This is a genomic window from Kitasatospora sp. NPDC002040 (assembly GCF_040296785.1).
In the GTDB taxonomy this organism is placed as follows: domain Bacteria; phylum Actinomycetota; class Actinomycetes; order Streptomycetales; family Streptomycetaceae; genus Kitasatospora.
In genome coordinates this window covers 1-57,671 of sequence record NZ_JBEOXV010000013.1, presented here as the reverse complement: position 1 = coordinate 57,671, position 57,671 = coordinate 1, and the positions used below count along the sequence as shown (strand labels likewise).

The window sequence follows — 57,671 nt, the reverse complement described above, 5'->3', positions numbered from 1 at the left end:
CAGGGTCCAGTGGTCGGTGCCGGTGACCACGAACAGGATCTTCTTCGCCATGGTGGATCTCTCCCGGTGCGGTAAGGGGTGCCGTTCCGACGGTCCGTCAGGGCGGCGCTGTCCCCGACCGTACGGCCGGGCCCGGTGGCGCCCAAATAGGCAGGCCGGTCGTGCCATCGGAATCCTGATGGCACGGGTGTGACCGCAGGTGCGCGAGGTGCACCGATATCCAGTTGAGACCTGTGGGACTCTTCCGCCCGCAGTGTGACCTGTGCCATTTTACATGTCACACATCAAGCGGTTGCGCCCCCATCACGCGACCACTCATCGGCCCGGAGGCCCCCACCGTGCGACCCTCCCGGATACCGACGGCCCAACTGGGCCGTCTGCTCGCCCTCGCGTTCGCGTTCGTGCTCACCCTCGGCTTCTTCGCCCCGCAGAGCCGTGCCGCGAGCACCACCCCGGCCCCGGCCGGCCAGCCCTCGTCCCGGGCCATCCCGGTGCCCAAGTCGGCCGAGGTGCCGAAGGACGGCCGCCCGACCCCGGGCGCCGCGGACACCGCGCCCGACGCACCGAAGGCCGGCGCCACCCGGCCGGCCCCCGCGCCGCAGCCCAAGCAGCTGCGCTCCGCCCCGTCCGCCGTCGACGCCGCGGCGGCCTGCGACTTCAGCACCAGCACCGGCAGCGCGCTGGTCCAGCAGGTCAAGGCCGCGAGCCTGGACTGCGTGAACTCGCTGTTCAACCTCTCCGGCACCCAGGCCCAGCGCACCTTCGCCGAGGCGCAGCTGGTGACCGTCGCCAACGCCCTGCGGGACGGCGCCGCCGGCTACAACGGCACCAACTCCGCCTCCACCGGCCAGCTGGTGCTGTTCCTGCGGGCCGGCTACTACGTCCAGTGGAAGTACCCGGACGCCGTCGGCACGTACAACTCCCCGCTGCAGAGCGCGATCCGCGGCGGCCTGGACGCGTTCTTCGCCACCCCGCACGCCAAGGACGTCACCCAGGCCAACGGCGAGACGCTGGCCGAGGCCGTCACCCTGATCGACAGCGCCCAGGAGAACGCCCGCTACGCCGGCGTGGTCAAGGGCCTGCTGAACAGCTACGACAGCAGCTACACGGGCGCGATGTGGAACGCCGTGGCCAACACCAGGACGGTGATCGAGCGCGGCACCGAACTGCCCGCCTTCATCGCCGCGCTGCAGGCCGACAGCGGCTTCAGCACCGCGATGGCCGGCTTCGTCACCCGCAACAGCTCGATGATCAACGGCGGCGACCTGGCCACCGACATCGGCATCCAGCTCGGCGGCCTGCTCAACTTCCCCGAGCTCAAGGCGCAGGTCCGGCCGCTGGTCAAGGACCTGGTCAACCGCTACCCGCTGGTCGGCGCGACCGGCCCGCTCACCATGAACCTGGCCTGGTTCGCCGAGAAGCGCGACACCGGCAACTGCTCCTTCTACGGCATCTGCGACCTGCCCACCCGGCTGGTCCCGCTGGTCCTGACGATCAACCACACCTGCAGCCCGAGCCTGCGCATCCGGGCCCAGCAGATGAGCACCGAGGAGCTGGCGGCCACCTGCGCCAGCCTGGCCAACCAGGACGCGTACTTCCACCGGCTGGTCAGGGACCGCGGCCCGGTCAGCGGTGACGTCAACACCGCGCTGGAGGTGGTGGTCTTCGACGCGTACTACGACTACAGCCTCTACGCCTGGTCGATCTACGACATCGAGACCGACAACGGCGGCATGTACCTGGAGGGCAACCCGAACACGGCCGGCAACCAGGCCCGCTTCATCGCCCACGAGGCCAGCTGGCTGCGCCCGTCGTTCCAGATCTGGAACCTGAACCACGAGTACACCCACTACCTCGACGGCCGCTACAACATGCTCGGCGACTTCGACGCCGGCATGTCCACCCCGACCGTGATGTGGGTCGAGGGCATCGCCGAGTACGTCTCCTACAGCTACCGCGAGGTCCGCTACGACGACGCGATCGCCCAGGCGGCCAAGGGCACCTACAAGCTCTCCACGCTGTTCGACACCACGTACGACAACGCCGACCAGACCCGGATCTACAACTGGGGCTACCTGGCGGTCCGTTACCTGCTCCAGTTGCACCCAGGAGACGTGGACACGCTGCTGGGGTACTACCGCGCCGGCAACTGGGCGGCCGCCCGGACCCTGCTCACCTCCACCATCGGCACCCGCTACGACGCCGACTTCGCCACCTGGCTGGCGGCCTGCGGCACCGGCAACTGCGGCTCCCTGCCGCCGCTCCAGGCTCCGCTGTGCACCGGCGCCGACGTCCGGCAGTTCGACCAGAACTGCCGCCGTGACAACGCCAACGCCACCACCGGCAACTACAGCTACAGCTTCCTGTACCTGCCCGCCGGTGTGCGGACCCTGACCATCACCACCGCCGGCGGCACCGGCAACGCCGACCTCTACTACAACGGCGGCAGCTGGGCCACCACCGGCTCGTACCTGGCCCGGTCCACCAACGCCGGCAACGGCGAGACGCTGACCATCAGCAACCCGCCGGCCGGCTGGGTCTTCTTCAGCCTGTACGCCCAGCAGGGCTTCACCGGCACCACGGTCACCGCGCAGTACTAGAGCGACCGTTCAGCACCACGACGGAGCCCCGCAGGCCGGACCACCGGCCGGCGGGGCTCCGTCCCGCTTCACCGCCCGGCGCCGCCCGGCGCCGGATCGCCCAGGGTGCCGGTGGGGTTCAGGTCGACCCCCAATTCGCTGATCAGGAAGCCCGCGTGGAGCCGGCTGCGGGCGCCGAGCTTGTCCATGATGTCGGAGACGTGCCGCTGGCAGGTGCGCAGCGACATGCCCATCCGACGGGCGATCGCCCGGTCCTCCAGGCCCTGCACCAGCAGCCGGACGATGGAGAGCTTCATGTCCTCGGAGATGGCCAGCACCCGCTCCTGGCTGTAGTTCTCCGGGAAGGGGGTGGCGCTGGTCCAGGCCCGCTCGAAGGCGCCGATCGCGAAGTCCACCAGGCTCGGGTCGCGGAGCAGCAGGCAGCCCGCGTCGCTGTCGCGCATCGCGATCACGGCCGCCGACTGGTCGAAGGCCAGCATCCGCATGAAGCCGTCGCCCAGGGTGCGGATCTCGGCGCCGATCCGGGAGACGTGGTCGACGTACTCCACCGTCACCGTGCTGAACTGGGCGGTGTGCTGGTACAGGGTGCGCATCCGGACACCGCGCCGCAGCACCCGCTCGGTCTTGTCCAGCGACTCCTTCAGCACGTCGTCCTTGCGGGCGCCGCCCGGCTGGGAGGTGAGGATCTCGTGCTGGGCCTGGTCGGCCAGCTGGGTGATCACCGCCCGGACGCTGTCCAGGTCGGTCAGCCGCTGGACCCCGCCGGAGTCACTGTGCACCGACCTGGCCTGCTCGTAGACGTGCTGGAAGGCCGTCAGCCGGTCCCTGGTCGCCTCCACCTCGCGGCGGCGCTCCTCGATCTCCTGCAGCGCCGGTGCCAGCAGCTCGGCCGCGGCGGCGTCCGGCAGTCCGGCGACCACCATGCCGGGGCGGGTGGCCGAGCGTTTGAGCAGACGCAGCTCCAGCAGTCGGTCGACCCGGGCGGAACCGGCCGGGCCGGCCCGCAGCTCGTCGCCGTCCACCTGCTGCTGCTCGACCACGTACTGGAACAACTCCAGCTCCTCCGGGCCGAGTTGGGCCAATAACGAGGAGATGCCAGGTACTACGGAGCCCAAGGTCACGGTCCCATCCCGGTCGAATGTGCATACGAGGGAAGCGGGGGTCATCCTAACGCGACGGGGGCACGTCAGCACCTGACCCACCCTCAGTTCCTTCACGGCGCAAGCACATCGGGGCCACTGTGTCCGACTATGTCAGGTATGGGCCCCTCGTGTCTGCGTCATGGCGTACTCACGACCCCTTCAGGGGCCTTACCGGCCTTTCCCGGCGGCGGCAGACTCAAGCCCGTCGGGATAACCCGGAGATCAACCAGATACTGGAGGGGAAACCATGGACCGCAAGATTCTCACCACCGCCGCCGTATTCGTCGCCACCGCCGTCACCGTGCTCGCCGCGACCCTTTCGGTCGGCTCCGCCGTGGCGGAGAGCGGGACCGGGACCGGCACCCAGACCCCGGTCGTCACCGTGGTGCCCAGCCCGAGCCCCAGCAGCGGCTCCGACCTGGGCTGGGGCTGACCGGAACGCCGGAGTCGGACCACGTCGGACGGCCACCCCACCCGGGCGGCCCAGGCGGCGGAGGACGGCTCGGGAGATCTCCCCGAGTGGCGGCAACGGGCTCACCAAACGCCCCACGAGTACCGCCGAACCGCAGGACACAACCATTCCGGACAGAGAGACGTGGTGAACGGAAACCGTGGACGAAGCGATGATTTCCGTCCGATTCTCCGGGCTGCTCCGGGAATTCCGCAGGAACTCCGGACTGACGCAGCAGGAGCTGGCCGATCTCTCCGCACTCAGCGTGCGAGCAGTACGGGACCTGGAGTCCGGACGGGTCCAGCGGCCCCGCCGGGAGACCGTCCGGCTGCTGGTCACCACGCTGCGCCTGGAGGGCGCCCGCCGGGCCGCGTTCGAGGGCGCCGCAGCGGCGGAGCAGGCCGAACCCCCCTCCCCCGCCGACCCGTTCACACTGCTCGGCCGGGCCGACGAGGTCCGCGCACTGCTCGAACTGCTCCGCTCCGGCGGGCAGCGGCTGATCTCGCTCACCGGGCTCCCCGGCGTCGGCAAGACCCGGCTCGCCACCGAGGTCGCCGACCGGCTGCGGGCCGACGGCTGGCAGGTCAGCTGGACCCCGGGCGGACCGGGCACCGGCCGTGACGCGCTGCTGGTGCTCGACGGTGCGGCGCCCCCCGGCCCGTACCTCGCCGCGCTGCTGCGCAGGCACCCCGGCCTGCGGGTGCTGGCGACCGGCAACGGTCCGCTCCGCTTACCCGGGGAACGGGTGATGCCGCTGGCCCCGCTGGCCGCACCCCGGCCCGCACCGGGCGCCGATCCGGCCGAGCTGCTCCGGCAGGACGCGGTCCGGCTCTTCCTCTCCCACGTCCGCCGGATCCGGCCCGGCTACCGCTTGGCCGCGGCCGAGGTGGCCACGGTGGCCGAGCTCTGCCGCCGGCTCGACGGGCTGCCCGCCGCGATCGAGCACGCCGCCGACTGGTGCCTGATCCACCCGCCGCGCCGCCTGCTGGCCTGGGCCGCCGAGGACCCGCTGGCCGTGGCCTGCTCCCCCGTCGCCGACGGCACCGGCCCCGACCTGCGCACCGCCGTCCGCGCCGCGGTGGACGAACTCGCTCCGGTACCGGGCCAGTTGCTCCGGCTGCTGGCCGCCGAGGGTCGGGCCGGATCGTTCGAGGAGATCCTCGCCCGGGCCGGTGGCCCGGCCGCCGAGGTGGCCAGGTCCGTGCACGCCCTGCTGCTGCGCGGGCTGATCCGCAGCACCCCCGGCGAGGCCGCCGAGTGCTTCACCGTGCCGCGGCTGGTCCGCCAGGCGCTGGCCGGACTCCCGCTGCCGAGCGTCCGGCTGCTCGCCGCGGTCTGATCCGCCGACCGGACCCCGGGCCCCGGGCGGCAGTGCCCTAACCGCCGCTCGGCTGCCGGTCCGAACTGCCTGGCCCGCCCGGCTCCGCTGCCTAGCCTCTGCTGCTGGCGCCACTACCGGCGCGCCTGCGCCGACCGGGATCCCGCACCTGCTGCCCGCTGCATCGGCGTGCCCACCACCACCCCTGTGAGAGTCGATCATGGAGCTGGAGAATCACCCCTGCCCGCCCGCGCTCGGGCCCGCCGCCCACGGCCTGGACGTCGTGGTCACCAGCGTGGCCTCGGACGCGCACACCTGGAACCTGATCTACCTCCAGCTGCTGCTGGAGGAGCTCGGCCACCGGGTGACCAACCTCGGCTCCTGCGTGCCGGACCAGCTGATGGTCGACGAGTGCCGCACCCGCCGCCCCGACCTGATCGTGCTCTCCACCGTCAACGGCCACGGCCTGAACGACGGCCGACGGGTGATCGGGCGCCTGCGGGACTGCGCCGAGCTGCGCACCACCCCGATCGTGATCGGCGGCAAGCTCGGCATCTCCGGCGGCGAACAGGGCTCGCACGTGGACGAGTTGGTCGAGGCCGGGTTCGACGCGGTGTTCGAGGACAGCGCGGGGATCGTCGGCTTCCACGACTTCGTCCGGGCGCTGCCGGCCGCCCGTCGGGCGCTCCCGGTCGGAGGTGCCCGATGACCGCACCCGTCCCCCCGGTCGAGTCCTTCGGCGGCTTCGTCCGGGCCGCCCAGCGCTCCGGCCACCTGGTGGTGCAGCCCCGGATGGGGATCAGCGACCCGTACCGGATGCGGGAGGGCCTGCTCGCCACCCGGCAGGCCGACGCCACCACTGTCGGCACCATCACCCTGGACAGCTACACCCGGGTCGGCGACCACGAGGCGGCCCGCCGGGCGCTGGCCGACGGCGTGCCGCTGAACGGCTACCCGATCGTCGCGTACTCCACCGCCACCACCCGGGCCGTCACCGAGGGCATCGCGGGCGCCACCTTCCCGGTCCAGGTCCGGCACGGCTCGGCCGCGCCGCAGGACATCTTCGAGGCCGTGGTGGCGGCCGGGCTGACGGCCAGTGAGGGCGGCCCGATCTCCTACTGCCTGCCCTACAGCCGGACCCCGATCGAGCAGTCGGTGGCCAACTGGGAGGCGAGCTGCGCGGTGCTGGCCCGGCTGCGCGAGCACGGCGCGGAGCCGCACCTGGAGACCTTCGGCGGCTGCATGATGGGCCAACTCGCGCCACCCGGGCTGCTGGTGGCGATCAGCGTGCTGGAGGCGCTGTTCTTCCGGCAGCACGGCCTGCGCAGCGTCTCGCTCAGCTACGCCCAGCAGACCCACCCGGAGCAGGACGAGGAGGCGGTCACCGCCCTCGGCCGGATCGCCGCCGAGCTGCTCGGCGACCTGGACTGGCACATCGTCATCTACGCCTACATGGGCGTCTACCCGCGCACCCCCGGCGGCGCCCGGCTGCTGCTGGAGGAGGCGGCCCGGCTCGCGGTCCGGACCGGTGCCGCCCGGCTGATCGTCAAGACCTCCGCCGAGGCGCACCGCATCCCCACCGTGGCCGAGAACGTGACCGCGCTGGAGGCCGCCGCCCGCGCCTCCGAGCAGGTCCGGCCCACCGCGAGCGTGCAGGACACCGGCATCCACGCCGAGGCGCTCGGCCTGGTGCACGCCGTGCTCGACCTCGACCCCGACCTCGGCCGGGCGCTCACCAAGGCGTTCGCGCTCGGGGTGCTGGACGTCCCGTACTGCCTGCACCCCGACAACGCCGGCCGGGCCCGCAGCTACCTCGACTCGGCCGGGCGGCTGCACTGGTCCGACACCGGCGCGATGCCGGTGCGCGGCACCGGGCGCGGCGTCGGCCGGATGACCTCGGCCGGGCTGCTCAGCTCACTCTCCTACGTCCAGCAGCGGTTCGACCGGCTCGCCGTCGAGACCGCCGACCTCCGCCGACTCACCGCCCCTGCACCGCAGAAGGCCACCACCCCCGCCCCGCAGAAGGAGTACGCCCGATGACCACCACCGCCGACGCCCCGACCACCCGGGGGCTGCTGCTCCCCCCGGCCGACCCGCGCGAGCACCTCACCTCGCCCACCACCCGCACGGTGCTCCGGCTCCAGCAGCAGATGCTGGCCGCGGCCCGGGAGTACCTCACCGGCGCCGGGTTCGCCGAGATGATGCCGCCGGTCATCGGCCCGGTCACCGACCCCGGCGGGCGCGGCTCCAAGCAGGTGGACGTCGACTTCTACGGCCACAAGTACAAGTTGATGACCAGTGCGATCCTCTACAAGCAGGCCTCGCTGCTGGCCTTCCCGAAGATCTTCTGCATCGCGCCGAACGTCCGGCTGGAGCCGCTGGAGACCGCCAGCACCAGCCGCCACCTGGCCGAGTTCCACCAGATCGACGTGGAGATGGCCGGCGCCTCGCGGGACCAGATCACCGCCGTGCTGGAGGAGCTGGTCCGGCACATCGTCTCCCGGGTGGTCACCGGCCTGCCCGAGGCGTTCGAGGCACTGGGCCGGGACACCTCGGTCTTCACCGCCCTGTTGGAGCAGGCCTTCGGCCGCCGCACCCACGCCGAGGCGGTGGCCGAGCTGATCGGCCTGGGCCACCCGCAGAACCCGGACGCCGAGATCGACTGGGAGGGCGAGGCGCTGCTCTCCGCCCGCTCCGCGCAGCCGTTCTTCGTCACCGACTACCCCAAGGGCTCGCGCGGCTTCTACGACCGCGAGAGCGCCCAGGACCCGGGCGTGCTGCGGAACTTCGACCTGCTGGCGCCCGAGGGCTACGGCGAGCTGTGCAGCGGCAGCGAGCGGGAGTACGACTACACCCGGATCGTCACCCGGATGCGGGAGACCGGCGAGAACCCGGCCAAGTACGGCTGGTACCTCAAGCTGGTCCGCGAGGGCATCCCGGCCAGCGCCGGCTTCGGCATCGGGGTCGAGCGGTTCACCCGCTACCTGGCCGGGCTCGACAGCGCCTGGCAGGCCAACGCCTTCCCCAAGCTGCCCGGGGTGGTGTCCCCGTGAGCGGCCTGCGCACCCGGGGCTTCCCGGAGCAGGCGGTGCGCGAGCGGGCCAGGCTCGGCGCGGCCGCCGCCTTCCCCGCGGACGCCCACTACGGCCACACCCTGTTCGGCGCCGAGCCGGTCCGCTCCGACGACCCGCTCGACCAACTGCGGATCACCCCGCCGGTGTTCATGCCGCAGCGGCTGGAGAAGCTGATCGAGCTGGGCCGGGAGCCGCTGCACACCGACGTCGCGCTGGACACCGTGATCGGCGGGCTGCGCTCCACCCTGCCGCTCTACCTCTCCGCCTTCGGCTCCACCCGGGCCGCCGGTACCGACCAGGTGCTGGCGGCCAGCCGCCAGGCCGGGCGGCTCGGCCTCCCGATGGTGATCGGCGAGAACATCGTGCCGATGACCGGCTACGGCCGCGGCGGCGAGCGGACCCGGCGCACCGCGCTCGGCCGGATCACCGCCTACCTGGACGAACTCCCGGACGGGCTGGGCGGGGTGGCGGTGCAGCAGAGCACCGAGGACGCCGACGCTGAGGTGTGGAACCTGGTCTACAGCGACCCCGCCGCCCGGCCGCTGCTGGAGAGCGGCCGACTGGCGTTCGAGCTGAAGGTCGGTCAGGGTGCCAAGCCCGGCCTGGGCGGGATGACGGTGCTGGACCGGGCCGCAGCCGCCAGGGTGGACGAACAGTACGCCCTGGACGAGGTGTTCGGCCCGGACGCCGACCGGGTGCTGCGGTGCAGCAGCCCGGGCACCTTCACCGAGGAGATCCTCCGGCAGCAGATCCGGCTGATGCGCAACAACTACCCCCGGGCCAAGGTCTGGGTGAAGCTCCACCCCGGCCGCGACGTGGCCCTCGCCGCCGACATCGCCTGGACCGCCGGGGCCGACTCGGTCACCGTGGACGGCGCCGAGGGCGGCACCGGCTGGGCGCCGGTCGCCACCCTGGCGCACGCCGGGCTGCCGCTCGGCGAGTGCCTGGCCAGGATCGGCCCCCGGGCCGACTGCCTGCTCGCCTCCGGCCGGTTCTGGGAGGGCAGCCGGGTGGTCAAGAGCCTGGCGCTCGGTGCCACCGCCGCCGGGCTGGGCCGGGCCGCGCTGCTGGCGACCGACGAGGACCCGGAGACCGGCCTGACCCGGCTGGTGGAGTGCCTGGCCCTCGAACTGCGGCTGCTGATCAGCTCGCTCGGCAAGTACACCCCCGCCGCCCTCGGCCCCGAGGACGTGTGGCCGTCGCCGGTCGCCGCGACGCCGTTCCACCGACTCCCGGAGGTTGTCCACCATGGCTGACACCTTGCCACGCACCGAGAACGAGCCGGTGCCCAAGCGCGCCGACGGCCCGCTCGGCCTGAACTACCTGTCCTTCACCGGGGCCATGAGCCTGTCCCAACTCGGCGACTCCGCCTGGTACGTGGCCCTGACCTGGACCCTGATCCGGGACGTCAGTCCGGCGATGACCGGCACCGTGCTGATGCTGGCCAGCCTGCCCCGGCTGATCGGCCTGCTCGGCGGCGGGGTGATCGCCGACCGGAGCGGACCGCGCCGGGTGATGGTGATCACCGACGTGCTGCGCGGCGGGGTGATGCTGGCCGCCGCGCTGGCGGTCAGCCTGAGCACCCCCTCGGTGCCGATCCTGCTCGGCGCCGCACTGCTGCTCGCCTTCATCAGCGCCTTCTTCATCCCCGCCTCGGGCTCGGTGAAGCCGCTGATCCTGGCCGACAAGGACCTGGTCCGGGGCAACGCGCTGTTCGTCTTCGGCATCCGGGGCGGACAGGCGGCCGGCGGACCGATCGGCGCCTGGCTGATCGCGCTCGGCGGCGTGCCGCTGGTGGCCGTGGCCAACGCGGTCAGCTTCCTGCTCTCCGCCTTCGCCTCCGCCCGGGTCCGCTACACCCGGGAGCCGGTCGCCCCGCCCGCCCCCGCCGGCGAGAAGCCGCCGTTCAAGGAGATGCTGCTGGACGGGCTGCGCTACCTGCGCAAGGAGCGCCGGATCCGGCTGGTGATCCTGGTGATCGCGCTGACCGAGCTGGCCTGCGCCCCGCCGGTCAACATCGGCCTGGTGCTGCTCTCCAACCGGCTCGACGCGGGCGCCACCGGCGCGGGCCTGCTGCTCACCGCCTACACCGTCGGCGCGGTGGCCAGCTCGGTGGTCACCATGACCTGGCCGCCCGGCCGGCGCGGCGGGCTGGTGCTGGTGCTCGGGGTCACCGCCTCGGCGGTCTGCCTCACCGCGATGGCCTTCATCGACTCGCTCCCGCTGGGCATGGTGCTCTACGGCGTGCTCGGCCTGGTGACCGGTCAGTTCGGCCTGGTGCTGGTGTCGATGGCGCAGCGCTGGACCGAGCCCGCGATGCGCGGCCGGGTGATGTCGGTGCTCTCGCTGGCCATCTTCGCCTGCGCCCCGCTGGCCAACGTGGCCGTCGGCACCATGGTGACGCTGCTCGGCTTCACCACCGCGATGGCGGTCTTCGCCGCCTTCGCCGTCGCCGCCGCGCTGATCACGGTCGGGGCGCCGAGCCTGCGGGGTGTCCGCCTTGACTGACACCGAGCACCTGGACCGCAGCACCTCGACCTTCCCCGAACTCCCGGAACTGCACCGCCAGTTGCGAGAGGGCCGGCTGACCAGCGTCTCGCTCACCCGGCGCTGCCTGGACCGGATCGAGCTGGTCGACCCGCTGGTGCGGGCGGTGCTCGCGGTGGACGACACCGCGCTGGAGCAGGCCGCCCAGGCCGACCGCCGGTACGCCGCCGGGGCCGAGCGCGGCCCGCTGGACGGCATCCCGGTCCTGGTCAAGGACAACATCGACACCGCGGGCCTGGCCGGCACGGCGGGCTCCCGCCTGCTGGCCGGGCACCCGCCCCGGCGGGACGCCGCGATCGTCACCCGGCTGCGGGCGGCGGGCGCGGTGGTGCTCGGCAAGACCAACCTCTCCGAGTGGTCCAACTTCCGCTCCACCCAGGCCACCGAGGGCTGGTCCGGTGCGGGCGGCCAGACCCGCAACCCGTACCGGCTGGACCGCAGCCCCGGCGGCTCCTCGGCCGGCTCGGCGGTCGCGGTCGCCACCGGGATGGCCCCGCTGGCGCTCGGCACCGAGACGGACGGGTCGATCGTCGGCCCGGCCGGGCTCTGCGGGGTGGTCGGGGTCAAGCCCGAGACCGGCCTGCTGCCGCTGGACGGCATCGTGCCGATCTCCCCGGTGCAGGACACGGTGGGCGTGCTGGCCGCCCGGCTCGCCGACGCCGCGCTCGCGATGGCGGCGCTGAGCGGGCGGGCGCCCGCCGAACCGGACCCGGCGATGCTCCGGATCGGGCTCTGGCGGGTGCCCCGGATGCCCGGCGCGGTGGACGCCGTGCTGGACGGGGCCGTGCAGGCGCTGCGCTCCGCCGGGGTCGCGGTGGTGCCGATCGAGCTGGCGCTGGAGCAACAGACGGTCGAGGACGGCCTGTTGGCGATGTACGCGGAGTTCCGGCCGGGCCTGGAGGCGTACCTGCGCGGCCGCCCCGGCGGGCCGCAGACCCTGGCCGAGCTGATCGAGGGCAACCGGGCCGACCCGGTGGAGCTCTCGCTCTTCGACCAGGACCTGTTCGAGCAGGCCCAGTTGATCGGCGAGGCCGAGCGGGAGAAGGCCGGGCTGGCCCGGCAGAGCTCGCGCGAGCAGGCCCGCCGGCTGATCGACCGCACCATGCGCCGCTACGGCGTACAGGCCGTACTGGCCGCCACCAACGAGCCGGCGCCCGTCATCGACTACGAGCTCGGCGACCCCGGCACCCCCGGCAGCTCCACCCCCGCCGCGCTGGCCGGGTACCCGAACATCTCGCTGCCGGTCGGCCACTTCCGCGAACTCCCGGTCGGCCTCTCGGTGTTCGGCCCGCCCACGCTGGACCGGCTGCTGCCGGTGGCGCTCCGGCTGGCCGAGGCGTGCGCGGTCCGGCGCACCCCCGCGCTGCGCTGAGCCCTGCGCCCAGATGTGCTCGGAAACTGCCGGTCAACTGCCCGGAACACTTCCCCGAAAGCCCCGGAAACGCCCCTAGCGTTTGTCCCGGAAACAGCTTCGACAATTCCCAGGAGGACATCATGAGCAATCCCTTCGAGAACGAGGACGGGCAGTTCCTGGTCCTGGTCAACCACGAGAATCAGCACTCCCTCTGGCCCGCCGGCATCGACGTCCCGGCCGGTTGGGACACCGTGAAGGCCGCCGCCCCCCGGGCCGCCTGCCTCGCGTACATCGAGGAGAACTGGACCGATCTGCGGCCCGCAGGCCTGACCTCCGGCAGCCCGTACGCCAAGAGTTCCTGACCGTCATTCATCCGCATTGGGGCGGGACCAAGAGAGGTCGAATGCCCTGGCTCCGGGAGGCCTAAATGATTCCGCTGTCCTTTGCGCAGGCCCGCCTCTGGTTCCTCAACCAGGTCGAGGGGCCCAGCCCGACCTACAACGTCCCGCTCACCGTCCGACTGCGCGGCCCGCTCGACCGGGAGGCGCTGCGGGCCGCGGTCGGCGACCTGGCCGACCGCCACGAAGCTCTGCGCACCGTGTACCAGGAGCGGGAGGGCAGCCCCTGGCAGCAGGTGCTGCAGCAGCCCGAGGTGCCCTGGGCGGAGGCGCCGTACACCGCCGGGGCCGTCACCGCCGCCGCCTCGCACGGCTTCGACCTGGCGGCCGAACTCCCGCTCCGGGCCCAGCTGTTCCGGGCCGGTCCGGAGGACCACACGCTGCTGCTGGTGCTGCACCACATCGCGGCCGACGGCTGGTCGCTGGGCCCGCTGCTGCGGGACCTGGCGGCCGCCTACCGGGCCCGCACCGCTGGGGCGGCGCCCGGGTGGGAGTCGCTGCCGGTGCAGTACTCCGACTACACCCTCTGGCAGCAGGAGCTGCTCGGTGCGGCGGACGACCCCGACAGTCTGACCGCCCGGCAACTCGCGTTCTGGCGCGAGACGCTGGCCGGTCTGCCGGAGGAGTTGACCGTCCCGACCGACCGGGTCCGCCCGGCTTCGCCGTCCTACCGGGGCGAGGTGCTGGCGACCCGGATCGGCGCCGAACTGAGCGCCCGGCTGGCCGAGTTCGCCCGGGGCAGCGAGGCCACGCTGTTCATGGTGGTCCAGGCCGCGCTGGCCGCGCTGCTGTCCCGGCTGACCGGGAGCACCGACGTGCCGCTCGGTACGCCGGTGGCGGGGCGGACCGACCAGGACCTGGAGGAGCTGGTCGGGTTCTTCGTCAACACCCTGGTGCTGCGGACCGACCTGTCGGGGGCGCCGAGCTTCCGCGAGCTGGTGGCCCGGGTCCGGGCGGCCGACCTGGACGCCTTCGCCCACCAGGACCTGCCGTTCGAGCGGCTGGTGGAGGAGCTCAACCCGGCCCGTAGCCTGGCCCGGCACCCGCTGTTCCAGGTGATGCTGGTGCTCCAGAACAGCCCCGAACTGCCTGCCGACTTCCCCGGCCTGACGGCCGAGACCGAGGTCATCGACCTGGACGTGGCCAAGTTCGACCTGATCGTGGAGCTGGCGGAGGGCCCGGCGGGCGAGGGCATCGGCGTGCTGATGAAGTACGCCACCGACCTGCTCGACCGGGAGTCGGTGGCCGCGCTGACCGAGCGGCTGTTCCGCCTGATCGAGGCGGCGCTGGCCGAGCCCGACCTGCCGGTGGGCCGGCTGGACCTGCTGTCGGCGGCGGAGCGGCGGACGCTGGCGCTGGAGTGGGCCGGTGCGCCCGCCCGGGTGCCGACCGAGCGGACGGTGCACGAGCTCTTCGCCGAGCAGGCCGACCGCGCTCCCGACGCCACCGCCCTGGTCTTCGGCGACCAGCGGGTCAGCTACCGGGAGTTGAACGAGCGCTCCACCCAGCTCGCCCACCACCTGGTCGCCGAGGGCCTCCGACGCGGCGACGTCGCCGGGATCTACCTGGAACGCTCGGTCCAACTCGTGGTCGCGGTGCTGGCCGTGCTCAAGGCCGGCGGCACCTACACCGTGCTCGACCCCGAGTTCCCGGTCGAGCGCCTCAACTCCCTGCTCACCCATACCCGACGGGTCGTCACCCGGGCCGCGCTGGCCGGGCGGCTCACCGCCGACGAGATCCTGATCGAGCCGGCCGCGCAGCACCCCGCCACCGCACTGCCCCCGATCGCCGGACCTCTGGACGCCGCCTGCCTGATGTTCACCTCCGGCTCCACCGGTGCCCCGAAAGGAGTCCTCTCCCCGCACCGGGCCGTCGTCGGCACCCTGCTCGGCCAGGACTTCGCCGACCTCTCCCCGGAGCAGACCTGGCTCCAGTGCTCCCCCGTCTCCTGGGACGCCTTCGCGCTGGAGCTGTTCAGCCCGCTGCTCTCCGGCGGCACCTGCGTGCTCCAGCCCGGGCAGCGACCCGAACCCGCTCTGATCGCCGCCCTGGTCCGCGAACACGCCGTCACCTCCCTGCACGTCTCCGCCAGCCTGCTCAACTTCCTGCTGGACGAGTACCCGCAGACCTTCGCCGGCCTGCGCCAGGTGATGACCGGCGGCGAGGCCGCCTCGACCGCCCATGTGCTCGAACTGGTCCGCCGCCACCCCGGGTTGCGCCTGGTGAACGGCTACTCGCCCGCCGAGTCGATGATCTTCACCGTGGCCCACCGGATCACTGCCGAGGACGCCGCCCGCAGCACCATCCCGGTCGGCCGGGCCCTCAACGGCAAGCAGCTCTGGGTGCTGGACCACGAGTTGTCGCTCCTCCCGCCCGGTGTGACCGGCGAGCTGTACATGTCCGGCCTCGGCCTGGCCCACGGCTACACCGCCCAACCCGCCCTCACCGCCGAACGCTTCGTCGCCAACCCGTACGCCGAACCCGGCGCCCGGATGTACCGCACCGGCGACCTGGTCCGCTGGCTCCCCGACGGCACCCTGGAATTCCTCGGCCGCGCCGACGACCAGGTCAAGATCCGCGGCTTCCGGGTCGAACCCGGCGAAGTGCAGGCCGCGTTGACCGCGCACGAGGGCGTCCGGCAGGCCGCCGCCGTGGTCCGCGAGGACACCCCGGGCGACAAGCGCCTGGTCGGGTACATCGTCACCGACCGCCCGGTCGACCCGACTGCGCTGCGCGCCTTCGTCGCCGAACGGCTCCCCGAGTACATGGTCCCCTCGGCCGTCGTCCTGCTGGACGCGCTGCCGCTCACCCCGACCGGCAAGCTCGACCGCCGGGCCCTGCCCGCCCCCGACCACACCCCGCGCGAGACCGGGCGCCCGCCCCGGAACGCGCAGGAGGCCGAACTCTGCGACCTGTTCGCCGAGATCCTCGGCTTCGACCGGGCCGGGATCGACGACGACTTCTTCGAACTCGGCGGCCACTCCCTGCTGGCCGCCCGCCTGATCGCCCGCATCCGCTCCGCCGCAGGCGTCGAGCTGACTGTCCGAGACCTGTTCGAGGCGCCCACCGTGCGGCGCCTCGCCGAGCGAATCCGTGGCGCCCGTGGGGCGCGAAAGGGGTCCTACGTCATGGAGCGTCCCGAAGAGATCCCGCTGTCGTACGCACAGCGCAGGCTCTGGTTCCTCAACAAGCTGGAGGGGCCGAACAGTACGTACAACGTCGCCCACACCATCCGGCTGCGCGGCCGGCTGGACGTCGAGGCGCTGCACAGCGCGGTCTCCGACGTGGTGGCCCGGCACGAGGCGCTGCGCACCGTCTTCCTGGAGGTGGACGGCGAGCCCTACCAGCGGGTGGTCGCCCCCGGGGTGGCCCGGCCGATGGTGACGGTGCTGGACACCGAGCCGGACGAGCTGCCGCTCGAACTCGACCTGGCCTCCCGGCACTCCTTCGACCTGATGGTCGAACTCCCGATCCGGGCCCACATCTTCGCCATCGCCCCCGAGGAGCACGTGCTGCTGCTGGTGATGCACCACATCGCCAGCGACGGCTGGTCGCTCGGCCCGGTGATGCGCGACCTGGCCACCGCGTACGGTGCGCGCTGCGACGGGTCCGCCCCGCAGTGGGAGCCGCTGCCGGTGCAGTACGTCGACTACACCCTCTGGCAGCAGGACCTGCTCGGCTCCGCCGACGACCCGGACAGCCTGCTCTCCCAGCAACTCGCCTTCTGGCGCCAGGCGCTGGCCGATCTGCCGGAGGAGATCGCGCTCCCCGCGGACCGCAGCCGTCCCGCGCTGCCGACCAACCAGGGCCAGGTCACCACCGCCCGGCTCGGCCAGGGGCTGCACCGCCGGCTGCTGGCCTTCGCCCGGGAGAACAACGCCACCCTCTTCATGGTGATGCAGGCGGCGCTGGCCGGGCTGCTCACCCGGCTCGGTGCGGGCACCGACATCCCGCTCGGCACCCCGACCGCCGGCCGTACCGACGACGCGCTGGAGGAGCTGGTCGGCTTCTTCGTCAACACCCTGGTGCTCCGCACCGACCTCACCGGTGACCCGACCTTCCGCCAGCTGGTGGCCCGGGTGAAGGAGAGCGACCTGGACGCCTACGCCCACCAGGACGTCCCGTTCGAGCGGCTGGTGGAGGAGCTGAACCCGGTCCGCACGCTCTCCCGGCACCCGCTGTTCCAGGTGATGCTGGTGGTGCAGAACAACGCCGAGGCCAAGCTGCGGCTGCCCGGCCTGGACACCGAGATCGCACCGGTCACCACCGACACCGCCAAGTTCGACCTGACCCTCGGCTTCACCGAGACCTTCGGGCCCGACCGCGAGCCGGCCGGCATCCGGGCGATGGCGGAGTACGCCACCGACCTGTTCGACCGGGCCACGGTCGAGGTGATCCTGGACCGGCTGGTCCGGCTGCTGGAGGGTCAGCTCGCCGAGCCGGACGTCCCGGTGGGCCGGCTGGAGATCCTCTCCGGCGACGAGCGGCAGGCGCTGCTGGTGGACTGGAACGACACCGAGACCGAGTTCCCGGCCGACCGCTGCGTGCACGAGCTGTTCGAGCAGCAGGCGGCCCGGCAGCCGGACGCGACCGCCCTGGTCTTCGGCGACCAGCAGGTCAGCTACCGGGAGTTGAACGAGCGCTCGATCCAGCTGGCGCACCACCTGGTGGCCGGCGGCTTCGGGCGCGGCGACGTGGCCGGGGTCTACCTGGAGCGTTCGGTCCAGCTGGTCGTCGCGGTGCTGGCCGTGCTCAAGGCCGGCGGCACCTACACCATGCTCGACCCGGACTTCCCGGTCGAGCGGATCGCCACCGTGCTGACCCACACCGACGCCCGCTTGCTGCTCACGGTCGAGGAGCTGGCCGGACGCCTCACCGGCGGCCACCGCGAGCTGGCCCTGGACACCGAGGCCGGGCTGATCGCCCGTCACCCCGTCACCGGCCTGACCGGCCTGGCCGACCCCGGCGACGCCGCCTGCGTGATGTTCACCTCCGGCTCCACCGGCGTCCCCAAGGGCGTGGTCTCCCCGCACCGGGCCATCGTCGGCACCCTGGTCGGCCAGGGCTTCGTGGACTTCGACCGGGCCCAGGTCTGGCTCCAGTGCGCCCCGGTCTCCTGGGACGCCTTCGCGCTGGAGCTGTTCGGCCCGCTGATGTCCGGCGGGGTCTGCGTGCTCCAGCCCGGCCAGCGCCCCGAGCCGGCCGTGATCGCCGAACTGGTGGTCCGGCACCGGGTCACCTCGCTGCACGTGTCCGCCAGCCTGCTCAACTTCCTGCTGGACGAGTACCCGCAGGTGTTCACCGAGCTGCGCCAGGTGATGACCGGCGGCGAGGCCGCCTCCATCCCGCACGTGATGCGCCTGGTCCACCGCTTCCCCAGGCTCCGCCTGGTGAACGGCTACTCGCCCGCCGAGTCGATGATCTTCACGGTCTCGCACGAGATCACCCCGGCCGACGGCACCCGCCCGTCCATCCCGGTCGGCCGCCCGCTCGGCAACAAGCGCCTCTACGTCCTGGACGAGGGCCTCGGCCTGGTCGCCCCCGGCGTCATCGGCGAGCTCTACATGTCCGGCGTCGGCCTGGCGCACGGCTACGCCGGCCAGGCCGCGCTGACCGCCGAGCGCTTCGTCGCCTGCCCGTACGACGCCCCGGGGAGCCGGATGTACCGCACCGGCGACCTGGTGCGCTGGCGCGGCGACGGCATCCTGGAGTTCCTCGGCCGGGCCGACGACCAGGTCAAGATCCGCGGCTTCCGGGTCGAACCCGGCGAGGTCAGGGCCACCCTGGCCGGCTACCCCGGGGTCGGCCAGGCCGCGGTGGTGGTCCGCGAGGACCGGCCCGGTGACAAGCGGCTGGTCGCCTACGTGGTCACCGACGGCACCCCCGAGGCACTCCAGGTCGACGCGGCCGCGCTGCGCACCCACGTCGCGGGCCTGCTGCCCGAGTACATGGTGCCCTCGGCGGTGGTCTTCCTGGACGCGCTGCCGATCACCCCGACCGGCAAGCTGGACCGCCGCGCGCTGCCCGCCCCCGACCACTCGCACCGACCGCAGGGACGTGAACCCCGGAACGCCCAGGAGGAGTTGCTCTGCGGCCTGTTCGCCGAGATCCTCGGCCTGGAGTCGGTCGGCATCGACGACGACTTCTTCGACCTCGGCGGCCACTCCCTGCTGGTCACCCGGCTGGTCAGCCGGCTCCGCTCGGTGCTCGGCGTCGAGATCGGCATCCGGGACCTGTTCCAGGCGCCGACCGTGGCCCGGCTCGGCAAGCGGGTCGACCGGGCCCAGCACGCCCGCCCGGCGCTGCGCGCGGTGGCCAGGCCGGAGCGGCTCCCGCTCTCCTTCGCCCAGCAACGGCTCTGGTTCCTCGGCCAGTTGGAGGGCCAGGGCTCGGCCTACAACGTCCCGGTCACGATCCGGCTGCGCGGGGCGCTGGACGCCCGGGCGCTGCAGGCCGCGGTCTCGGACGTGGTGGCCCGGCACGAGGTGCTGCGCACCGTCTTCCAGGAGTGGGCCGGTGAGCCGTACCAGCGGGTGCTGGACCCGGCCGAGGTCGAGGTCCCGTGGCAGCAGCTGCCGGTCACCGAGGCCGAGCTGCCCGGCCTGATCGCCGGGGCGGCCAACCAGGGCTTCGACCTCTCGGCCCAACCGCCGCTGCGGGTGCACCTGTTCGAGCTGGACCCGCAGGAGCACGTGCTGCTGCTGGTGCTGCACCACATCGCCAGCGACGGCTGGTCGATGGGCCCGCTGGTCCGCGACCTGGGCACCGCGTACGCGGCCCGGAGCACCACCGGCGACGCCCCCGACTGGCTGCCGCTGCCGGTCCAGTACGCCGACTACACCGTCTGGCAGCAGGAGCTGCTCGGTGCGGCGGACGACCCGGGCAGCCTGATCGCCCAGCAACTCGCCTTCTGGCGCTCGGCACTGGCCGACCTGCCGGAGGAGTTGACCGTCCCGCTGGACCGCCCGCGACCGGCCGCGCCGACCAACCTCGGCGACGGCGTCACCATCAGCGTCGGGGCCGAGCTGCACAGCAGACTGCTCAGCTTCGCCCGGGAGCACCAGGCCACCCTCTTCATGGTGCTCCAGGCCGGGCTGGCCGCCCTGCTCTCCCGGCTCGGCGGTGGCACCGACATCCCGCTCGGCACCCCGGTGGCCGGCCGGGTGGACGAGGCCGCCGACGACCTGGTCGGCTTCTTCGTCAACACCCTGCTGCTGCGCACCGACGTCTCCGGCGACCCCGGCTTCCGCGAACTGGTGGCCCGGGTCCGGGAGTCCGACCTGGACGCGTACGCCAACCAGGACGTCCCGTTCGAGCGGCTGGTGGAGGAGCTCAACCCGGTCCGCACGCTGGCCCGGCACCCGCTGTTCCAGATCATGCTGGTGGTGCAGAACAACAGCGCCGCCGAGCTGGTGATCCCCGGACTGGCGGCGGAGATCGTCCCGGCGGGCGTCGACACGGTCAAGTTCGACCTGACGGTGGCCGTCACCGAGCGCCGCGAGCAGGGCGCTCCGGCCGGGCTGCGGATCAACGTGGACTACGCCTCCGACCTCTACGACCGGGACACCGTGGAGGAGTTGGCGGCCCGGCTGGTCCGACTGCTGGAGGGCGCGCTGGCCGCGCCGGAGCTGCCGATCGGTCTGGTCGACGTGCTGTCGGCGGCGGAGCGGCGGACGCTGGCGCTGGAGTGGGCCGGCGCGCCCGCCCGGGTGCCGACCGAGCGGACGGTGCACGAGCTCTTCGCCGAGCAGGCCGACCGCGCCCCCGACGCCACCGCCCTGGTCTTCGGCGACCAGCGGGTCAGCTACCGCGAGCTGAACGAACGCTCCACCCAGCTCGCCCACCACCTGGTCGCCGAGGGTCTACAACGCGGCGACGTCGCCGGGATCCACCTGGAACGCTCGGTCCAACTCGTGGTCGCGGTACTGGCCGTGCTCAAGGCCGGCGGCACCTACACCATGCTCGACCCCGAGTTCCCGGTCGAGCGGATCAACACGGTGCTCGACCACACCCGGGCCCGACTGGTGGTCACCCACTCCGCCCTGGCCGGCCGGCTGATCGGGCCCGAGGTGCTGACGGACCGCCTGCCCGCCCTGCCCACCACCCCGCTGCCCCCGATCGCCGGGCCGCTGGACGCCGCCTGCCTGATGTTCACCTCCGGCTCCACCGGCACCCCCAAGGGCGTGGTCTCGCCGCACCGGGCCGTCGTCGGCACCCTGCTCGGCCAGGACTTCGCGGCTCTGGACCCCGGCCAGGTCTGGCTCCAGTGCTCCCCGATCTCCTGGGACGCCTTCGCGCTGGAGCTGTTCAGCCCGCTGCTCTCCGGCGGGGTCTGCGTCCTTCAGCCCGGCCAGCGCCCCGAGCCCACCGTGATCGCCGCCCTGGTCCGCGAACACGCCGTCACCACGCTGCACGTCTCCGCCAGTCTGCTCAACTTCCTGCTGGACGAGTACCCGCAGGTCTTCGCCGGCCTGCGCCAGGTGATGACCGGTGGCGAGGCCGCCTCGATGGCCCATGTGATGCGCCTGGTCACCGACTTCCCGCAGATCCGGCTGGTGAACGGCTACTCCCCCGCCGAGTCGATGATCTTCACCGTGGCCCACCACGTCACCGCCGACGACGCCCGCCGCCCGAGCATCCCGGTCGGCCGCCCGCTGAACGGCAAGCAGCTCTGGGTCCTGGACGCCCACCTCGGGCTGGTCGCCCCCGGTGTCACGGGCGAGCTGTACATGTCCGGCCTCGGCCTGGCCCACGGCTACACCGCCCAACCCGCCCTCACCGCCGAACGCTTCGTCGCCAACCCCTACGCCGAACCCGGCGCCCGGATGTACCGCACCGGCGACCTGGTCCGCTGGCTCCCCGACGGCACCCTGGAATTCCTCGGCCGCGCCGACGACCAGGTCAAGATCCGCGGCTTCCGGGTCGAACCCGGCGAAGTCCGCACCGCCATCGGCCGGTTCGCCGGCGTCAGCCAGTCGGCGGTGGTGGTCCGCGAGGACAACCCCGGCGACAAGCGCCTGGTCGCGTACGTGGTCACGGACCGCCCGGTCGACCCGGCCGCCGTCCGCGCCTTCGTCGCCGAACGGCTGCCGGAGTACATGGTCCCCTCGGCCGTCGTCCTGCTGGACGCGCTGCCGATGACCCCGACCGGCAAGCTGGACCGCCGCGCCCTGCCCGCCCCCGACCTGACCCAGCGCCCGGTCGGCCGGGCCCCGCGCGACGAGCGGGAGGAGAAGCTCTGCGGCCTGTTCGCCGAGATCCTCTGCCTGGAGACCGTCGGCATCGACGACAACTTCTTCGAACTCGGCGGCCACTCCCTGCTGGTGACCCGTCTGATCAGCCGGGTCCGCTCGGTGATGAGCGCCGAACTGACCATCAAGGCGGTGTTCGAGGCGCCCACCGTCGCCGAGCTGACCGGCCGTCTGACCACCGCCGTCCGCGCCCGGCCGGCCCTCCGCGCCCGCACCAAGGAGGTCTCCTCGTGATCCCGCTCTCCTACGCGCAGACCCGCCTCTGGTTCTACGAGCAGATCGCGGGCACCAGCTCGGCCTACAACCTGCCCTACGCGCTGCGCCTCAGCGGTGAGTTGGACCCCGAGGCGCTGCGGCTGGCCCTGACCGACGTCACCGGCCGCCACGAGGCGCTGCGCACCACCTACGGCGAGGCCGACGGACAGCCGTTCCAGCGGGTGCTGCCGACCGAGGACGTCGTCCCCGAGTGGACCGTCACCGACTGCACCGAGCCGGAGCTCACCGCCGCCCTGGCCCGGGCCTGCAACCTCGCCTTCGACCTGACCGCCGACCTGCCGATCCGGCCGTTCCTGTTCCGCCTCGGCGAGCAGGAGCACGTGCTGCTGCTGGTGATGCACCACATCGCCACCGACGGCTGGTCGCTGGGCCCGCTGGTCCGCGACCTGGCCGCCGCCTACCGGGCCCGCCGCCGGGGCACCGAGCCGGACTGGGAGCCGCTGCCGGTCCAGTACGCCGACTACACCCTCTGGCAGCACGAACTGCTCGGCACCGACGACGACCCCGACAGCCTGCTCAGCCAGCAACTCGCCCACTGGCGCGAGGCGCTGGCCGACCTGCCGGACGAGGTCGCCCTCCCGCTGGACCGCCCCCGCCCGGCCGAGCCCTCGCACAAGGGCACCGCCGTCTCCGCCGTCAGCTCGCCCGAGCTGCATGCCCGGCTGCTCGCCTTCGCCCGGGCCCAGCAGGCCACCGTCTTCATGGTGGTGCAGGCGGCCCTGGCCACCCTGATGTCCCGGCTCGGCGCGGGCACGGACATCCCGATCGGCTCCGCCACCGCGGGCCGCACCGACGAAGCGCTGGACGACCTGGTCGGCTTCTTCGTCAACACCCTGGTGCTGCGCACCGACCTCTCCGGCGACCCCGGGTTCCGCGAACTGGTCGGCCGGGTCCGGGAGTCGGACCTGGCGGCCTTCGCCCACCAGGACGTCCCGTTCGAGCGCCTGGTCGAGGAGCTCAACCCCGCCCGCAGCCTGGCCCGGCACCCGCTGTTCCAGATCATGCTGCTCGCCCAGCAGGCGGGCGACGGCACCGGCGGGGGCCCGGACTTCGCCGAACTCTCCACCACAGCAGTCCCGGTGGGCACCGACGCGGTCAAGTTCGACCTCACCCTCGCGGTCGGCGAGCACCACCGCGAGGGCAGCCCGGCCGGGCTGCGGCTGAACGCCGACTACGCGACCGAGGTGCTGGACGGGGAGACCGTCCGGCGGCTGCTGGACCAGCTGCTCCGGCTGCTGGACTCCGCGCTGGCCGACCCGGAGCTGCCGGTCAGCCGGCTCGACCTGCTCACCGAGGCCGAGCGGCACACCCTGCTCACCGACTGGAACGACACCGCCGTCCCCGCCACCACCGACCGGCCGGTGCACGAGCTGATCGCCGATCACGCCCGCCGCACCCCCACCGCCACCGCGCTGGAGCACGGCACCGAGAAGATCGACTACGCCGAACTCGACGCCCGGGCCAACCGGTTGGCCCACCACCTGACCACCCGAGGGGCCGCCCCGGGAGTCCTGGTCGGCCTCTGCCTGGAACGCGGGATCGACCGGGTCGTCACCCTGCTGGCGATCCTCAAGACCGGCGCCGCGTACGTCACGCTGGACGCCTCCTACCCCGCCGACCGGCTCGCCTTCATCGCCGCGGACGCCGCGCTGCCGCTGCTGGTCACCCGGCCCGAGCTGCTCGACCGCCTGCCCGCCACCTCCGCCGCCCTGGTGCTGCTCGACCGCGTGCCGGACGGCCCCGACACCGCGCCCGCCGTCACCGTCGGCCCCAGGGACGCCGCGTACGTCATCTACACCTCCGGCTCCACCGGCCGCCCCAAGGGCGTGGTCTGCGAACACGCCGGCCTCAGCGACCTGTGCGCCTGGAAGGTCCGGGAGTTCGGCTTCACTCCGGCGGACCGGGCCAGCCAGCTCTCCACCCCCGGTTTCGACTCCTCGGTGATCGAGCTCTGGCCGGTGCTCACCGCCGGTGGCACCGCCGTCCTGCCGGAGACCCGCCTGCTGGACGACGCCGAGGCGCTGACCCGGTGGATCGCCGACTCCGGCACCACGGTGTGCTTCATGCCGACTCCCAGGCTGGAGGCCGCACTTGACGAGCTGACGGCCGATCCGGGCGCCCTGCGGCTGGTCTACGTCGGCGGCGACACGCTGCGCCGCTGGCCCGCACCCGGCTCGCCGTTCCGGCTCTCCAACCAGTACGGGCCGACCGAGTTCACCGTGGCGGCCACCGCCGCCGACCTCGGGCCCGAGCCCACCCCCGGCGCACTGCCGCCGATCGGCGGCGCGAACGACAACACCCGGCTCTACGTACTGGACCGGCACCTCGCCCCCGTCCCGGTCGGCGCCACCGGCGAGCTGTACCTCGCCGGAGCAGGACTGGCCCGCGGCTACCTGAACCGCCCCGGCCTGACCGCCGAACGCTTCACCGCCTGCCCGTACGGCGCCCCCGGCGAGCGGATGTACCGCACCGGCGACCTGGTCCGCCGCCGCCCCGACGGCCAACTCGCCTTCGCCGGACGGGCCGACCAGCAGGTCAAGATCCGCGGCCTGCGGATCGAACTCGGCGAGATCGAAGCACTGCTCACCCGCCACCCCGAGGTCACCCAGGTCGCCGTCGACCTCCACCAGGGCCCCGGCGGCCGGAAGGATCTGGTCGCCTACCTGACCGGCACCCGGCCGCTCGACCCGGCCGAGCTGCGTCGGCACGCGGGCGAGTGGCTGCCGGACTACATGGTGCCGACCGTCTTCGTCCAGCTCGACGCGCTGCCGCTGACGCCCAACGGCAAGCTCGACCGGCGCGCCCTGCCCGCCCCCGAACTCCCCACCCGCCAGGCCGGCCGGAGCCCCCGCAACGAACGGGAGGAACTGCTCTGCGGCGTCTTCGCGGATCTGCTCGGCCTGGAGTCGGTCGGCGTCGACGAGAACTTCTTCGACCTGGGCGGCCACTCCCTGCTGGTCACCCGTCTGATCAGCCGGGTCCGCACGGTGATGGGCGCCGAGCTGACCATCAAGGCCGTGTTCGAGGCCCCCACCGTCGCCGCGCTGGTCCACCAGCTGGTCACCGAAGGCGGTTCGCGCCCCGGACTGCGCCGCACCGCCCGGGACGCGGCCGTGCCGCTCTCCCCCGCCCAGGCCCGGCTCTGGTTCTACGAGCAGGCCCAGGGGACGGGCAGTACGGCGTACAACTTCCCGTACGCGATTCGCCTGCACGGGGAGTTGGACAGCCCGGCCCTGCAACTCGCCCTGGACGACGTGATCGCCCGGCACGAGACCCTGCGCACCACCTACCAGGAGGTCGACGGCGAACCCCGCCAGCGCATCGTGGCCGCCGAGGCCGCCAGGCCCGGCTGGTTCTTCGGACGCTGCGCCGAACCGGATCTCGCCGCCGAGCTGGCCCGGGCCTGCAACGTGCCGTTCGACCTGGCCGCCGAGCTGCCGATCCGGCCCCACCTGCTCCAACTGGACCAACAGCAGCACGTGCTGCTCCTGGTGCTGCACCACATCGCCACCGACGGCTGGTCGCTCGGCCCGTTCACCAAGGACCTGGCCACCGCCTACCGGGCCCGCCGGGACGGCGCCGCACCGGACTGGCAGCCGCTGCCGGTCCAGTACGCCGACTACACCCTCTGGCAGCACGAACTGCTCGGCACCGACGACGACCCCGAGGCCCTGCTCTCCCGCCAACTCGCGCACTGGCGCGAGGCGCTGTCCGGCCTCCCGGACGAGGTCACGCTCCCGCTGGACCGCCCCCGCCCGGCCGAGCCCACCCACCAGGGCGCGGCGGTCACCCTGACCAGCTCGCCCGAGCTGCACGCCCGGCTGCTCGCCTTCACCCGGGCACACCACGCCACCACCTACATGGTCGCGCAGGCCGCCCTGGCCGCCCTGCTCTCCCGGCTCGGCGTCGGCACCGACATCCCGATCGGCTCCGCCACCGCCGGGCGCACCGACGAGGCCCTGGACGACCTGGTCGGCTTCTTCGTCAACACGCTGGTGCTGCGCACCGACGTCTCCGGCGACCCGGGCTTCGGCGAACTGGTGGCCCGGGTACGGGAGTCCGACCTGGCCGCGTTCGCCCACCAGGACGTCCCGTTCGAGCGGATCGTCGAGGAGCTCAACCCCGCCCGCAGCCTGGCCCGGCACCCGCTGTTCCAGATCATGCTGCTGGCCCAGCCGCCCGGCAGCGGCCAGGGTCCCGAGTTCACCGGGCTTGCCGCCGCGTCCGTCCCGGTAGGCACGGACGCGGTGAAGTTCGACCTCACCCTGGCCGTCACCGAGACCCTCGAGGACGGCGCTCCGGCGGGTCTGCGGCTGAACGCCGACTACGCGACCGAGCTGCTCGACCAGGACACCGTCAGCCGGCTGCTCGGCCAGTTCCTCCGGCTGCTGGAGGCCGCGCTCGACGACCCCGCCCGGCCCGTCGGCGAGCTCGACCTGCTCTCCGAGGCCGAGCGCCGGACCGTGCTGGTGGACTGGAACGACACCGCCGTCGCGTTCCCGGCCGACCGCCGGGTGCACGAGGTGATCGCCCGGCAGGCCCGGCTGACCCCGACCGCCACCGCGCTGGAGTGCGGCAGCGAGCGGATCGGCTACGCCGAACTCGACGCCCGGGCCAACCGGTTGGCGCACCACCTGATCGCCCAGGGCGCCGCCCCCGGCACTCTGATCGGGGTCTGCCTGGAGCGGGGCACCGCCCAGGTGGTCACCCTGTTGGCGATCCTGAAGACCGGCGCCGCGTACGTCCCGCTGGACGCCTCCTACCCGGCCGAGCGGCTCGCCTTCATCGCCGCCGACGCCGCCCTGACCCTGGTGGTCACCCAGCCCGGGCTGGCCGACCGGCTGCCCGGCACCGTCCAGGTCCTGTTCGGCACCCAGCAGGGTGCCGAATCCGCACCTGCGGTCCGGGTCGGCGCCAGGGACGCCGCGTACGTGATCTACACCTCCGGCTCCACCGGCCGCCCCAAGGGCGTGGTCTGCGAACACGCCGGCCTGAGCAACCTGACCGACTGGATGATCCACGAGTACGGGCTGACCGCGGCCGACCGCTCCAGCCAGCTCGCCACCCCCGGCTTCGACTCCTCGGTGATGGAGCTCTGGTCGATCCTCTGCGCCGGCGGCACCGCCTGCCTGCCGACCCCGCAACTGCTGCAGGACGCCGAGGCGTTGACCCAGTGGGTGGCCGAGGCCGGGATCACCGCCTGCTACATGCCCACGCCCCGGATGGAGGCCGCCCTCGACGACCTGACCGCCAACCCCGGTGCACTGCGACTGATCTACCTCGGCGGCGACGTGCTGCGCCGCTGGCCCGCGCCCGGCGTCCCGTTCCGGATGTCCAACCAGTACGGGCCGACCGAGTTCACCGTCACCACCACCGCCGCCGACCTCGGCCCGGAGCCGAGCCCGGGCGCGCTGCCGCCGATCGGCCGCCCCGCCGCCAACACCCGGGTGTACGTGCTGGACGACCGGCTCAACCCGGTCCCGATCGGCGCCACCGGCGAGCTGTACCTCGCCGGAGCCGGACTGGCCCGCGGCTACCTGAACCGCCCCGGCCTGACCGCCGAACGCTTCACCGCCTGCCCGTGCGGCGCACCCGGCGAGCGGATGTACCGCACCGGCGACCTGGTGCGGCTCCGTCCCGACGGCCAACTCGCCTTCGCCGGAAGGGCCGACCAACAGGTGAAGATCCGCGGCCTGCGGATCGAACTCGGCGAGATCGAGGCCTTGCTCGCCCGGCACCCCGAGGTCGGCCAGGTCGCGCTGCTGGTCCGGGAGGACCGGCCCGGGGACAAGCGCCTGGTCGCTTACCTCACCGCCGACCGGCCGCTCGACCCGGTCGAACTCGCCCGGCACTCCGCCCGGTGGCTGCCGCAGTACATGGTCCCGGCCGCGTTCGTGCAGCTCGACCGGCTGCCGCTGACGCCCAACGGCAAGCTCGACCGCCGCGCCCTGCCCGCCCCCGAGCTCCCGGCCGACCGGGCGGGCCGGGAGCCCAGGGACGAGCGCGAGCGGGTGCTGTGCGCGATCTACGCCGAGGTGCTCGGGCAGCCGGCCGTCTCGATCGACGACAGCTTCTTCGACCTGGGCGGCCACTCCCTGCTGGTGACCCGTCTGATCAGCCGGGTCCGCACCGCGCTCGGCGCCGAACTGACCATCAAGGCCGTGTTCGAGGCCCCCACCGTCGCAGAGCTGGTGACCCACCTGACCGGCGGCACCCGCCCCCTCCTGCGCCCGGTCGAGCGCGGCAGCACCGTCCCGCTGTCGCACGCCCAGGCCCGGCTCTGGTTCCACGAGCAGATCCAGGGCCCGGGCCCCGCCTACAACCTGCCGTACGCGCTGCGCCTGAGCGGTGAGTTGGACACCGGGGCACTGCAGCTCGCGCTCACCGATCTGACCGACCGCCACGAGGCGCTGCGCACCACGTACCACGAGATCGACGGTGAACCCCGGCAGCGGGTCCGGCCCGCCGGGACGGCGCCGCACTGGACCCTGGCGGACTGCGCCGAGCAGCGCCTCGACGCCGAACTCGCCCTCGCCTGCGGCCATGTCTTCGACCTGACCGCCGACCTGCCGATCCGGCCCTTCCTCTACCGGCTCGGCGAGCAGGAGCACGTGCTGCTACTGGTGATGCACCACATCGCCAGCGACGGCTGGTCGCTCGGCCCGCTGGTCCGCGACCTGGCCACCGCCTACGCCGCCCGCCGGGACGGTACCGCGCCGGACTGGCTGCCGCTGCCGGTCCAGTACGCCGACTACACCCTGTGGCAGCACGAACTGCTCGGCACCGACGACGACCCCGACAGCTTGCTGAGTCAGCAACTCGCCCACTGGCGCGAGGCGCTGGCCGGCCTCCCGGACGAGGTGCCGCTCCCGCTGGACCGCCCGCGCCCGGCCAAGCCGTCCTTCCGGGGCGCGGCCGCGAGCACCACCAGCAGCCCCGAGCTGCACGCCCGGCTGCTCGCCTTCACCCGGGAGCAGCACGCCACCACCTACATGGTGGCGCAGGCGGCGCTCGGCGCCCTGCTCTGCCGGCTCGGCGTCGGCACCGACATCCCGATCGGCTCCGCCACTGCGGGCCGCACCGACGAAGCGCTGGACGACCTGGTCGGCTTCTTCGTCAACACGCTGGTGCTGCGCACCGACGTCTCCGGTGATCCGAGCTTCCGTGAACTGCTGCACCGGGTCCGGGAGTCGGACCTGGCGGGGTACGCCCATCAGGACGTCCCGTTCGAGCGCCTGGTCGAGGAGCTCAACCCGACCCGCAGCCTGGCCCGGCACCCGCTGTTCCAGATCATGCTGCTCGCCCAGCCGCCCGGCGAGGGCCATGCCGCCGCCTTCCGGGGCCTGACCTCCGCTCCGGTCCGGACCGGCACCGGCGCCGCCAAGTTCGACCTCACCCTGGCCGTCGCGGAGACCCTGCACGACGGCGCACCGGCGGGCCTGCGCCTGAACGCCGACTACGCCACCGACCTGCTCGACCACGACACCGTGACCCGCCTGCTCGGGCAGTTCCTCCGCCTGCTGGAGACCGCCCTCGCCGACCCGGACCTGCCGGTCAGCCGGCTCGACCTGCTCACCGACGCCGAGCGGCACACCCTGCTCACCGACTGGAACGACACCACCGTCCCCGCCACCACCGCCCTCCCGGTGCACGAGCTGATCGCCGATCACGCCCGCCGCACCCCCACCGCCACCGCGCTCGAGCACGGCACCGAGAAGATCAGCTACGCCGAACTCGACGCCCGGGCCAACCGGTTGGCGCACCACCTGATCGCCCAGGGGGCCGCCCCCGGCACCCTGATCGGCGTCTGCCTGGACCGGGGCACCGAACTGGTCACCACCCTGCTCGCCATCCTCAAGACCGGCGCCGCGTACGTCCCGCTGGACGCCTCCTACCCGACCGAGCGGCTCGCCTTCCTGGTCCGGGACGCCGCCCTGACCCTGGTGGTCACCCGGCCCGAACTGGCCGACCGCCTGCCGGACGTACCACTGGTCCTGCCCGGCCACCCGGACGGCCCCGACACCGCGCCCGCCGTCACCGTCGGCCCCAGGGACGCCGCGTACGTCATCTACACCTCCGGCTCCACCGGCCGCCCCAAGGGCGTGGTCTGCGAACACGCCGGCCTCGGCGACCTGTGCGCCTGGATGGCCGACGCGTACGGCCTCTCGGCCGCCGACCGCTCCAGTCAGATCGCCACCCCGGGCTTCGACGCCTCGGTGATGGAGCTCTGGCCGGTGCTCGCCGCCGGCGGCACCGCCGTCCTGCCGGACAACCAACTGCTGGACGACGCCGAGGCGTTGACCCGCTGGGTGGCCGGGGCCGGGATCACCACCTGCTTCATGCCGACCCCCCGGCTGGAGGCCTCGCTCGACGACCTGACCGCAGCACCCGGGGCCCTGCGCCTGCTCTACCTCGGCGGCGACACGCTGCGCCGCTGGCCCGCCCCGGGCGTCCCGTTCCGGATGGTCAACATGTACGGGCCGACCGAGTTCACCGTGGCGGCCACCGCCGCCGACCTCGGCCCCGAGCCCACCCCCGGCGCGCTGCCGCCGATCGGCGGCCCGGTCCACAACACCCGGGCCTACGTGCTGGACCGTCACCTCGCCCCCGTCCCGGTCGGCGCCACCGGCGAGCTGTACCTCGCCGGAGCGGGCCTGACCCGGGGCTACCTCAACCGCCCCGCCCTGACCGCCGAACGCTTCACCGCCGACCCCTACGGCGCCCCCGGGACCCGGATGTACCGCACCGGCGACCTGGTCCGCCGCCGCCCGGACGGCCAACTCGCCTTCGCCGGACGGGCCGACCAGCAGGTCAAGATCCGCGGCCTGCGGATCGAACTCGGCGAGATCGAGGCCCAGTTGGCCCGGCACCCCGAGGTCGGCCAGGTCGCCCTGGACGTCCGGGAGGACCGGCCGGGCAGTCGGCGGCTGGTCGCCTACCTGACCGGCACCCGGCCGCTCGACCCGGCCGAGCTGCGCTCCTTCGCCGCCGGGCAGCTGCCCGACTACATGGTCCCGGCCGCCTTCGTCCAGCTGGACGCGCTGCCGCTGACGCCCAACGGCAAGCTCGACCGCCGCGCCCTGCCCGCCCCCGAACTCCCCACCCGCCAGGCCGGCCGGAGCCCCCGGGACTCCCGGGAGGAGCTGCTCTGCGGGATCTTCGCCCAGGTGCTCGGGCAGCCGGAGGTGGGGATCGACGACAACTTCTTCGACCTCGGCGGCCACTCCCTGCTGGCCACCCGGCTGGTCAGCCGGATCCGCTCGGCCCTCGGCGCCCGGCTCAGCCTGCGGGCCCTGTTCGAGGCGCCGACCGTGGCCGAGCTGGCCGAACGCCTCGACTCCGGCGAGGAGTCGGACTCGCTCGCCGTCCTGCTGCCGCTGCGGCCGCGCGGCTCGCGCACCCCGCTGTTCTGCGTCCACCCGGCCGCCGGGGTGAGCTGGGTGTTCTCCGGCCTGATCGGCGCGCTCGACCCCGACCAGCCCGTGTACGGGCTCCAGTCCCGGGCCTTCGCCGACCCGGAGGCGGCGCCCGCGAGCATCGAGGAGATGGCCAAGGACTACCTGGAGCAGATCCGCCGGGTCCAGCCCACCGGCCCGTACCAGCTGCTCGGCTGGTCGTACGGCGGCGCGGTCGCGCACTCGATGGCGGTCCAGCTCCGGGCCGCGGGCGAAGAGGTCGCGCTGCTGGCGATGCTGGACGGCTACCCGCCGATCGAGGCGCAGCTCCGCGACTGGTCCCCGGAGGACGGCGAGACGCTGGCCGCCCTGCTCGGCACCCTCGGCTACCCGCCGGCCGGCTACCGGAACGGCCGGCCGACCCCGGCCGAGTACCGGGAGGCGGTGCAGCGCGCCGACGGCCCGCTGGCCGGCCTCGAACCGGAGCTGCTGGCCGCCCTCCCCCGGGTGTTCGCCGGCAACCTCAACCTGCTGACGGACCATCGGCCCGGCCACTTCGACGGCGAGGTGCTGTTCTACCTGGCCACCGCCGACCGCCCGGCCGACGCCCCCGACCCCGCCGTCTGGCAGCCGTACGTCGGCGGCGGGCTCACCGTCCACCCGATCGACTGCACCCACGCCCGGATGACCGGCCCCGAGCCGCTCGCCGCGATCCGTCCCACCCTGACCGCCGCCCTGCTCCCTGGAGACCCCCGATGACCACTGCCCCGCCCACCACCGAGAGCGCCTTCGCCGTCCGGGTGGTCCGCCGCTTCTACGAGCTGGTCGACCTCGGCGACGCCCCGGGCCTGGCCGCGCTGTTCGCGCCGGACGCCGAGTACCGCCGCCCGGGCTACGGGCTGATGACCGGCCCCGAGGGGCTGCTCGGCTTCTACGGGCGGGACCGCACCATCCGCTCCGGCAACCACACCCTGAGCACCGTGCTCGCGGACGGCCCGACCGTCGGCGTGTTCGGCGAGTTCCACGGGGTGCTGCACTCCGGCGACCCGGTCGACCTGCGCTTCGCCGACAGCTTCACCGTCCGCCCCGACGGGCTCTTCGCCACCCGCGACACCTACTTCTTCGCACCCCTCGTCTGATCGTCCACCTCTGCCAGAAGGAGCACTCACCATGACCACCACCCTCGAGCCCGACACCGCCGTCATCGCCAACCCCGGCCACGGCGAGTCCTTCACCGAGCACATGATCAGCATGGAGTGGAACGAGCAGGACGGCTGGTCCACGCCCGAACTGACGTCCCTGCAGAACCTCTCCATCCACCCCGGCATGATCGGCCTGCACTACGGCCAGGTCGCGTTCGAGGGCCTCAAGGCGCACCGCCGGGCCGACGGCGCGATGGGCGTCTGGCGCTCCGCCGACCACGCGCTCCGGTTCCAGCGCTCCTGCGCCCGGCTGGCCATGCCGGAGCTGCCGGCCGACCTCTTCGTCTCGGTGGTCGACCAGCTGATCAACGCCGACCAGGGCAGCCTCTCCGACGACCCGTCGCACAGCATCTACCTGCGGCCGATGATGTTCGGCACCGACACCTCGCTGATGCTGCGGCCGTCCCGGACCTACCGCTTCCTGCTGATGGCCTTCGTCGCGGGCGGCTTCTTCGGCGAGAACACCGAGTCGGTCTCGGTCTTCGTCAGCCACGACTACGTCCGGGCCTTCCCCGGCGGCACCGGCAACGTCAAGATCGCCGGCAACTACGCCCCGTCCTTCCTGGCCCAGCGCGAGGCGGAGGCGGCCGGCTGCCAGCAGGTGGTCTGGCTGGACGCGGTGGAGCGGCGCTACCTGGAGGAGATGGGCGGGATGAACATGTTCCTGGTCCGCGGCCGGGGCGCCGACGCCCGGGTGATCACCCCTCAGCTCACCGGCACCCTGCTGCCCGGCGTCACCCGCAACACCATCCTCACCCTGGCCGAGCGCCTCGGCCACGGCGTCGGCGAGGAGCGGATCACGCTGGAGCAGTGGCGCCGCGAGTGCGCCGACGGCACCATCTCCGAGGTCTTCGCCTGCGGCACCGCCGCCGTGGTCACCCCGGTCGGCCGGGTCCGCGACCGGGACGGCGACTGGACCATCGGCGACGGCACCCCCGGCCCGGTCACCCGCTCCCTCCGCACCGCCCTCACCGACCTCCACCACGGCCTCGCCACCGACCCCGAGGGCTGGCTCCACCCGACCCGTTGAACAGGCGCGGCGTGGGTGGGACCGGGGTTCGCCCCCCGCTCCCGCCCACGCCGCTTTTGGTTCGGATACATCCGAGAGCAGAGAGTTGCGGCAATAGAACACACCACGCAGATCATTCACCTATTCGAGCGAGCGAAGGGGCCGTCCGGGGCATGTCGGCGCACCGTCGATCTACTGTCGTACTCGACCGGGGGCGGGCGGTCGACATCGGTCCTTCAGCTGCCCAACTCCGGTGTTCTCACGATTATTTGACGACCTGTCGGCACGACAGGCGGTCCGCCGTGACCATATGAAGGAGACCCGGCAGATGTCCGTGGATGCAAGCCTGGAGACCACGCAGGCGCAGGAGAAGCAGCTGAGCCTCGGCACAGCCGCTGCGCGCAATCTCGCCACCACGACCAAGTCCGCCCCGCAGATGCAGGAGATCACCTCCCGCTGGCTGCTCAAGGTGCTGCCCTGGGTGCAGACCTCCGGTGGTGCCTACCGGGTGAACCGCCGTCTGACGTACACCGTCGGGGACGGCCGGATCGACTTCGTGAAGACCGGCTCCGAGGTCCGGGTGATCCCGGCCGAGCTGGGTGAGCTGGCGCTGCTGCGCGGCTTCGACGACGCGGACGTGCTGGTCGCACTGGCCGGCCGCTGCGTGCAGCGCGAGTTCCGGGCCGGCGAGGTGCTGGCCGAGCTCGGCGAGCCGATCGACCAGCTGCACCTGCTGGCCCACGGCAAGGTCAGCCGGGCCGGCCTGGACGCGTACGACGCGCCCACCCAGCTCGGCGTGCTGGCCGACGGCGACCGCTTCGGCGAGCAGAGCCTGACCGACGGCACCGCCCTGTGGGACTACACGGTCAAGGCCGTCACCAACGGCACCGTGCTCTCGCTCTCCCGCGCCGACTTCCAGGCCGTGCTGGACGCCTCGCCCGCCCTCCAGGCGCACGTGCAGGAGTTCCTGACCCTCCCGCAGCAGCGGCAGAACGAGCTGGGCGAGGCGGAGATCGCCCTCTCGGCCGGCCACTGGGGCGAGGTCCAGCTCCCCGGCACCTTCGTCGACTACGACGCCACCCCGCGCGAGTACGAGCTCAGCGTCGCCCAGACCGTGCTCCGGGTGCACACCCGCGTCGCCGACCTCTACAACCAGCCGATGAACCAGACCGAGCACCAGCTCCGGCTGACCGTCGAGGCCCTGCGCGAGCGGCAGGAGTTCGAGCTGGTCAACAACCCCGAGTTCGGCCTGCTGAACAACACCGACTTCAAGCAGCGGCTGCAGACCCACTCCGGCCCGCCCACCCCGGACGACCTGGACGAGCTGCTCAGCCGCCGCCGGGACACCGACTTCCTGCTCGCCCACCCGCGCACCATCGCCGCGATCGGCCGCGAGTTCAACGCCCGCGGCCTGTACCCGGACCACGTGGACCTGCACGGCTCCAAGGTCCCGTCCTGGCGCGGGGTGCCGATCCTGCCCTGCAACAAGATCCCGGTCAGCAAGGACCGGACCAGCTCGATCATCGCGATGCGGACGGGCGAGGAGAACCAGGGTGTGATCGGCCTGCACCAGACCGGCATCCCGGACGAGTACCAGCCGAGCCTGTCGGTCCGCTTCATGGGCATCGACGAGAAGGCGATCATCTCCTACCTGGTCACCGCCTACTACTCGGCCGCCGTCCTGGTGCCGGACGCGCTGGGCGTGCTGGAGAACGTCCAGATCGCCAACGGTCGCGACTAGTCGTCAGGTTGAGCTGAGCGTCGGGCGGGTCGGCAGAACAGCCGGGCCGCCCGACGCCATGTCAGGGGACCCGGAACGGGGCGCCCCACGAAAGGCTTGGCACCGATGGCGCCGCAACCCTTCCAACTGCCGGACTTCTACCTGCCGTACCCGGCCCGGCTGAACCCCCACCTGGAGAGCGCCCGGGAGCACTCGAAGGCCTGGGCCCGCGAACTGGAGATGATCGAGGGCTCCGGGATCTGGGACGAGGACGACTTCGACCGGCACGACTACGCGCTGCTCTGCGCCTACACCCACCCGGACTGCGACGCGGCCGAGTTGGCGCTGATCACCGACTGGTACGTCTGGGTCTTCTTCTTCGACGACCACTTCCTGGACATCTTCAAGCGCAGTGGCGACCTGGTCGGCGGCAAGGCCTACCTGGACCGGCTGCCCGCCTACATGCCGCTGGACGACAGCCAGGGCTACCCGGAGCCGACCAACGCGGTCGAGGCCGGCCTGGCCGACCTGTGGGCCCGGTCCGTCCCCGCCATGTCGATGGCCTGGCGGGAACGTTTCGCCGTGGCCACCAAGGCGCTGCTGGACGAGTCCATGTGGGAGCTGGCCAACATCAACGAGGGCCGGGTCTCCAACCCGATCGAGTACATCGCGATGCGCCGCAAGGTCGGCGGCGCCCCCTGGTCGGCCGGCCTGGTGGAGCACGCGGCGGGCGCCGAGGTGCCAGCCGTGATCGCGGCCAGCCGTCCGATGGAGGTGCTGCGGGACAGCTTCTCCGACGGCGTGCACCTGCGCAACGACCTGTTCTCGTACCAGCGCGAGGTCGAGGGCGAGGGTGAACTCTCCAACGGGATCCTGGTGCTGGAGCGCTTCCTGGACTGCTCCACCCAGGAGGCGGCCGACCGGGTGAACGACCTGCTCACCTCCCGGCTGCAGCAGTTCGAGCACACCGCACTGACCGAGGTCCCGGCCCTGCTGATCGAGCACGGCCTGGACGCCCGGGCCGCCGCCGACGTGTTCGCGTACGTCAAGGGGCTGCAGGACTGGCAGTCCGGCGGCCACGAGTGGCACCTGCGCTCCAGCCGCTACATGAACGAATCGGCCGACCTCGGCCCCGGCCTGCCCTCGTTCCTGAACGGCCCGTCCGGGCTGGGGACTTCGGCCGCCCGACTGTTCGGCTCGGTCGCCCGGACCATGCCGGCCCGGCTGCGCAGCTTCACCCACACCCCGTTCGAGCAGGTCGGCCCGACCGAACTGCCGGACTTCTACCTGCCGTTCAGCAACGCCCTGAGCCCGCACCTGGACCGGGCCCGGGAGAACGTGGTGGAGTGGGCGCACCGGATGGGGCTGCTGGACCTGGTCCCCGGTGTGCCCGGCTCCGGCCTGTGGACCGAGGAGAAGCTGCGCGCGTACGACTTCGCGCTCTGCTCGGCCGGCATCCACCCGGACGCGAGCGCCGAGCAGTTGGACCTCACCACCTGCTGGCTGGCCTGGGGCACCTGGGGCGACGACCTCTACCCGCTGGTCCACGGCCGGACCGGAGACCTGGCCGGGGCCAAGCACCTGCACGCCCGGATGCTGGAGCTGATGCCGGTCGAGGGGCCGGCTGGGATCACGCCCGTGCACCCCCTGGAGGTCGCCCTGGCCGACCTCTGGACCCGGACGGCCGGCCCGATGCCGGTCGAGTCCCGCCGGACCTTCCGGGGCGCGGTCGAGCAGATGCTGGAGAGCTGGCTCTGGGAGCTGGCCAACCAGATCCAGAACCACATCCCGGACCCGATCGACTACATCGAGATGCGCCGGCGCACCTTCGGCTCGGACCTCACCATGAGCCTGGCCCGGCTGTCCCGGGGCAACAGCATCCCGTCCGAGGTCTTCGCCGCCACGCCGGTGCTGGAGCTGGAGGCGGCCGCCGCCGACTACGCCTGCATGATGAACGACGTCTTCTCCTACCAGAAGGAGATCCAGTTCGAGGGCGAGATCCACAACATCGTCCTGGTGGTGCAGAACTTCCTCGACTGCGACCGGCACCAGGCGCTGGCCATCGTGGACGACCTGATGACCAGCCGGATGAGGCAGTTCGAGCACCTCACCGAGATCGAACTCCCGGCCCTGTTCGATGAGTTCCGGCTCGACGACGCGGCCAGGCGGGAGCTGGAGGGCTACGTCCAGGAGATCCGGCACTGGCTGTACGGGATCAAGGTCTGGCACTCCGAGTGCGACCGCTACAACGAGGCCGCGCTGCTGCGGCACTTCGCACCGACCGTCACGCCGGTCCGGCAGCCGCTGAGCGGCCCGACCGGGTTCGGCACCTCGGCCGCCAGAGTGCTGGAGCTGATCAGGGCCGGCTGACACCGGCCGACCGAGGGGTCCGGGTGCGCGCGCCCGGACCCCTTCCGCACACCGTCCAATCCGCGCACCAATCACACTGGCTGACGATCGGTTAGCCCTTTCGAGGTATTCAGTGCCCAACTGGAGAACCTATCCACCGGCTCGCTCGGTGATCACCCACGTGAGCGACAACTCCCCTTCGACAGCGCGCCGATGGCTCTGGCGAGCCGTCACGGTGGCGGGCGCCACGGCGCTCTGCTCCGCCCTGGCCGGGGCCGCCGCTCCCGGCGCACCGCAGGACCGCGGGGGCCTCGTCGGGTCCGGCTACCACTGGTGCTCTCGGATCGAGGTGGGCTTCGCACCGGTCTCGGTCGAGGTCACCACCGAGTTCGGCTTCGACCTCGGCGACGGTCACGGGCACGGCCACTGGCCGCCGCACCACCACCCGTGCCCGCCCAAGCCGACGCCCAGCCCCACCCCCTCGCCCAAACCCTCGCCCACGCCCACCCCGACCCCGACGCCCACTCCGCCGCCCAAGCCCTCGCCGCCCCCGAAGCCGACCCCGCCGCCCCCTGCGCCGCCTGCCCCCAAGCCGAAGCCGTCCCCGTCGCCGACCCGTGCGGTCGTCCCGCCTCCGCCATCGCCGACGCCCAGCCCCACCCCCACCCCCAAGGTGACGCCACCGCCGCTACCGGCTCCGGCACCTGCCGTAACGTTCCGCCGCCCGGCCCCGGTGGCCGCCGTCGAACCGCCCAAGCGAACCGGCATGCCGACCACCCGGACCGTCCTGCTGGTGACCGTCCCGGCCGTCCTCGCGGCGGGTGCGATGCGGCCGCGCGGACGCTCCTCCGGCGGCGGCCGCGGCCGCTCCTGATCCACCCCCTGAACTGAATCCACCGGAAACCGAATTGGAGCTCTCTCATGTCTGAGTGGGTGGCACTCCTCATCGCCATGGCCGGCGTGTGCGCCGTGGTGCTGGCGGTCGTCGTACTGCGACAGCGTCGGGTCGGTGAGGACGACGACCCGACCGAGACGCCGGACGTCATCGAGTACATGACCATGATGATCGGCGTGGTCTACGCGATCGTCCTCGGCCTCGCCATCGCCGGCGTCTGGGAGGCCCGCGGCGCCGCCCAGGCCGACGCCCTCCGCGAGGCCCAGTCCCTGCACGAGGTCAGCGCCCGCGCCGAGGTGCTCCCGGCCGCCGACCGCGACAAGGTCCGCAGCCAGGTCGACGCCTACGTCTCGTACGTGGTCGACACCGAGTGGTCCTACATGGAGAAGCACGAGGAGCTCTCCCCCGAAGGCACCGCGCTGCTCGACCAGTTGCGCCAGACCGTGACCGAACGCGCCCCGCAGAGCGAGCTGGAGAACCAGGCCTACCAGCCCATGGTCGAGCGCGTCGCCACCGCCGACGAGGCCCGCAACTCCCGCGGCCAGAGCGTCGGCCCGGCCCTCCCGGGCGTGGTCTGGTTCGGCCTGGTGGCCGGCGCGGTGGTCACCGTCGGCATGCTCTTCGCCCTCCAGATCCGGCGCTCCCCACGGGAGTTGATGCTCGCCGCCGCCTTCAGCGCCCTGATCGGCTTCCTGCTCTTCCTGATCTGGGACTTCGACAACCCCTTCGGCCGGGGCATCGCCGTCACCGCCCAACCCTTCCTCGACCTCTTCCCCGGCTGACCCTCCGGCCGCACCACACCCTCGGGGCCCTGCCGCACCACGCCGGCCGGGCCCCGACCCGTACCGTCACAGCCCACGCCCCGTAGTACAGTCCGGCCACATGATCACCCGGGGGGACGGATGAGGACGAGGCGGCGCAGGCGGATCGCGTGGTCGCTCAGAGGGCTCGCGCTGCTGGCAGTGCTGGCGTACCTGCCGGGGCTGCTGGCCTCCCGGTCGGGTGGGCTGGTGGAGGTCGAGCGCTGGTTCAACCACCCGGTGCTGCTGCTCGGGGCTGCGGTCGTGCTGACCGTGGTCTCGGTGGTGGTCGAGTGCGAGTTCCGCACCCAGTGGTCCCAGATCGGCTGCGCGGCCGCCCTGTTGGCGATCGGTGCCGTCGGGCTGCCGATCGTGGCCCTGACGTTCGTGACCGGCAGCGACGCGCGGCCGGCCGTCCGGAAGGCCGACCCGGACCACCCCGACCGTGTGCTGACCGTGACCGACACCGCCTTCTCGATCGACCCGGACTTCCACGTGGAGTTGCTCACCGGCACCGGCTGGTCCGCCCGCCACTGGGACCTGGGGAGGTGGAACGAGCGCGACGGGCGCGGCTACTTCAAGGGCGCCGCCTGGTCCGGCCCGGGCCAGCTCACGGTGACCGCGGAGCACGAGATCACGGTCTTCAACGTGGACCCGGCCACCGGCCGGCCGAGCACGCCGACCACGGGGCGCCGGTAGCCGGTCCGCGGACCGGTCTGTCGGTGCGAGGGTGCAGGATGCCGGCATGGCGATCACCAACCAGCAGGTGGCTGGACACCCGTTCCTGAAGGCGCTCTACGCGGACGCCTACTACCCGGACCACGTCCTCGACCTGGGCCGGGCGGTCCTGCTGCGGCTGTGCGAGCGGATCGAGGCCGAGCAGCCGTCCGACCTGGCGGCGCTGTACGCGCTCACCGAGGTCGCGACGGAGGAGTTCAACGCGCTGGAGGCCGAGTTCGAGGCGGCAGGCAGCGAGATCGAGACCGTGGCCCGGGAGGAGATCGCCGAGGACTTCTGGTTCGTCGCCTCGGCGTACGGCTTCACCGACGCCGATGTGGAGCAGCTCATCTCCGCCCGGGAGTGGTGACACCGGGGCCCGCCACGTTTGCCGAATCGGCAACAGGCTTTGGCGCCGGAGCACCCCCGGGCGCAGCATCGTCGGGACGGCACCACCGACGGACGGAGAGCAGCTGATGACCACCGAGCAGTTCTGGGACGAGCGCTACGGCCAGAGCGACCGGATCTGGAGCGGCGAGCCGAACGCCGCCCTGGTCCGCGAGACCGCCGGCCTCACCCCCGGCACCGTGCTGGAGCTCGGCTCCGGCGAGGGCGGCGACGCGATCTGGCTGGCCAGGCAGGGCTGGCGGGTCACCGCCTCCGACGTCTCCCGGGTCGCCCTGGCCCGGGCGGCCGAGCACGCCGGGGCCGAAGGCGTCGGCGACCTGATCGACTGGCAGCAGCACGACCTCGCGGTCAGCTTCCCGGCCGGGACGTACGACCTGGTCACGGCCAGCTTCCTGTACTCGCCGGAGATGCCCCGGGCCGAGATCCTGCGCACCGCCGCCACGGCGGTCGCCCCCGGCGGCACCCTGCTGATCATCGGCCACGGCCCCTGGCCGGACTGGCACCAGGGCCCCCGCCCCGACATCGACCTCCCCACCCCGCAGCAGGTCCTCGCCGACCTGGCCCTCCCCGCCTGGCAGGTGCTCACCTGCGAGGAGTACGAGCGGACCCAGAAGGGCCCGGACGGCGAACCCGCCGTCCGGATCGACAACACCCTCAAGCTGCGCCGCCCCGCCGCCGGCTGAGACACCGCCGGGTGCTGCGGGTGCCCCGGCGGGGCCCGGGTAGGCTGCCGGGTGCCCCTTCCGACCTGCGTGTTCCCCGCTGAGGAGTCCGTGTTGAGCAGCGTTCTGCCGTCCGGCCCGCCGATCACGGTGGTCGGGATCGGGGCCGACGGGTGGGACGGACTCGGCGAGCAGGGCCGGGCCGCGCTGCTCGCGGCCCGGACGGTGCTGGGCGGGCCGCGCCAACTGGAGCTGCTGCCAAGCGAGGTGACGGCCGCCCGGGTGGGCTGGCCGACCCCGCTGCGGCCCGCCGTCCCCACCCTGCTGGCCGAGCACGCGCACGCCGGCCTGGCGGTGCTGGCCAGCGGTGACCCGATGTTCTTCGGCATCGGCCGCGCCCTGGCCGAGGTGGCGGGGGCCGACCGGCTCCGGGTGCTGCCGCACCCCTCCTCCCTCTCCTACGCCTGCGCCCGGCTGGGCTGGCCGCTGGAGTCGACCGAGGTGGTGAGCCTGGTCGGCCGCCCCCTGGAGACCCTGAACCTGGCGCTGCAGCCGGGCCGCCGCGTCCTGGTGCTGAGCGCGGACGCCGCCACCCCCGCCGCCGTCGCCGAGCTGCTGACCCGTCAGGGCTGGGGCGCGACCCGGCTCCGGGTGCTGGAGCAGCTCGGCGGTCCGGCCGAGCACCACCTCGACGGCACCGCCGCCGCCTGGCCGCACCCGCCCGGCGACCCGCTCAACGTGATCGCCCTCGACTGCGCCGCGGACGGGCCGCGCCACTCACTCGTCCCGGGCCTGCCGGACGGGTCGTACGAGTCGGACGGCCAGCTGACCAAGCGGCACGTCCGGGCCGCCACGCTGGCCACCCTCGCCCCGTCGCCCGGCGAGCTGCTCTGGGACATCGGCGGCGGCTCCGGCTCGATCGCGATCGAGTGGCTGCGCGCGCACCGTGACTGCCGGGCCGTCACGGTCGAGCGCGACCCGGTCCGGGCCGGCCGGATCGCCCGCAACGCCGCCGGACTCGGCGTCCCCCGGCTCCGGGTGGTGACCGGCCCGGCCCCGGCCGCCCTGGCCGGGCTGCCCACCCCGGACGCGATCTTCGTCGGCGGCGGCCTCACCGCGCCCGGCCTGCTGGACGCCTGCTGGGCCGCGCTGCCGGTCGGCGGACGGCTGGTGGCCAACACGGTGACGCTGGAGTCCGAGGCGCTGCTCACCGAGTGGTACCGGCGGCACGGCGGCGAGCTGCTCCGGCTGGCGGTGGCGCACGCCGTCCCGGTCGGGGGTTTCACCGGCTGGCGGCAGGCGATGCCGGTCACCCAGTGGTCGGTCGTCAGAGAGACCCGGAGCGAGACCCACCGAGGGACCCGAGAGGACACAGCGTGACCGTCTACTTCATCGGCGCGGGCCCCGGCGCCGCCGACCTGATCACCCTGCGCGGCCAGCGGCGGATCGCGGCCAGCCCGGTCTGCCTGTACGCCGGCAGCCTGGTCCCGCCGGAGCTGCTGGCCGAGTGCCCGCCCGACGCCCGGCTGGTGGACACCGCCGAGCTGAACCTCGAGCAGATCGTGGCCGAGCTGGTCCGCGCGCACGAGGCCGGCCAGGACGTGGCGCGGCTGCACTCCGGCGACCCGTCGGTGTTCAGCGCGGTGGCCGAGCAGATGCGCCGCCTGGACGCCGCGGGCGTGCCGTACGAGGTGGTTCCCGGCGTCCCCGCCTTCGCCGCCGCAGCGGCCGCGCTCAAGCGCGAGCTGACCGTGCCGACGGTCGGTCAGACCGTCATCCTCACCCGGGTGGCCCGCCAGGCCACGCCGATGCCCGAGGGCGAGGACCTGGCCACCCTCGGGCGCAGCGGCGCCCTGCTGGTGCTGCACCTGGCGACCCGCTACGTGGAGAGCGTGGTCGAGGAACTGCTGCCGCACTACGGCGCGGACTGCCCGGCCGCCGTGGTCGCGATGGCCAGCCGCCCGGACGAGCTGGTGCTGCGCGGCACCCTCGGCGACATCGCGGCCCAGGTCAAGGAGGCGGGCGTGCTCCGCACCGCCGTCATCCTGGTCGGCCGCACCCTGGGCGCCTCCGGCTTCCGCGACAGCCACCTCTATTCGGCCGACCGCGACCGCCACCCCTGCGTCTGACCGACCGGGTACGCCTGGGACCTGCTGCGGGCGGCCTACTCCCAGTCCGGGTGTTCGCGGGTGGCCCAGTCGGTGGCGACGGTGCCGGTGCGCATGCCCCGGCGGGCCTCCGGGTCCTTGACGGCCTGGTAGACGTGGCCGGTGACGGCGACGGCCACCGCGACGGCGAGCCAGTCGTGGACGAAGGTGGCGCCGGTGCGCCAGAGCAGCGGGGCGAGGTGGGTGAACCACATCAGCAGGCCGGTGCCGAGCATCACCAGCACCGCCCCCGCCGTGAACGCCGCGTACAGCTTCTGCCCCGCGTTGAACTTGCCCGCCGGGCGCCGGTACGAGCGCCGCCGCACCGCCCGCAGCCAGTCCCGGTCCACGGCGGTGAAGCGGTTCAGCCGGGTGAGGTCGGCGCGCAGGGCGTGCGAGACCAGGCCGAGCAGCAGCGGGACCGGCAGCAGCAGGCCGGACCACTCGTGCACCAGCACCACCAGCCGCCGCCGGCCGACCAGTTGGGACAGCGGCGGGTAGTACAGGAACGCGGCGGTGACCAGGCAGCTCAGCATCAGCGCGGCGGTGGCCCGGTGCACCCGCCGCTCGGCCGGGCTGAACCGCGGCCTGCGCGGGGACTCAGGCGGTCGGGGCATCGTCGCGTCCGTTCGACTTGCCGACCCAGGCGTCCACGTCGTAGCCCAGCCGCTCCCAGTAGCCGGGCTGGACGTCCGAGGTGAGGGTGATCCCGGAGAGCCACTTCGCGGACTTGTAGAAGTACATCGGCGCCACGTAGAGCCGCACCGGCCCGCCGTGCTCGTGGGTGACCGGGGCGTCCTGCATCCGCAGCGCCACCAGGACGTCGTCGCGGCGGGCCTGATCGAGGGTCAGGCTCTCGGTGTACGCGCCGTCGAAGCAGCTGAACCGGACCGCCGTGGCGCCCGGCTGCACCCCGGCGGAGTCCAGCAGGTCCGCCAGCCGGACGCCCTCGAAGGGCGTGGCGGGCACCCGCCAGCCGGTCACGCACTGCACGTCGCGGACGATCCGCCGCTGCGGCAGCGCCTGCAGCTCCGGCAGCCGGTAGCTCGCCGGGCGGTCCACCAGCCCGTCCACAGTGAGGGTGTAGTCGGCCGCCGTCCTGGCCCGGACCGAGCTGACCACCGAGTAGTAGCGGAAGCCGCCGCCCCCGGGCAGCAGCCCGGTCAGGCCGGTCGGGTCCTTGCTGGTCACCGCCTCCACCCCGCGCTGCAGGAACGGCCCGGCCGCCACCCCTGCCGCCCCGAGCCCGAGCATGGCCAGCACCACCCGCCGCCCGACCGGTGCTCCCGCCGTCCTGCCTTCGTCCGTCACACCCCGATCAGACCAGCCCCGGCGCCCGGTGACCAGGGCCGGGGCCCGGACGTCAGACTTCCGTCATGTCTGCGCGGACCGTCGCCGGGCTCAGGCCCGGCCGACGATGGTGCCCGCGCGGTCGATGCAGATCACGTCGACCGCGACCGGCGCGCCGCGCAGCACGTCCAGCGCGGTGTCCCGGGCACCCGCCGCGACCAGGTCCCCGAGCGGGACGCCGGCGGCCGAGCAGAGCTGGATCGCCTCCAGCGCGGTGTTGGCCGCTGCCACCGCCGCCACCAGCTCCGGGGCGGCGCCGCCGGTGCGGGCCAGCGCGGCGAGGAAGCCCTTGTCGACCTGGGAGCGGGCCGAGTGCAGGTCGAGGTGCCCGGCGGCGAGCTTGGAGAGCTTGGCGAAGCCGCCCGCGATGGTGAGGCGGTCGACCGGGTGGCGCTTGACGTACTTGAGCACGGCGCCCGCGAAGTCGCCCATGTCGAGCAGTGCGTCCTCCGGCAGGCCGTGCACCGCGACGGCGACCTTCTCCGAGGTGGAGCCGGTGCACCCGGCGACGTGGGTGCGCCCGGCGGCCCGGGCCACGTCGACCCCGCGCCGGATGCTGTCGATCCAGGCCGAGCAGGAGTACGGCACCACGATCCCGGTCGTCCCCAGGATCGACAGGCCGCCGAGGATGCCGAGCCGGGGGTTCCAGGTGGAACGGGCGATCTCCTCGCCGTGGTCGACCGAGATCTCCACCACGACGTCGCCGCTACCGCCGTACCGGGCCGCCACCTCGGCGACGTGATCGCGCATCAGCTGCCGGGGCACCGGGTTGATCGCGGGCTCGCCGACCGGGATCGGCAGCCCGGCCTTGGTGACCGTCCCGACCCCGGGGCCGGCCCGGAAGACCACGCCGCTGCCGGGCGGGCCGAGCCGTACGGTGGAGCGGATCAGGGCCCCGTGCGTGACGTCCGGGTCGTCCCCGGCATCCTTGACCACGGCGGCCATCGCCGCACCGGAGCCCAACTCCTCGGCCGCCAGGGCGAAGGCGGGCTGCTGGCCCTTGGGCAGGGTGATGGTCACCGGGTCGGGGAAGTCGCCGGTCAGCAGGGCGGTGTACGCGGCCGTGGTGGCCGCCGTCGCGCACGCCCCGGTGGTCCAGCCGTGCCGGAGGCCGCTGCTCTTGAGCTGTCCGGCCCGGCCTCCCGTAGTCTCACCAGCCACGTACGTTCCCTGGAGTTCCGTTGCACATCCTGATCCTCGGCGGCACCACCGAAGCCCGCGAGCTGGCCGCCGCCCTGGCCGACCGTACCGAACTGAAGGTGACCAGTTCGCTCGCCGGGCGGGTGGCCCACCCCCGGCTGCCCGTCGGCGGGGTGCGGGTCGGCGGCTTCGGCGGGGTCGCGGGGCTGGTGGCCTGGCTGCGGGCCGAGCGGGTGGACGCGGTCATCGACGCCACCCATCCCTTCGCCGGAGCCATCAGCCGTAACGCGGCCGAGGCGGCCGCCGAGGTCCATGTTCCCCTGTTGGCCCTGCGTCGTCCCAGCTGGGTGCCGGTTCCGGGCGACCGCTGGCACCCGGTCGGCTCGCTGGACGAGGCGGCGGCGGCGCTTCCGGCGCTCGGCAGCCGGGTCTTCCTGACCACCGGGCGCCAGGGGCTGGGCGCCTTCGCGGTGCTGGACGGCCTGCACTTCCTGGCCCGCTCGGTGGACGCACCCGAGCCGCCGATGCCCCGTCACATCGAGGTCCTGCTCGACCGGGGGCCGTTCACGCTGGACGGTGAACGGGCGGTGCTGCGCGAGCACCGGATCGACGTGCTGGTGACCAAGGACAGCGGCGGCGCGGCCACCGCCCCCAAGCTCACCGCCGCCCGTGAACTGGGCCTGCCGGTGGTGATCGTGCGCCGTCCGGAACCGCCGGCGGGCGTGCCGACGGTCCCGGACGTCCCGTCAGCCCTGGACCGGCTCGCGCAGCTGTGAGAGTGCGGTCTCCAGCGCCTGGTCGGCCGGTACGGCGACCTCCGGGACCACGCCGACGCCCTCCCAGTTGGTCTTGGTGATCGGGTTGATCGAGCGCGCGGTCGGCACGGTGACGGCCACGTGCGGCGTGAGCGCGAACCGCTCGGTCGGGTGGGCGCCGCCCCGGGTGGTCTCGCCGATCAGGGTGGCGCGCCGGTTGGCCTGGAGGTTGTAGGCCAGCTCCTCGCCGCCGGAGAAGGTGAAGGCGGCGGTCAGCACGGTCACCGGGCGGTCCAGGTAGCGCGGCGCCGGGAGGTGCGGGTAGGTCCAGAACTGCCGGGTGGAGTCGGTCTCCCGGTCGTAGATGTCGTTCAGGTGCAGCTCGTCGTCGGCGAAGAAGAAACTGCACCAGAGCGCGACGCCGTTCGGCGAGCCGCCGCGGCAGTTGCGCAGGTCGATCACCAGGCCGTCGGTGTGCGCGACCAGCTGCATCGCGGCGCCGAACGCCTGGTACCCGGCGTCCGCGTCGGGAATGAACCGCAGGTCCAGGTAGCCGATGTTGCCGTCGAGCTGCTCGACCCGCTGGATGCCGTAGTTGCCCTTGCGGTAGTACGCCGCCCAGCGCTCCTTCTCCTCCTCCGGCGAGTCGTCCTCCTCGACCGGGACGGCCTCGTCGGACCAGAGCAGGCGCAGGTGCTTGTCCGGCTGGACCTCCTGGAGATGGGCCGTCACGGCCGCGCACAGCTCGGGCCCGGCCAGTCCGGTGTACTCGCCGCCGGCGGCGCGCCCGCGGATCGCGTCCTCGAGCGCGGCGGTCACCTCGGGGAAGACGTACCGGGAAGTGATCTTGGCCAGAGCGGCGTCGAGGATCTCGTGGTTGGAGGTCATGGGGGGCGATGCTAGGGCCACCGCCCCCCGCTGACCAGAGAATTAAACCGGCGGGTAACGTCGCGGCGTCCAGACCACCTCGGTGCCGTTGTCGCGCTGCACCGCCTGGGTCTGCGAGGAGCCGATCAGCAGGATGGTCCGCATGTCGACCTCGGCCGGGTCCAGCTCGCCGAGCCGCACGGTGCGGACCCGCTCGGTCGGCCCGCCGACGTCGCGGGCCAGCACCACCGGGGTGTCGGCGGCCCGGTGCTCCAGCAGCACGTCCCGGGCCAGCCCGACCTGGGTGGTGCGGGACTGCGAGCCCGGGTTGTAGAGCGCCAGCACCAGGTCGGCCCCGGCGGCGGCGCGCAGCCGGGCCGCCACCACCTCCCAGGGCTTGAGCCGGTCGGAGAGCGAGACCACGGCGTAGTCGTGGCCGAGCGGGGCGCCGGCCCGGGAGGCGGCGGCGTGCGCGGCCGTCATGCCGGGGACGATCCGCACCGGTACCGAGCGGTACGGCTCGGCGCAGGCGGCCTCCAGCACGGCGGTGGCCATCGCGAACACGCCCGGGTCGCCGGAGGAGACCACCGCGACCCGGCGGCCCCGGCGGGCCAGGTCGAGGGCGAACTCGGCCCGCTCCGCCTCCACCTTGTTGTCCGAGCCGTGCCGCTGCTGGCCGGCCCGCACGGGCACCCGGTCGATGTAGGTGGTGTAGCCCACCAGGTCGGTGGCGGCGGCGAGTTCACCGCGCGCCTCGGGGGTGAGCCAGAGCGGCCCGGCCGGTCCGGTGCCGATCACCACCACCTCGCCGGGGCCGTCGTACGCCGGGGCCGACGCACCGGCCGCGACCCGGCTGGGCAGCACCGCGACCGAGAAGTACGGCACCGAGTCGGGGTCCACCTCGGCCAGCGGCGCGGTGCGCTCGCCCGGCATGGTGGCCCGCTCGACGTAGTGCGCCTCGGCCAGCCGGCCGGAGCGCTCCAGCGCCCGCCGCACGGTCGGGAAGGTCCGGCCGAGCTTCATCACCACGGCCGAGTCGGCCGAGGCCAGCCGGGCCGTCAGCTCCTCCTCCGGCAGCGTGCCGGGCAGGATGGTGAGCACCTCCTCGGCCTCCACCAGCGCCTTGCCGAGCCGGGCCGCCGCGGCACTGACCGAGGTCACGCCGGGGACCACCTCGGTCGGGTACCGGTGCGCCAGCCGCTTGTGCATGTGCTGGTACGAGCCGTAGAACAGCGGGTCGCCCTCGGCCAGCACCACCACGGTGCGCCCGGCGTCCAGGTGCGCGGCCAGCCGCTCGGCGGCCTGCTCGTAGAACTCGTCCAGCGCGCCCCGGTAGCCGCCCGGGTGGTCGGTGGTCTCGACCGTGATCGGGTAGACCAGCTTCTCCTCGACCACGCCCTCGCGGAAGTACGGCGCCGCGATCGAGCGCGCGATCGACCGGCCGTGCCGGGCGCTGTGGTACGCCACCACGTCGGCCTCGCCGATCAGCCGGGCGCTCTTGACCGTCACCAGCTCCGGGTCGCCGGGGCCGAGCCCGACGCCGTACAGCAGACCGGTCGTACGCTCCGTCATTCTTCCTCGCTCGCAATCGCGTTGATCGCGGCAGCCGCCATCGCGCTGCCACCGCGCCGGCCCCGGACCACCAGGTGCTCCAGGCCGGACGGGTGCGCGGCCAGCGCCTCCTTGGACTCGGCCGCACCGATGAAGCCGACCGGGACGCCGATCACGGCGGCCGGGCGCGGGGCACCGGCCTCGATCAGCTCCAGCAGCCGGAACAGCGAGGTCGGCGCGTTGCCGACGGCGACCACCGCGCCCTCCAGGTGCGGCAGCCAGAGCTCCATCGCGGCGGCGGAGCGGGTGTTGCCCAGCTCCTTGGCCAGCCCGGGCACCGAGGGGTCCGACAGCGTGCAGATCACCTGGTTGTCGGCGGGCAGCCGCTTGCGGGTCACCCCGCTGGCGACCATCGACACGTCGCACAGGATCGGCGCCCCGGCCCGCAGCGCGGCCCGGGCGTCGGCGACCACCCGGGGCGAGTGGAGCACGTCCTGCACCAGGTCGGTCATCCCGCAGGCGTGGATCATCCGCACCACGACCTGGGAGACGTCGGCCGGCAGGTGGGCCAGCTCGGCCTCGGCCCGAATGGTGGCAAAGGACTCGCGGTAGATGGCCGCCCCGTCCTTCTCGTACTCGATCACGTGGTCCTCCGGGCCTCGGCTACCGCCTCGGCCATCTGCTCCGTTGTCAGGTCCTGCGAGGTCGGGCCGGACATCCGATGGGCCGTCACCCGGTAGCCCGCCCCGGTGGCGAGCACGTCCACCCACGCACCGGCGGGGTGGCCGCAGCGCCGTTCGCAGCCGGACCAGTGCACGGGGGCACCCGGTTCGACCGCGAGGTCCAGCGCCCGGGCGGCATCGGTCCGCACGTCGGCCAGCGACTTGGCGCAGCCGGGCGCGCCGGTGCAGGCGGTGGCCCGCTCCCACGGCGATCCCGGTGCGGTGCGCAGACCCGCCGGGGCGGGACCGGTGGCGCCGGGGAGCACCACGCTGCGCCAGGGGGTGATCCGCAGCTCGGGGGCGGCCGCGGCGAGTTGCCGCAGCTGCGCCGCGCTCAGCCGGCCGAACCGGGTGCCGACCACCAGGCCGCCGTCGAACCGGCCCGGCTCGGGCGCGGTGCCGGTCGGCGGGGGCAGCGGCTCGGCGCCGGGGTCGACCAGCTCGGGGGCGTCCCGGACGAACCAGGCCTTGGCACCGGCCGCGGCGATGAACTCCTCGGCGGCGGCCAGCGCGGCGGACGCCTCGTCACCCGCCGCCACCCGGCGGGCGGTGACGGCCCGGCCGAGCCGCAGCAGCGCGCCGCCGCCCGGCGTTGCGATCAATGTCACATCGGCGTCCAGCGCCGCCACGTCCCCGCGCCCGTCGTCCAGCGCGAACAGGAACAGCCCGGCCAGTCCGGCCGCCGCCGGGCTGGCGCAGAGCCGCTGGTCCAGCTCCCGCACCCAGGCCCGGACGTCGGCGTACCCGCGGCCGTCCAGCCCGGACAGCGGGGAGGCGACGATGTTGCGGACCCGCTCGTGCGTCTCCGACGGCAGCAGCCCGGCCGCGCGCAGCGCGTCGCCCAGCTCGGCGCCCGAGTCGGCGGGCAGGCCGCGCAGTTGGACGTTGCCGCGCGAGGTCAGCTCCAGCGCGCCGTCGCCCCACCGCTCGGCCAGCCCGGCCAGCACCAGCGCCTGACGGTCCGTCAGCAGTCCTCCGGGCAGCCGGACCCGGGCCAGCGCACCGTCGTCGGCCGGATGCAGCCGGAGCGCCCCCGGGCAGGCGTCACCGCGCTCCCGGTCGGACGGACCGGGGCGTGACTCGGCAGCGGCGGGTGCGGGTGGCATGGCGGCGAGCATACCGACGATCGGCCGGTTCGCCGGTGTCCGGTGCATCACGTGGGCCTGGTCCCATCCCCGGCGCCACCCCGTACGATGCTCAGCGGACGGGCCTCGCGGCCGGTCCGCTGCCAGCGACGGCAATGTGGAGGAAACCGGTGCGAACCCGGTGCGGTCCCGCCACTGTGACCAGGGCCCAGCCCTGGGAGCCAGGAACTCCTGCCGTCCTCACACTGCCCGGGGCGCGGACCTCGAGGAAGGCTCCACCATGCGCTGTTCCTCGCGGTTCCTGCCTCCGTCCCGGGGCGTCGTCACGGCCGGGAGGGCCTCCGCATGATCCTGCTCCTCTCCACCTCAGACACCGACCTGCTGAGCGCCCGCGCCTCGGCCGGACCGGTCCCGTACCGCCTGGGGAACCCGGCCCGGATCGGCGTCGGGGACCTGCCCGAACTGCTGGACGGCACCGACCTGGTGGTGGTCCGGCTGCTCGGCGGCCGCCGGGCCTGGCAGGAGGGCCTGGACGCGCTGCTGGCCGGGCCGCGCCCGGTCATCGTGCTGACGGGTGAACAGGCCCCGGACGCCCAGCTGATGGAGCTCTCCACCGTCCCGGCCGGTCTGGCCGCCGAGGCGCACGCCTACCTCGCGCACGGCGGCCCGGCCAACCTGGCCGAGCTCGGCGCCTTCCTCTCCGACACCGTGCTGCTCACCGGCCACGGCTTCGAGCCGCCCGCCTCCGCCCCCGCCTGGGGTCCGCTGGAGCGTCAGGCCGCCGAGAACGACGGCCCGCTGGTCACGGTGCTCTACTACCGCGCCCACCACATGAGCGGCAACACCGCCTTCGTCGAGACCCTCTGCCGGGCGATCGAGGACCAGGGCGCCCGGGCCCGGGCCTTCTACTGCGCCTCGCTGCGCGGCGCCGAGCCCGAGCTGCTGGCCGAGCTGGGGCAGGCCGACGCGCTGGTCACCACCGTGCTCGCGGCGGGCGGCACCCGCCCGGCCGACGCGCAGGCCGGCGGCGACGAGGAGGCCTGGGACGCCGGTGCGCTGGCCGCGCTGGACCGGCCGATCCTGCAGGCGCTCTGCCTGACCTGGTCGCGGGCCCAGTGGGAGGCCAGCGACGACGGCCTGTCCCCGCTGGACACCGCCACCCAGATCGCGGTGCCGGAGTTCGACGGCCGCCTGATCACCGTCCCGTTCTCGTTCAAGGAGCTGGACCAGGACGGCCTGACCGTCTACGCCGCCGACCCCGAGCGGTCCGCCCGGGTCGCGGGCATCGCGGTCAAGCACGCCCGGCTGCGCCATGTCCCGGCCGCCGAGCGGCGGTTGGCCCTGGTGCTGTCCGCGTACCCGACCAAGCACGCCCGGGTCGGCAACGCGGTCGGCCTGGACACCCCGGCCTCGGCGATCCGGCTGCTCACCCGGCTGCGGGCCGAGGGCATGGACATCGGCACCGACGTCCCCGGCCTGGACACCACCGACGACGGCCACGAGGGCGACGCGCTGATCCACGCCCTGATCGCGGCCGGCGGCTACGACCAGGACTGGCTGACCGAGGACCAGCTGGCCCGCAACCCGGTCCGCATCCCGGCCGCCGACTACCGCCGCTGGTACGCGAAGCTGCCCGCCGGTCTGCGCGAGCAGGTCGAGCAGCACTGGGGCCCGGCCCCCGGCGAGCTCTACGTGGACCGCTCGCAGAACCCGGACGGCGACATCGTGCTGGCCGGCATCCGCTCGGGCAACCTGCTGGTGCTGATCCAGCCGCCGCGCGGCTTCGGCGAGAACCCGGTGGCGATCTACCACGACCCGGACCTGCCGCCGAGCCACCACTACCTGGCCGCCTACCGCTGGATCGAGGCCGCCCAGGAGGACAACGGCTTCGGCGCCCACGCGGTGGTGCACCTCGGCAAGCACGGCAACCTGGAGTGGCTGCCCGGCAAGACCGCCGCGCTCTCGGCCGAGTGCGGCCCCGACGCCACCCTCGGCGACCTGCCGCTGGTCTACCCCTTCCTGGTCAACGACCCGGGCGAGGGCACCCAGGCCAAGCGCCGGGCGCACGCCACCCTGGTCGACCACCTGGTGCCGCCGATGGCCCGGGCCGAGTCGTACGGCGACATCGCCCGGCTGGAGCAGCTGCTCGACGAGCACGCCAACATCGCCGCGATGGACCCGGCCAAGCTGCCCGCGATCCGGGCGCAGATCTGGACCCTGATCCAGGCCGCCAAGCTCGACCACGACCTCGGCCTGGACGAGCGCCCCGAGGACGACGGCTTCGACGACTTCCTGTTGCACGTCGACGGCTGGCTGTGCGAGATCAAGGACGCCCAGATCCGGGACGGCCTGCACGTGCTCGGCCAGGCGCCCGCCGGGGTGGACCGGGTCAACATCGTGCTGGCCATCCTGCGCGCCCGGCAGATCTGGGGCGGCGTCAGTGCGCTGCCCGGCCTGCGCGAGGCGCTCGGCCTGGACGAGGCGGCGCTCACCCTGGGGGCGACCGACGCGGCCGAGGCGCAGGCCCGGGCGCTGGTCGAGGCGATGGAGGCCGAGGACTGGGCCCCGGCCGCGGTGGAGAAGGTCGCAGCCGGCCACCCGGACGCGGTCCGCGAGGTGCTGGACTTCGCCGCCCGCGAGGTGGTGCCCCGACTCGCCGCCACCACCGACGAGTTGGACGCCGTGCTGCACGCGCTGGGCGGCGGCTTCGTGCCGGCCGGCCCGTCCGGCTCGCCGCTGCGCGGCCTGGTGAACGTGCTGCCGACCGGGCGCAACTTCTACTCGGTCGACCCGAAGGCGGTGCCGTCCAAGCTGGCCTGGGAGACCGGGCAGGCGCTGGCCGCCTCGCTGGTCGAGCGCTACCAGGCCGACAACGACGGCGAGTTCCCGCCGTCGGTGGGCCTCTCGCTCTGGGGCACCAGCGCGATGCGGACGGCGGGCGACGACATCGCCGAGGCGTTCGCGCTGCTCGGCGTCCGGCCGGTCTGGGACGACGCCTCGCGCCGGGTCACCGGTCTGGAGGCCATCCCGCTGGCCGAGTTGGGCCGCCCCCGGATCGACGTCACGCTGCGGATCTCGGGCTTCTTCCGGGACGCCTTCCCGCACGTGGTCGCGCTGCTGGACGACGCGGTGCGGCTGGCGGCCGCCCAGGAGGAGGCCGAGGGCGAGAACTTCGTCCGGGCCCACGTCCAGGCCGACCTGGCCGAGCACGGCGACGAGCGCCGCGCCACCACCCGGATCTTCGGCTCCCGCCCCGGCACCTACGGCGCGGGCCTGCTCCAGCTGATCGACAGCCGGGACTGGCGCACCGACGCCGACCTGGCCGAGGTCTACACGGTCTGGGGCGGCTACGCCTACGGCCGCGAGCTGAACGGCCGGCCGGCCCGGGAGGAGATGGAGACCGCCTACAGGCGGATCACCGTCGCGGCCAAGAACACCGACACCCGCGAGCACGACATCGCCGACTCGGACGACTACTTCCAGTACCACGGCGGCATGGTGGCCACCGTGCGCGCCCTCACCGGCAAGTCCCCGACCGCCTACATCGGCGACTCCACCCGGCCGGAGACGGTTCGCACCCGCACCCTCACCGAGGAGGCGGCCCGGGTCTTCCGCGCCCGGGTGGTCAACCCGCGCTGGATCGAGGCGATGCGGCGGCACGGCTACAAGGGCGCCTTCGAGATGGCCGCCACGGTCGACTACCTGTTCGGCTACGACGCCACCACCGGCGTGGTCGCCGACTGGATGTACGAGAAGCTCACCCAGGAGTACGTGCTCGACCCCACCAACCGCGAGTTCCTCAGCGGGGCCAACCCCTGGGCGCTGCACGGCATCAGCGAGCGCCTGCTCGAGGCCGCCGACCGCGGCCTCTGGGCCGAGCCCGACCCGGCCCTGATCGACGCCCTCCGGACCGCCTTCCTGGAGACCGAGGGCGACCTGGAGGGCGACAGCTGACCCCTGCGCAGTGCCCGCGCCGCCCGTCCCGCACACCTGCGGGGCGGGCGGCCGTCGTTCTTCCCCGGAATTCCCCCCACCTGGGAGAACCGGTAAAGGGAATGCCGGTCCCCCACCTGGCAGCTGACAGGGTTTCATACGAACGACCCGCAGGTGCACGTCAACCGGTGCCACGATCGCCGGGCTGCCGGAGCACACCGGCGGCCCGGTGCGGCTCCCGGCCCACCGGTCTCCAGCGAAACGGGGAACGCCATGCGCCTGCGCCGCACCGTCCTGACCGTCTTATCCGCCCTGGCACTGCTGACCACCGCCGCCACCGGAGCCGTGCCCTCGGCTGCGGTGACTCCCGGCGCCTCTGTGACCGCAGCCACCGCAGCGGCCGAGACCGGAGGCGGCTACACCACCACCCGGGTCCGGCTGCTGAGCGACGTCGAGCTGGAGCCGGGCGCCGCGCTCGCGGTCCAGGTCTCCGGCGCCTCCGGCCTGCCCGCCGGCCTCGCCTCCGTGACGGTGAACGTGGCGGCCAAGGGCAGCACCGACCTCGGCCGACTGGTGCTCCACCCCTCCGGGGAGGTCGAGCCGGACACCGGTGCGGTCAGCTACGACAAGGCGCACTACGCCGCCACCACGCTGATCACCAAGGTCGGCTCGGACGGGAAGATCAAGCTGATCAACCAGGGCACCGGCAGCGCCCGGATCTACCTGGACGTGCACGGCTACACCCAGCAGCAGGGCTCGGGCCTGTCCTTCGTCCCGCTGACCCCGCAGCGCATCCTCGCGCCGACCACCGTCGGCGCGGGCGGCAACCTCGAACTCAAGCCGCTCGGCCTCGGCGGCGTGCCCGCCACCGGCGTGCAGGCCGTCGCCCTCACCGTCACCGTGAAGAGCGCCACCACCGGCACCATCCGGGTCTACCCGGCGGGTGAGGGCTGGCCGGCCGACGCGACCCTCGACTACGCCAAGGACGCCGTCCAGCAGAACTTCACCGTCGCCAAGATCGGCACCAACAGCACGGTGAACATCCACAACCTGGCGTGGGGCGGAGCCGAGGTCGCGGTGGACGTGGCCGGCTACTTCACCGACTCCACCACCGCCGGGCTGCGCTCCGCGATCCGCCCGGTCAACCCGGTCCGGATCGCGGAGAAGCTGGTCCTCCCGGCCAACGGCGTGAAGACCGTCGACCCCCGCGGCGTCTCCGGCGTCCCGGTCCTGAACAGCACCGCGGTGGGTGCGAGCGTCACCGCCTTCGGCGCCGACGCCGCCGGCGCCGTGCAGGTCTACCCCTCCGGCGGCACCGCGCCCGCCGGAAGCACCGTCAACTACCTTGCGGGGTTGGAGAACACCGGCTTCACGCTGGCCAAGCTCGGCTCCGACGGGAAGATCAGCCTGCGCAACACCGGCACCGCCCCGGTCACCGTCTGGGTGGACGTCTACTCCTACGCCGAGCTGGTGGACCGGGTCTTCCCCGCTCCCGCCGGTCCCGGTGAGGCGATCGAGAACATCACCGGCACCGCCGACCTGAGCACCGAGACCAGCTCGGACGCGCAGTACATCGCCGTCTCCTCGAAGACCGACGACTCCGGCACCACCACCGTCCGGATCCCGCGCGACCCGCAGCAGGGCGTCACCCTGACCAGTGCCACCGGGGCCACCGCCACCTTCGGCCTCCCCGCCACCGGCACGGCCTCCCGCACCGCTGCCGGCACCGTGCTGTACAGCGGCACCACCGGGAGCTACTCGGTCGGCGTGCAGCCCACCGCCGACGGCGGCTTCCGCACCTTCGCCCACCTCAACAGCGCCTCCGCGCCCAGCAGTTACGCCTTCCCCGTCACCCTGCCCGCGGACACCCACCTCGCCGTCGACGAGCTGGACGGCAGCGCACTGATCGTCCGCGAGCACGTCAGCGACACCGACCCGGCCGTCCTGCTGGAGGAGATCGGCCGGATCCAGAAGCCCTGGGCCCGGGACGCCGCGGGCCGCACCTGGCCCACCAGCTACACCGTGCAGGGCAACACCCTCACCCTGAACATCGACCTCACCCCGGCGGCCGTCGCCGGCGGCACCGTGAGCCCGGTCTTCCCGGTGGTCGCCGACCCGTCGGTGAACCGCAACTGCGGGATCATCACCTGCTCCTGGTACTTCAGCAAGGCCACCACCCGCTGGATCAAGGACCAGTTCGACCGGAACGGCTGGACCGTCGCCACCGCCAGCGGCATCATCTGCGCCCGGCTCGGGCACCCGGTCGCCGTGGGCGCCTGCGCCATCGCGATCGCCTACTACTACAACAGCGCCTACAACAACACCCGGGACGCCTACAACCGCGGCGGCTGCCTGGTGGTCCGGGTGAACATCTTCTGGTCCGCCACGCCGTACACCGCCTGGCGCACCGTCCGCTTCGACAACGTGCCGCTCAGCAACCGCTACTGCTACGCGAGCTGACCTGCCCGAAGCCCCGGTGGGGGCGTCCGCCGTTGGCCTTGGCGTTGGCTATCGCCGCGTCGCGGCCGGGGGCGGCGGTGGCCGCACCGGTCT

Annotated in this window: 35 protein-coding genes and 1 riboswitch (1 of these 36 running past the window's edge); of the genes, 26 read left to right on the top strand and 9 right to left on the bottom strand. The window is 73.4% G+C overall.

All coding sequences use genetic code 11. From position 1 onward, the window contains the following. A protein-coding gene (locus ABT118_RS24505) for a type 1 glutamine amidotransferase domain-containing protein (RefSeq protein ID WP_350672695.1) crosses the window boundary here: on the bottom strand, nt 1-51 show its 5' portion. It extends 618 nt beyond the left edge of the window; 51 of the gene's 669 nt are visible here — the first part of the coding sequence; it begins with the start codon at nt 49-51; its stop codon lies beyond the left edge, outside the window. A gap of 287 nt (nt 52-338) precedes the next feature. Between ABT118_RS24505 and ABT118_RS24500 the strand changes: the two genes are divergently transcribed. Further along, nucleotides 339-2,600 (top strand): M9 family metallopeptidase, encoded by a 2,262-nt coding sequence (locus ABT118_RS24500; protein WP_350672693.1) that lies wholly within the window; start codon nt 339-341, stop codon nt 2,598-2,600. 68 nt (nt 2,601-2,668) lie between these two features. On the opposite strand, the gene ABT118_RS24495 is transcribed toward ABT118_RS24500, so the two are convergent. After that, nucleotides 2,669-3,682 carry a helix-turn-helix transcriptional regulator gene (locus tag ABT118_RS24495; RefSeq protein ID WP_350672690.1) on the bottom strand — a complete coding sequence of 338 codons (1,014 nt, stop codon included), beginning with the start codon at nt 3,680-3,682 and terminating at the stop codon, nt 2,669-2,671. 307 nt (nt 3,683-3,989) lie between these two features. On the opposite strand from ABT118_RS24495, the gene ABT118_RS24490 reads away from it, so the two are divergent. The 22 genes from ABT118_RS24490 to cobM all read left to right on the top strand — a co-directional run bounded on the left by ABT118_RS24490 (nt 3,990) and on the right by cobM (nt 43,697). Further along, on the top strand, nt 3,990-4,175 hold the full coding sequence (locus ABT118_RS24490; protein ID WP_350672688.1) for a hypothetical protein: 186 nt from the start codon (nt 3,990-3,992) through the stop codon (nt 4,173-4,175). 190 nt (nt 4,176-4,365) lie between these two features. Next, entirely contained in the window at nt 4,366-5,532 is a 1,167-nt protein-coding gene (locus ABT118_RS24485) for an AAA family ATPase (protein WP_350672686.1), read from the top strand. Nucleotides 5,533-5,731: 199 nt separating this feature from the next. Continuing rightward, entirely contained in the window at nt 5,732-6,220 is a 489-nt protein-coding gene (locus ABT118_RS24480) for a cobalamin B12-binding domain-containing protein (RefSeq protein WP_350672685.1), read from the top strand. Further along, nucleotides 6,217-7,551, top strand: a complete 1,335-nt coding sequence (locus ABT118_RS24475) for a methylaspartate mutase (protein WP_350672682.1) — start codon at nt 6,217-6,219, stop codon at nt 7,549-7,551. Before ABT118_RS24480 ends, ABT118_RS24475 begins: the two co-directional genes overlap by 4 nt. After that, a complete protein-coding gene (locus ABT118_RS24470; RefSeq protein ID WP_350672681.1) occupies nt 7,548-8,564 on the top strand; it encodes an asparagine synthetase A in 1,017 nt (338 codons plus the stop codon). Before ABT118_RS24475 ends, ABT118_RS24470 begins: the two co-directional genes overlap by 4 nt. Continuing rightward, the gene (locus tag ABT118_RS24465) at nt 8,561-9,841 is read left to right on the top strand and encodes a glutamate synthase-related protein (RefSeq protein ID WP_350672679.1); all 1,281 of its coding nucleotides are present in this window, start codon (nt 8,561-8,563) and stop codon (nt 9,839-9,841) included. Before ABT118_RS24470 ends, ABT118_RS24465 begins: the two co-directional genes overlap by 4 nt. After that, entirely contained in the window at nt 9,834-11,093 is a 1,260-nt protein-coding gene (locus ABT118_RS24460) for an MFS transporter (protein ID WP_350672677.1), read from the top strand. Before ABT118_RS24465 ends, ABT118_RS24460 begins: the two co-directional genes overlap by 8 nt. Further along, nucleotides 11,086-12,504, top strand: a complete 1,419-nt coding sequence (locus ABT118_RS24455; RefSeq protein WP_350672675.1) for an amidase family protein — start codon at nt 11,086-11,088, stop codon at nt 12,502-12,504. The genes ABT118_RS24460 and ABT118_RS24455 overlap by 8 nt, the downstream gene beginning before the upstream one ends. Nucleotides 12,505-12,626: 122 nt before the next feature. Further along, on the top strand, nt 12,627-12,848 hold the full coding sequence (locus ABT118_RS24450; protein WP_350672673.1) for an MbtH family protein: 222 nt from the start codon (nt 12,627-12,629) through the stop codon (nt 12,846-12,848). Nucleotides 12,849-12,913: 65 nt separating this feature from the next. After that, nucleotides 12,914-22,369 carry a non-ribosomal peptide synthetase gene (locus tag ABT118_RS24445; RefSeq protein WP_350672670.1) on the top strand — a complete coding sequence of 3,152 codons (9,456 nt, stop codon included), beginning with the start codon at nt 12,914-12,916 and terminating at the stop codon, nt 22,367-22,369. Continuing rightward, the gene (locus tag ABT118_RS24440; protein WP_350672667.1) at nt 22,366-32,565 is read left to right on the top strand and encodes a non-ribosomal peptide synthetase; all 10,200 of its coding nucleotides are present in this window, start codon (nt 22,366-22,368) and stop codon (nt 32,563-32,565) included. Before ABT118_RS24445 ends, ABT118_RS24440 begins: the two co-directional genes overlap by 4 nt. After that, on the top strand, nt 32,562-32,945 hold the full coding sequence (locus tag ABT118_RS24435) for a nuclear transport factor 2 family protein (RefSeq protein ID WP_350672665.1): 384 nt from the start codon (nt 32,562-32,564) through the stop codon (nt 32,943-32,945). Before ABT118_RS24440 ends, ABT118_RS24435 begins: the two co-directional genes overlap by 4 nt. A 31-nt stretch (nt 32,946-32,976) precedes the next feature. Continuing rightward, nucleotides 32,977-34,038 carry a branched-chain amino acid aminotransferase gene (locus ABT118_RS24430; RefSeq protein ID WP_350672662.1) on the top strand — a complete coding sequence of 354 codons (1,062 nt, stop codon included), beginning with the start codon at nt 32,977-32,979 and terminating at the stop codon, nt 34,036-34,038. A gap of 307 nt (nt 34,039-34,345) precedes the next feature. Next, complete coding sequence (locus tag ABT118_RS24425; RefSeq protein WP_350672659.1) at nt 34,346-35,758, top strand: family 2B encapsulin nanocompartment shell protein; 1,413 nt, start codon at nt 34,346-34,348, stop codon at nt 35,756-35,758. A gap of 105 nt (nt 35,759-35,863) precedes the next feature. Further along, nucleotides 35,864-38,107, top strand: a complete 2,244-nt coding sequence (locus tag ABT118_RS24420; protein WP_350672658.1) for a terpene synthase family protein — start codon at nt 35,864-35,866, stop codon at nt 38,105-38,107. A 148-nt stretch (nt 38,108-38,255) separates the two neighbouring features. Next, nucleotides 38,256-38,960 carry a hypothetical protein gene (locus ABT118_RS24415; protein WP_350672657.1) on the top strand — a complete coding sequence of 235 codons (705 nt, stop codon included), beginning with the start codon at nt 38,256-38,258 and terminating at the stop codon, nt 38,958-38,960. Nucleotides 38,961-39,007: 47 nt separating this feature from the next. Then, nucleotides 39,008-39,763 carry a bestrophin-like domain gene (locus tag ABT118_RS24410; protein WP_350672655.1) on the top strand — a complete coding sequence of 252 codons (756 nt, stop codon included), beginning with the start codon at nt 39,008-39,010 and terminating at the stop codon, nt 39,761-39,763. A 120-nt stretch (nt 39,764-39,883) separates the two neighbouring features. Beyond that, entirely contained in the window at nt 39,884-40,480 is a 597-nt protein-coding gene (locus ABT118_RS24405; RefSeq protein ID WP_350672654.1) for a hypothetical protein, read from the top strand. A 46-nt stretch (nt 40,481-40,526) separates the two neighbouring features. Then, on the top strand, nt 40,527-40,868 hold the full coding sequence (locus ABT118_RS24400) for a DUF5713 family protein (protein WP_350672652.1): 342 nt from the start codon (nt 40,527-40,529) through the stop codon (nt 40,866-40,868). Nucleotides 40,869-40,974: 106 nt separating this feature from the next. Then, nucleotides 40,975-41,589, top strand: coding sequence for a class I SAM-dependent methyltransferase (locus ABT118_RS24395; RefSeq protein ID WP_350672651.1), 615 nt, complete (start codon nt 40,975-40,977; stop codon nt 41,587-41,589). Nucleotides 41,590-41,679: 90 nt separating this feature from the next. Next, nucleotides 41,680-42,948 carry a precorrin-6y C5,15-methyltransferase (decarboxylating) subunit CbiE gene (gene cbiE / locus ABT118_RS24390; RefSeq protein ID WP_350672650.1) on the top strand — a complete coding sequence of 423 codons (1,269 nt, stop codon included), beginning with the start codon at nt 41,680-41,682 and terminating at the stop codon, nt 42,946-42,948. Beyond that, complete coding sequence (gene cobM, locus ABT118_RS24385; protein ID WP_350672649.1) at nt 42,945-43,697, top strand: precorrin-4 C(11)-methyltransferase; 753 nt, start codon at nt 42,945-42,947, stop codon at nt 43,695-43,697. The genes cbiE and cobM overlap by 4 nt, the downstream gene beginning before the upstream one ends. Nucleotides 43,698-43,732: 35 nt before the next feature. Here the strand turns inward: cobM and ABT118_RS24380 are convergent, their stop codons facing one another. The 3 genes from ABT118_RS24380 to ABT118_RS24370 form a co-directional block, all read right to left on the bottom strand. Further along, nucleotides 43,733-44,332, bottom strand: a complete 600-nt coding sequence (locus tag ABT118_RS24380) for a cytochrome b/b6 domain-containing protein (protein WP_350672647.1) — start codon at nt 44,330-44,332, stop codon at nt 43,733-43,735. Beyond that, the gene (locus ABT118_RS24375; protein ID WP_350672942.1) at nt 44,316-44,969 is read right to left on the bottom strand and encodes a molybdopterin-dependent oxidoreductase; all 654 of its coding nucleotides are present in this window, start codon (nt 44,967-44,969) and stop codon (nt 44,316-44,318) included. The genes ABT118_RS24380 and ABT118_RS24375 overlap by 17 nt, the downstream gene beginning before the upstream one ends. Nucleotides 44,970-45,116: 147 nt before the next feature. Further along, a complete protein-coding gene (locus ABT118_RS24370) occupies nt 45,117-46,226 on the bottom strand; it encodes a cobalt-precorrin-5B (C(1))-methyltransferase (RefSeq protein WP_350672645.1) in 1,110 nt (369 codons plus the stop codon). Nucleotides 46,227-46,246: 20 nt separating this feature from the next. Here ABT118_RS24370 and ABT118_RS24365 point away from each other — a divergent pair, with 20 nt between their 5' ends. Further along, the gene (locus tag ABT118_RS24365; RefSeq protein ID WP_350672643.1) at nt 46,247-46,981 is read left to right on the top strand and encodes a cobalt-precorrin-6A reductase; all 735 of its coding nucleotides are present in this window, start codon (nt 46,247-46,249) and stop codon (nt 46,979-46,981) included. On the opposite strand, the gene ABT118_RS24360 is transcribed toward ABT118_RS24365, so the two are convergent. The 4 genes from ABT118_RS24360 to ABT118_RS24345 are packed head-to-tail and all read right to left on the bottom strand — an operon-like array spanning nt 46,952 to nt 51,218. Next, entirely contained in the window at nt 46,952-47,848 is an 897-nt protein-coding gene (locus ABT118_RS24360; protein ID WP_350672641.1) for a S41 family peptidase, read from the bottom strand. The two genes, ABT118_RS24365 and ABT118_RS24360, sit on opposite strands and share 30 nt — an antisense overlap. 42 nt (nt 47,849-47,890) lie before the next feature. Continuing rightward, nucleotides 47,891-49,399: a precorrin-2 C(20)-methyltransferase gene (locus ABT118_RS24355; RefSeq protein WP_350672639.1), complete on the bottom strand. Its 1,509-nt coding sequence runs from the start codon at nt 49,397-49,399 to the stop codon at nt 47,891-47,893. Next, on the bottom strand, nt 49,396-50,022 hold the full coding sequence (locus ABT118_RS24350; RefSeq protein ID WP_350672637.1) for a precorrin-8X methylmutase: 627 nt from the start codon (nt 50,020-50,022) through the stop codon (nt 49,396-49,398). The genes ABT118_RS24355 and ABT118_RS24350 overlap by 4 nt, the downstream gene beginning before the upstream one ends. Next, on the bottom strand, nt 50,019-51,218 hold the full coding sequence (locus ABT118_RS24345; RefSeq protein ID WP_502884657.1) for a ferredoxin-like domain-containing protein: 1,200 nt from the start codon (nt 51,216-51,218) through the stop codon (nt 50,019-50,021). Before ABT118_RS24345 ends, ABT118_RS24350 begins: the two co-directional genes overlap by 4 nt. A 97-nt stretch (nt 51,219-51,315) precedes the next feature. Beyond that, nucleotides 51,316-51,425: riboswitch (cobalamin riboswitch) on the top strand. Between the two features lie 105 nt (nt 51,426-51,530). Between ABT118_RS24345 and cobN the strand changes: the two genes are divergently transcribed. Further along, entirely contained in the window at nt 51,531-55,139 is a 3,609-nt protein-coding gene (gene cobN, locus ABT118_RS24340; protein WP_350672635.1) for a cobaltochelatase subunit CobN, read from the top strand. Nucleotides 55,140-55,391: 252 nt separating this feature from the next. Continuing rightward, nucleotides 55,392-57,578, top strand: coding sequence for a hypothetical protein (locus ABT118_RS24335; RefSeq protein WP_350672633.1), 2,187 nt, complete (start codon nt 55,392-55,394; stop codon nt 57,576-57,578). The last annotated feature ends 93 nt before the right edge of the window (nt 57,579-57,671 follow it).

What these genes read in the sequence shown, in the direction of transcription:
- ABT118_RS24490 (WP_350672688.1), top strand. Translation starts at nt 3,990, where the DNA reads ATGGACCGCAAGATTCTCACCACCGCCGCCGTATTCGTCGCCACCGCC.
- ABT118_RS24485 (WP_350672686.1), top strand. Translation starts at nt 4,366, where the DNA reads ATGATTTCCGTCCGATTCTCCGGGCTGCTCCGGGAATTCCGCAGGAAC.
- ABT118_RS24480 (WP_350672685.1), top strand. Translation starts at nt 5,732, where the DNA reads ATGGAGCTGGAGAATCACCCCTGCCCGCCCGCGCTCGGGCCCGCCGCC.
- ABT118_RS24475 (WP_350672682.1), top strand. Translation starts at nt 6,217, where the DNA reads ATGACCGCACCCGTCCCCCCGGTCGAGTCCTTCGGCGGCTTCGTCCGG.
- ABT118_RS24470 (WP_350672681.1), top strand. Translation starts at nt 7,548, where the DNA reads ATGACCACCACCGCCGACGCCCCGACCACCCGGGGGCTGCTGCTCCCC.
- ABT118_RS24460 (WP_350672677.1), top strand. Translation starts at nt 9,834, where the DNA reads ATGGCTGACACCTTGCCACGCACCGAGAACGAGCCGGTGCCCAAGCGC.
- ABT118_RS24450 (WP_350672673.1), top strand. Translation starts at nt 12,627, where the DNA reads ATGAGCAATCCCTTCGAGAACGAGGACGGGCAGTTCCTGGTCCTGGTC.
- ABT118_RS24445 (WP_350672670.1), top strand. Translation starts at nt 12,914, where the DNA reads ATGATTCCGCTGTCCTTTGCGCAGGCCCGCCTCTGGTTCCTCAACCAG.
- ABT118_RS24435 (WP_350672665.1), top strand. Translation starts at nt 32,562, where the DNA reads ATGACCACTGCCCCGCCCACCACCGAGAGCGCCTTCGCCGTCCGGGTG.
- ABT118_RS24430 (WP_350672662.1), top strand. Translation starts at nt 32,977, where the DNA reads ATGACCACCACCCTCGAGCCCGACACCGCCGTCATCGCCAACCCCGGC.
- ABT118_RS24425 (WP_350672659.1), top strand. Translation starts at nt 34,346, where the DNA reads ATGTCCGTGGATGCAAGCCTGGAGACCACGCAGGCGCAGGAGAAGCAG.
- ABT118_RS24420 (WP_350672658.1), top strand. Translation starts at nt 35,864, where the DNA reads ATGGCGCCGCAACCCTTCCAACTGCCGGACTTCTACCTGCCGTACCCG.
- ABT118_RS24410 (WP_350672655.1), top strand. Translation starts at nt 39,008, where the DNA reads ATGTCTGAGTGGGTGGCACTCCTCATCGCCATGGCCGGCGTGTGCGCC.
- ABT118_RS24405 (WP_350672654.1), top strand. Translation starts at nt 39,884, where the DNA reads ATGAGGACGAGGCGGCGCAGGCGGATCGCGTGGTCGCTCAGAGGGCTC.
- ABT118_RS24400 (WP_350672652.1), top strand. Translation starts at nt 40,527, where the DNA reads ATGGCGATCACCAACCAGCAGGTGGCTGGACACCCGTTCCTGAAGGCG.
- ABT118_RS24395 (WP_350672651.1), top strand. Translation starts at nt 40,975, where the DNA reads ATGACCACCGAGCAGTTCTGGGACGAGCGCTACGGCCAGAGCGACCGG.
- ABT118_RS24380 (WP_350672647.1), bottom strand. Translation starts at nt 44,332, where the DNA reads ATGCCCCGACCGCCTGAGTCCCCGCGCAGGCCGCGGTTCAGCCCGGCC.
- ABT118_RS24375 (WP_350672942.1), bottom strand. Translation starts at nt 44,969, where the DNA reads ATGCTCGGGCTCGGGGCGGCAGGGGTGGCGGCCGGGCCGTTCCTGCAG.
- ABT118_RS24360 (WP_350672641.1), bottom strand. Translation starts at nt 47,848, where the DNA reads ATGACCTCCAACCACGAGATCCTCGACGCCGCTCTGGCCAAGATCACT.
- ABT118_RS24355 (WP_350672639.1), bottom strand. Translation starts at nt 49,399, where the DNA reads ATGACGGAGCGTACGACCGGTCTGCTGTACGGCGTCGGGCTCGGCCCC.
- ABT118_RS24345 (WP_502884657.1), bottom strand. Translation starts at nt 51,218, where the DNA reads ATGCTCGCCGCCATGCCACCCGCACCCGCCGCTGCCGAGTCACGCCCC.
- cobN (WP_350672635.1), top strand. Translation starts at nt 51,531, where the DNA reads ATGATCCTGCTCCTCTCCACCTCAGACACCGACCTGCTGAGCGCCCGC.
- ABT118_RS24335 (WP_350672633.1), top strand. Translation starts at nt 55,392, where the DNA reads ATGCGCCTGCGCCGCACCGTCCTGACCGTCTTATCCGCCCTGGCACTG.